Annotated in this window: 35 protein-coding genes and 1 tRNA gene (2 of these 36 cut by a window edge); 8 read left to right on the top strand and 28 right to left on the bottom strand. The window is 38.2% G+C overall.

Going from position 1 to position 57,671, the window contains the following annotated elements; genetic code table 11:
- Together D9O48_RS02625 and D9O48_RS02620 are read left to right on the top strand one after the other, a co-directional pair.
- On the top strand, window positions 1-1,242 hold the final stretch of the coding sequence (locus D9O48_RS02625) for an efflux RND transporter permease subunit (RefSeq protein WP_126970292.1). Its footprint begins 1,905 nt before the window's first position; 1,242 of the gene's 3,147 nt are visible here — the last part of the coding sequence; the start codon falls outside the window, past its left edge; it ends in the stop codon at window positions 1,240-1,242.
- Window positions 1,243-1,431: 189 nt separating this feature from the next.
- Window positions 1,432-2,970 (top strand): L,D-transpeptidase family protein, encoded by a 1,539-nt coding sequence (locus D9O48_RS02620; protein ID WP_126970290.1) that lies wholly within the window; start codon window positions 1,432-1,434, stop codon window positions 2,968-2,970.
- 90 nt (window positions 2,971-3,060) lie between these two features.
- Here D9O48_RS02620 and D9O48_RS02615 read toward each other — a convergent pair whose 3' ends face one another.
- The gene (locus D9O48_RS02615; protein WP_126970288.1) at window positions 3,061-4,107 is read right to left on the bottom strand and encodes a serine hydrolase domain-containing protein; all 1,047 of its coding nucleotides are present in this window, start codon (window positions 4,105-4,107) and stop codon (window positions 3,061-3,063) included.
- A 338-nt stretch (window positions 4,108-4,445) separates the two neighbouring features.
- Between D9O48_RS02615 and D9O48_RS19015 the strand changes: the two genes are divergently transcribed.
- Window positions 4,446-4,826, top strand: coding sequence for a DUF6496 domain-containing protein (locus D9O48_RS19015; protein WP_126970286.1), 381 nt, complete (start codon window positions 4,446-4,448; stop codon window positions 4,824-4,826).
- A gap of 251 nt (window positions 4,827-5,077) precedes the next feature.
- Here D9O48_RS19015 and D9O48_RS02605 read toward each other — a convergent pair whose 3' ends face one another.
- The 16 genes from D9O48_RS02605 to D9O48_RS02530 all read right to left on the bottom strand — a co-directional run bounded on the left by D9O48_RS02605 (window position 5,078) and on the right by D9O48_RS02530 (window position 37,814).
- A complete protein-coding gene (locus D9O48_RS02605; protein ID WP_126970284.1) occupies window positions 5,078-6,904 on the bottom strand; it encodes an alkaline phosphatase in 1,827 nt (608 codons plus the stop codon).
- 6 nt (window positions 6,905-6,910) lie between these two features.
- Window positions 6,911-7,861, bottom strand: a complete 951-nt coding sequence (locus tag D9O48_RS02600) for a purple acid phosphatase family protein (RefSeq protein WP_158624792.1) — start codon at window positions 7,859-7,861, stop codon at window positions 6,911-6,913.
- Between the two features lie 125 nt (window positions 7,862-7,986).
- Window positions 7,987-9,672: a RagB/SusD family nutrient uptake outer membrane protein gene (locus D9O48_RS02595; RefSeq protein WP_126970280.1), complete on the bottom strand. Its 1,686-nt coding sequence runs from the start codon at window positions 9,670-9,672 to the stop codon at window positions 7,987-7,989.
- A gap of 80 nt (window positions 9,673-9,752) precedes the next feature.
- A complete protein-coding gene (locus D9O48_RS02590) occupies window positions 9,753-12,758 on the bottom strand; it encodes a SusC/RagA family TonB-linked outer membrane protein (RefSeq protein ID WP_126970278.1) in 3,006 nt (1,001 codons plus the stop codon).
- A 366-nt stretch (window positions 12,759-13,124) separates the two neighbouring features.
- A complete protein-coding gene (locus D9O48_RS02585; RefSeq protein ID WP_126970276.1) occupies window positions 13,125-14,792 on the bottom strand; it encodes a sodium:solute symporter family protein in 1,668 nt (555 codons plus the stop codon).
- A 12-nt stretch (window positions 14,793-14,804) separates the two neighbouring features.
- Window positions 14,805-17,084, bottom strand: a complete 2,280-nt coding sequence (locus tag D9O48_RS02580) for an FAD-dependent oxidoreductase (protein WP_126970274.1) — start codon at window positions 17,082-17,084, stop codon at window positions 14,805-14,807.
- Between the two features lie 27 nt (window positions 17,085-17,111).
- The gene (locus tag D9O48_RS02575; RefSeq protein ID WP_199750479.1) at window positions 17,112-19,934 is read right to left on the bottom strand and encodes a glycoside hydrolase family protein; all 2,823 of its coding nucleotides are present in this window, start codon (window positions 19,932-19,934) and stop codon (window positions 17,112-17,114) included.
- A gap of 6 nt (window positions 19,935-19,940) precedes the next feature.
- Window positions 19,941-22,439, bottom strand: a complete 2,499-nt coding sequence (locus tag D9O48_RS02570) for a beta-glucosidase (RefSeq protein WP_126970272.1) — start codon at window positions 22,437-22,439, stop codon at window positions 19,941-19,943.
- A gap of 17 nt (window positions 22,440-22,456) precedes the next feature.
- A complete protein-coding gene (locus D9O48_RS02565) occupies window positions 22,457-23,131 on the bottom strand; it encodes a GDSL-type esterase/lipase family protein (RefSeq protein ID WP_126970270.1) in 675 nt (224 codons plus the stop codon).
- Complete coding sequence (locus D9O48_RS02560; protein ID WP_126970268.1) at window positions 23,131-24,549, bottom strand: SGNH/GDSL hydrolase family protein; 1,419 nt, start codon at window positions 24,547-24,549, stop codon at window positions 23,131-23,133. Before D9O48_RS02560 ends, D9O48_RS02565 begins: the two co-directional genes overlap by 1 nt.
- Window positions 24,550-24,561: 12 nt before the next feature.
- Window positions 24,562-27,999: a hypothetical protein gene (locus tag D9O48_RS02555; RefSeq protein WP_126970266.1), complete on the bottom strand. Its 3,438-nt coding sequence runs from the start codon at window positions 27,997-27,999 to the stop codon at window positions 24,562-24,564.
- Window positions 28,000-28,009: 10 nt separating this feature from the next.
- Window positions 28,010-29,443, bottom strand: a complete 1,434-nt coding sequence (locus D9O48_RS02550; RefSeq protein WP_126970264.1) for a glycosyl hydrolase family 28 protein — start codon at window positions 29,441-29,443, stop codon at window positions 28,010-28,012.
- A gap of 25 nt (window positions 29,444-29,468) precedes the next feature.
- Entirely contained in the window at window positions 29,469-32,087 is a 2,619-nt protein-coding gene (locus D9O48_RS02545; RefSeq protein ID WP_126970262.1) for a glycoside hydrolase family protein, read from the bottom strand.
- Window positions 32,088-32,109: 22 nt separating this feature from the next.
- Entirely contained in the window at window positions 32,110-32,997 is an 888-nt protein-coding gene (locus D9O48_RS02540) for a DUF5017 domain-containing protein (RefSeq protein WP_126970260.1), read from the bottom strand.
- Window positions 32,998-33,058: 61 nt separating this feature from the next.
- Window positions 33,059-34,621, bottom strand: coding sequence for a RagB/SusD family nutrient uptake outer membrane protein (locus tag D9O48_RS02535; protein ID WP_126970258.1), 1,563 nt, complete (start codon window positions 34,619-34,621; stop codon window positions 33,059-33,061).
- A gap of 19 nt (window positions 34,622-34,640) precedes the next feature.
- Complete coding sequence (locus D9O48_RS02530; RefSeq protein ID WP_126970256.1) at window positions 34,641-37,814, bottom strand: SusC/RagA family TonB-linked outer membrane protein; 3,174 nt, start codon at window positions 37,812-37,814, stop codon at window positions 34,641-34,643.
- Window positions 37,815-38,016: 202 nt separating this feature from the next.
- Between D9O48_RS02530 and D9O48_RS02525 the strand changes: the two genes are divergently transcribed.
- On the top strand, window positions 38,017-39,024 hold the full coding sequence (locus D9O48_RS02525; RefSeq protein WP_126970254.1) for a GntR family transcriptional regulator: 1,008 nt from the start codon (window positions 38,017-38,019) through the stop codon (window positions 39,022-39,024).
- A gap of 106 nt (window positions 39,025-39,130) precedes the next feature.
- Here the strand turns inward: D9O48_RS02525 and D9O48_RS02520 are convergent, their stop codons facing one another.
- From D9O48_RS02520 to tgt, 6 genes are all read right to left on the bottom strand, one after another.
- Window positions 39,131-42,400, bottom strand: coding sequence for a S41 family peptidase (locus D9O48_RS02520; RefSeq protein ID WP_126970252.1), 3,270 nt, complete (start codon window positions 42,398-42,400; stop codon window positions 39,131-39,133).
- A gap of 329 nt (window positions 42,401-42,729) precedes the next feature.
- Window positions 42,730-42,803, bottom strand: a tRNA-Ala gene (locus D9O48_RS02515).
- A gap of 323 nt (window positions 42,804-43,126) precedes the next feature.
- Window positions 43,127-43,654, bottom strand: coding sequence for a YceI family protein (locus D9O48_RS02510; protein ID WP_126970250.1), 528 nt, complete (start codon window positions 43,652-43,654; stop codon window positions 43,127-43,129).
- A 137-nt stretch (window positions 43,655-43,791) separates the two neighbouring features.
- Window positions 43,792-45,117 carry a citrate (Si)-synthase, eukaryotic gene (locus D9O48_RS02505; protein ID WP_126970248.1) on the bottom strand — a complete coding sequence of 442 codons (1,326 nt, stop codon included), beginning with the start codon at window positions 45,115-45,117 and terminating at the stop codon, window positions 43,792-43,794.
- Between the two features lie 140 nt (window positions 45,118-45,257).
- Entirely contained in the window at window positions 45,258-46,358 is a 1,101-nt protein-coding gene (locus tag D9O48_RS02500; RefSeq protein ID WP_126970246.1) for an LptF/LptG family permease, read from the bottom strand.
- A gap of 126 nt (window positions 46,359-46,484) precedes the next feature.
- Entirely contained in the window at window positions 46,485-47,624 is a 1,140-nt protein-coding gene (gene tgt / locus D9O48_RS02495; protein WP_126970244.1) for a tRNA guanosine(34) transglycosylase Tgt, read from the bottom strand.
- Window positions 47,625-47,883: 259 nt separating this feature from the next.
- On the opposite strand from tgt, the gene D9O48_RS02490 reads away from it, so the two are divergent.
- The 3 genes from D9O48_RS02490 to D9O48_RS02480 are packed head-to-tail and all read left to right on the top strand — an operon-like array spanning window position 47,884 to window position 50,243.
- Complete coding sequence (locus D9O48_RS02490; protein WP_233589158.1) at window positions 47,884-48,912, top strand: glycosyltransferase; 1,029 nt, start codon at window positions 47,884-47,886, stop codon at window positions 48,910-48,912.
- Window positions 48,882-49,532, top strand: a complete 651-nt coding sequence (gene rsmG / locus D9O48_RS02485; protein ID WP_233589157.1) for a 16S rRNA (guanine(527)-N(7))-methyltransferase RsmG — start codon at window positions 48,882-48,884, stop codon at window positions 49,530-49,532. Before D9O48_RS02490 ends, rsmG begins: the two co-directional genes overlap by 31 nt.
- A 54-nt stretch (window positions 49,533-49,586) precedes the next feature.
- Window positions 49,587-50,243 (top strand): response regulator, encoded by a 657-nt coding sequence (locus D9O48_RS02480; protein ID WP_126970240.1) that lies wholly within the window; start codon window positions 49,587-49,589, stop codon window positions 50,241-50,243.
- A 279-nt stretch (window positions 50,244-50,522) separates the two neighbouring features.
- On the opposite strand, the gene D9O48_RS02475 is transcribed toward D9O48_RS02480, so the two are convergent.
- From D9O48_RS02475 to D9O48_RS02455, 5 genes are all read right to left on the bottom strand, one after another.
- The gene (locus tag D9O48_RS02475) at window positions 50,523-52,496 is read right to left on the bottom strand and encodes a M1 family metallopeptidase (RefSeq protein ID WP_126970238.1); all 1,974 of its coding nucleotides are present in this window, start codon (window positions 52,494-52,496) and stop codon (window positions 50,523-50,525) included.
- 158 nt (window positions 52,497-52,654) lie between these two features.
- Window positions 52,655-53,101, bottom strand: a complete 447-nt coding sequence (locus tag D9O48_RS02470; RefSeq protein ID WP_126970237.1) for a PepSY-like domain-containing protein — start codon at window positions 53,099-53,101, stop codon at window positions 52,655-52,657.
- A gap of 65 nt (window positions 53,102-53,166) precedes the next feature.
- Window positions 53,167-53,838 (bottom strand): 16S rRNA (cytidine(1402)-2'-O)-methyltransferase, encoded by a 672-nt coding sequence (rsmI, locus tag D9O48_RS02465; RefSeq protein WP_126970235.1) that lies wholly within the window; start codon window positions 53,836-53,838, stop codon window positions 53,167-53,169.
- A gap of 120 nt (window positions 53,839-53,958) precedes the next feature.
- Window positions 53,959-54,720 carry a CDP-alcohol phosphatidyltransferase family protein gene (locus tag D9O48_RS02460; RefSeq protein WP_233589156.1) on the bottom strand — a complete coding sequence of 254 codons (762 nt, stop codon included), beginning with the start codon at window positions 54,718-54,720 and terminating at the stop codon, window positions 53,959-53,961.
- 47 nt (window positions 54,721-54,767) lie between these two features.
- Complete coding sequence (locus tag D9O48_RS02455) at window positions 54,768-56,045, bottom strand: aminopeptidase P family protein (protein ID WP_126970233.1); 1,278 nt, start codon at window positions 56,043-56,045, stop codon at window positions 54,768-54,770.
- A 298-nt stretch (window positions 56,046-56,343) separates the two neighbouring features.
- Here D9O48_RS02455 and pckA point away from each other — a divergent pair, with 298 nt between their 5' ends.
- Window positions 56,344-57,671 carry the 5' portion of a phosphoenolpyruvate carboxykinase (ATP) gene (gene pckA, locus D9O48_RS02450; RefSeq protein ID WP_126970231.1) on the top strand. The gene runs 277 nt beyond the window's last position, so the window shows 1,328 of its 1,605 coding nt (coding positions 1-1,328); its start codon is at window positions 56,344-56,346; the stop codon falls past the right edge of the window.

Here is a 57,671-nt window from a genome sequence, read left to right as displayed (position 1 = left end):
GGTGACAAAGTTTATGCAGCCAAGTTAAAAAGAGACCTTCAGATGAAGTTTCCCGGACCGAAGTTTAAAACCACTACGGTAAGTATCATGGGTACTGCTGAAGAAGCTCCGATTGCAATGGTTGTAATGGCACCGGAATTAGATACGGCAATGTCGTATGCTAAAAAAGCATTAGAAGTACTGAATACCATCAGTGGTACTACAGAAACCAAGTTGACCGTAGAAGATGGTACACCTGAAATTAAAGTTTCTGTTGACCGTGATAAAATGGCAGCATTAGGATTAAACCTGGCTACCGTTGGTACTACCATGCAAACAGCATTCAACGGTAATACCGATTCTAAATTCAGATCGGGCGAATACGAATATGATATCAATATTCGATTGAATGATTTCGACAGAGGTTCTATCCAGAATGTAAATGATATCGAATTTATCAATGCAATGGGGCAACCAATTAAGTTGAGTCAGTTCGCTACTGTAGAAGAATCATCAGGTCCTTCGGTACTGGAAAGAAGAGATAAATCTCCTTCTGTAACCGTTCAGTCACAAAGTGTTGGTCGTCCGAGCAGCAGCATCGTTACTGAATTTGAAGCAGCTTTGGATAGTTTACCTAAGCCAGCAGGTATTTCTATTGCCTGGGCAGGACAAAGAGAAAATGAATCTGAAGGTTTCGGTACATTAGGAATCGCTTTATTGGCGGCCATTGTACTGGTATATCTTGTAATGGTAGCACTATATGATAACTACCTGCATCCGCTAGTGGTATTATTCTCTGTACCATTATCATTTATCGGAGCATTGCTTGCATTAGGATTAACTAATAACACCTTAAACATTTTTACCATCTTAGGGGTAATCATGCTGATCGGTCTGGTGTGTAAAAACGCTATTCTGATCGTAGACTTTACTAACCAACGACGTTCAGAAGGGTTAAGTATCAAGGATGCCTTGTTTGAGGCAAACCATGCCCGTTTACGTCCAATCTTAATGACCACTATTGCGATGGTGTTCGGTATGCTTCCAATTGCGATAGCATCCGGTGCCGGTGCTGAATGGAAAAACGGTCTGGCCTGGGTTATTATCGGAGGATTGATCTCTTCCCTTTTCTTAACCCTGATTGTAGTACCGGTAGTGTATGTGATTTTTGAACAGTGGTTCGGTAAAAAAGATAAAGGAGAAAAAACCATTTCTGATTTAATGGTTGAAGACTACGTACATAAAGATGTTGGTTATCATTAATCAATACTCAATAGATGATGTATATAAAGGGCGGCTCAGTACTGAGCCGTCTTTTTTTTCGATATTTTCACCTCGCTTTTCTGCTCAACCCATCTGTTATCACTACCCTTGACATAATTTCAGATTTAAATATCAGACCGTCTGATTCTCCACATTCAGCGTAGGCATATAAATTGCGTAGTAGAAGGTATGAAGAAATTAACCTATCTTATATTACTGGCAACCATGGTATCTTTTGGCTGCAATGATGCAGAAGATAAGGCCAATCGGATGATCGAAAGAAATCAAACCATTAACAGCAGCAATGCTTTCAATAACTTATTCCTTGATAGCACCTCGATGGAATCATTTATTACAGAACAGGCATTCAACGATACGCTGGCAAATGCTATGAGAAGTTTTTATAATAATAGAAACTATCAATATGCCTGGTTTAGTTCCAGTGGATTTACAGAACAAACACTGGCATTCAGAAATCTTTATGATTACGAATTGGATACAGTTGAACGGAAAAAATTAGATGACCAGCTAGACCAATGGATGGGGCAATCAAATTTTGAAGTCTCTGACAAAAATACCAACTTCAGGAAAATTGAATTATCCCTCACCTGGAGATATCTTAACTATTTATCGCATCGAGGCATTAATTCATTTTCAAGGGATGCTTATAAAGAATTTCCGCTGAAAAAACTATCCATTGATAGTTTAGTACTTGAGTTAAAGAATACAGATCCTGACAACCCTTTAGTGCAGCATCTGATCAACTGGAATGAGATCAAAACCGAAGACTTTTCTATTCCAGACATCTCAAAAACAATTGCCAAAAATGAGAACAATCCAGCTATTCAGTCTGTAAAAAAGAAGTTATCACTTTTATACGACTATGATAAAAATGATACTATGCCTCAATATAGTGAGGCATTTATACAATTCCTCAAGAAAGTCAACTACTCTTTCGGGTACCGTGATAGCCTGATCACACCAAATCTGGTGAAAGAGCTCAATGTTCCCATCAACGATCGATTATCACAAATGATAGTGAATATCGAAAGAATGCAATGGCTACCGAATATGAAAGAAGGAAAACACATTATTGTAAACATACCTGCGTTTTCATTAACAGCCCTGGAAGGTAACAAAACTGCATTTGACATGGAAGTTGTTGTTGGAAAAGAAGGCAGCAGTACAGTGATGTTTACTGGCAACATGAATAATATTGTTTTTGCACCATACTGGAACATTCCACAATCTATTGTAAAAAACGAAATATTACCTGCTACTGAAAAAGACAATAGCTATCTGGAAAGAAACCAAATGGAAATCACTGGCGAAAGAAACGGGGTTCCGGTAATCAGACAATTACCGGGTGCACATAACTCATTGGGTAAAGTTAAGTTTCTCTTCCCTAATAGTTATAATATTTATTTACATGATACACCTAACAAAGCAGCTTTCAACAGAGATGAAAGGGCACTTAGTCATGGATGCATACGTGTAAGATATCCGGCTAAGTTGGCAGAATGGGTATTGGCAGATGAAGCGCAATGGAATGAGCAAAGTATTGCTAAAGCCATGAACGAAACAAAAGAAAAATGGGTAAAGGTGAATCCTCCTGTTACTGTTTTTATCTACTATCTTACTTCTTTTATAAATGAAGACGGCATGATATCTTTTAGAAAAGATATCTACAACCACGATGAACGTTTTAAGAAAATGCTGATTAAATAATACAAACACACCTTCACATAAAAAGAGTTCTCAAAATTTTGAGGACTCTTTATTTATAAACTTTTGAAAAATAAGCTTTCGAAAAAAAAGCTAGAGATATTTTTTACAAGAAAGATAAATACGTAAACAGGTTTGAAATATCTTCTGTTGCTGTGATGCATTATTAACAGTACCACTGAAATAAAAATCTTCATCCGGAACAGCAAAAGCAACTGTTCCATTCAGGCCTGTATAACCAACAAACATCGGTGTCTTTTTAAACATAGTAAAAACTGACGGCATTTTAAAACCATGAAGCCCCACTCCTGCTTTTAATGGATAAAAAATATTATTCCACACCTTCAACTCGCTGTTAAAACTTTTTGGGAAAAAGAATCCATTCCAAAAGGCATATAAAAAAGTATTTAATTCACTGGCATTCGAAACGGCTCCGCCATCAGGGCCGAAACAAGACATGGCTTGTGGTATAATCAACTCTTTATTTTTATAATTAATCAGAACGGGGGTTTTATCGTTTATATCCCTGTATACATATGTATGTGTTAACTGCAGAGGAGTGCATATTTCATTTTTCACTACTTCTTCATAAGAAAGTGCATAAATAATTTCTATTATTTTACCTAAAATCGTAAAATTAGTATCCGAATAATGCGCTTTGCGATCACCGGGAGGAAAAGGAGCGGATAGAGTTTTTACATATTCAATAATTTCCTCAAAAGTCCAGCTCCTGTCTTTATCATTCACCAAATCATCAAAGATAGTTTTACCTTCCTGGTTTTTAACCAGAAAATAATCAGGTAATCCACTGGTATGCATTAAACATTGTTTAATAGTCACTTCATCAATATAGTCACGTCCTTTGTACAACAAAGTTCCATTCAATTGACCTTCGGGAAAAAAGTTAACAATCTTATCAGAAAGTAAAATCCGACCTTCATGAAACAATTTCAAAATGATAGCGGTAGTAAACAATTTAGTTGTAGAGGCAATAAAAAAAGAGCGATTATCAGATAAATTACCATCTTCATAATTCCATTCACAATCCTTGTACTTTAAAGAAACAGCAATACCCTTTATTCCTTTATTACGTAGTACACTCTTGCATATATCCTGTGCTTTCTGATAAAACATACTCATATAATCAATTTATTATAACTAATATAGCCGAAAAATATTAAAAAAGGATATTCCGGTAATGAATAAATCATTATTATTAAAATTCCGTTATTTGTTGCTCAAAAGCCAAAGGAAGAACGAATCGAAACCAGCGTTTTAATAAATGAATACGTTTTAGTCAACCTTTTGCTCTATCCTATTATTTTATTCAGGCATACTTTTTATACCCATCCCTATATACGAGTGTCAGGAGTCCAAAACTTAACTGTTCAACAATGAATATTTTGTAGTAAACATGATCACAGAAAGAAAACATTCTTAGTATTCATTTTTATTGCTAACCATTAAACATTATCATTATGGCACGTTATTCAAAAGGAACACAAGACAAAGTGGAAAAAGTGATGGGCGAATATAAGCGCGGCACTTTAAAAAGTGGAGGTTCAGGTAAAAAAGTAACAGACCGGAAGCAGGCAATTGCTATCGGTTTATCAGAAGCCAGGGAAAAAGGAGAAAAAGTCCCTAAAAAAACTTCGAAGAAAACTGCACCGAAAAAAAAGGCGGCTAAAAAGAAATCGGCAGCTAAAAAAGCTGCGCCGAAAAAGGCTGCCAGCAGAGGAAAAACGATGATGACAAAAAAAGCAGCCAACAAAAGTGGGGTAAAGAAAAAAGCAGCAAAGAAAAGAAGTACAGCTACTAAAAAAAGTGCTTCGAAAAAGATGGCACGTAAAAGCTCATAAATAAAAATCGGATGTATCGTTGATACATCCGATTTTTATTAAGGCCACCAGAAACATTCACCAGGATGGTAATTTCGTTTGCAATCGATCGATCAAAGCAAAGCAACAGCTAATATTTTTATCACCTTTATCATTTATCACTTCGTTCTGGTATTTCGACTATATTCATAATACTATATACGTATTCTACTACCTACCCGTAACGATACTATTAAACTTTTATACTTTTTCCCAACATACACTACCTGTTCTTATAATGATTTTATCTTTAAAGCGATAAGCATTTTGTAAAATATCTCAGTATTCTCATATACACCTCTGAACAAGTGAGACTGCGGGCCATAAGCAAATACAGGAACAGGAATCGCTGTATGATCTCCGGTAGAAAACTGGCCACTGATAAAATTTTCTGCATATTCTCCCGCAGTAAGTGTTAACCCTCCGGTTTCATGATCTCCGGTAATAACAATAAGTGTTTCACCGTTCTTATCCGCAAATTTCATTGCCTCTCCTATTACTTTATCAAAGTCTTTTAATTCCCGTACTACTACAGGCAATTGATTAGCATGGCCGCCATGATCAACCTGTGCAGCTTCATACACCAACAAGAAACCATTTTTATTTTCCGACAACCGTTGCAAACTTTTTTCAAAAGCCTGCAATGACCAGTCACCACGATCAACTTCTGCTCTTTTTGAAGCAATGCTATCGCTGATAATTACCGGACGCTTACTTTTCCAGTTTGCCTTTTCAATAGAAGTAAAAACATCAAATAAATTTTGTACCTGTGCAAAAATAGTATCTTTAAAAATATCTCCTGACCCTACCAAAAGGTTGATAGGACTTTTCAACACATCTTTCAAAATTCCACCATAATTACTCCTTTCTGACTGATGGGCATAAAACGAAGCAGGAGTAGCATCACGCATATCACCGGTAGTAACAACACCGGTTTTCATTCCTTTTTTATCAACCAAATCTGTAATTAATGGCAAAGACATTCCCGTATGATCAACTCCTACATGACGGTTATTCGATTTTTTTCCGGTAGAAAAAGCTGAGGCTCCGGGTGCTGAGTCTGTAATGTAATTATCATAAGAACTAGTTTTGGAAAAACCGATTTGCCTCATCTTAAAAACATTCAACGCCTGATTATTAGCTGTATAACCAGCATACCATTGAGGTAATCCGGTACCATCTCCAATGAGTAAAATGATATTCTTAACAGGACGATCCATTCCATCATTTCTATAAGTCGGATTATAAGTCTGGTGTGTTGCTGTTGCTTTATAATATCTATCCGGTAAAGTTTCTAAAAAGCCACTTAATTCATCAATATGATCCGTATTGATCAGGTCTATTCCCATTTCGATATAAGCATACCAGCTGTTAACAATATCAGGAGCTCCCCAGAATCTTATTCTTTTATCATACTGATGCGCTTTCTGAATAACAGATTTAATTTTTAATAACTCCGTCCCGGGTATCCTTCCCTTTCCATTCCAATTAGAATATTTTTTAAAGTTTTCACTGAATAAGGCAATTCTTTTCAGTGTTTCAGCCTCATAGGTTTGATTTATATTTCCATCAAACCATATCCATTCAGGATATTTCTTTAATTGATCAACCGGTGGTTGATTACCGGTAATAACAATTTGTATTGATTGGCTATTAATTATTTCCGGATATTGTTCTAACTTTTTCAACAAAACATCAATCGATTCAACAGGCTGCGTTTTAATGTCAATCATTAGTTGCAGTTTACGTGACGTATCTTTGTAAATAAAACCGTTTTGCTTTACCAGTATCTTTTGAATCGGTTCTAAGTACAAAGAATCGATTGTTCTTTTTAACAGAACCTGTTGCTGATCATGTGCAACAATTAAATTACCTGAATTTAAGAAAACATCTACTTCAATAGAGCCGAATGTAGCATAATAAGCTGACCAGAAAGGAAAACGTTGCTCATAGTCATTATGGGAATGAGCATTCGATGTATTGTAAGTAATCTGAGACTTTCCCTGACTGAAAAGAGAGAGCTGTATCAAAAGTATTATAAAGAATCTAATAGATTTCATGATCGTTTATTTATTGCTGATAATTGTTTCGTTAACAATTTCATCTTTGTAATTAACGAACTGGATGACTGCTTTTTCGGAAGTAAGAGAAAAGGTAGCAAATCCCTGCTGTTGTGAAGCGAACTTACCATATTTGGGATACATCTCGACCGGCCTTGCTTCTGAAGCCGCACCGGAAATTATGTAATGCGTATGACCATCAGGCTTTATATATTCCTGATGATGTTCATGTCCGGCAATATAGATATCTACTTTATATTTTTCGAAATATGGTTCCAGTACTCCCCGTATATTACTAATATCCTTACTATCTTTTCTCCAACCGCCAGTATATAAAGGATGATGACCAACTACTATCTTCCAGCTTGCGGTAGAATTTTTAAGCAGGCTATCTATCCATTGCAGTTGTTTTTCGACACCTCCTTTTACATATTTCACTTCATCATAAGCAGATCCTCTTAGCTGTTTTTCAATCGGATCCGTATCCAAAAAAATCATCAGCACCTCAGCTCCTCCGGCTCGAAACGATTTACTATAATAACGGGAAGGCATATTCCACCTGCTGCTTATCTTACTATATTCTACCTGAGCATCGGGGTTGGTAATGTAATCATGATTACCCAATACAGGAAACCACCTCACATGTAATGATTGTGCAGTATATATACTTTCAAAAGAACTTACCCAGTGATAATCCTGAATACTCTGAACACCATAGGGGTAAAAATTATCGCCGGTAGCAATAACAAAAGATGCATCCAGGTCATGTGCAGCCTTGCCCATTCCTGCGGCAACATTTTTCTGATAATTTTCTCCATTACGTCCCCAATCACCCATTACCAGAAAATGAAGGGCATTTTGTACCTTCTTTAAATGAGGAATAGAGCCCCCGGTATAACCTAAATCATCTACGAGTGGTGCCTGTGAAAATACCGGCAAAACTCCTATAAATAACATATATATTAAAAAATATAGTCGCTTCATTAAAACAAATATTGTAATTATAAAATCATTTAAAAAGAACTTCCATGGAGAGCAACTGTTTATAGTACACACCATGGAAGTTTATTGTTTTATCAATATTAGTACCCTGGATTCTGAATCAGATATCCGGGAACGTTACTTGCCCCGTCGATGGCTGTTTGAGGAATTGGAAGAATACGTTTCTGAACATCAGTACTATTTTTTTCTGTCCAGGTATCTTCATATTTTCCAAACCTGATCATATCTGTTCTTCTCAGGCACTCCCAGTAAAATTCGAAACCTCTTTCTCTGTAAAGCAGTTCAAGCGACATACTAGTTAAGGCTGGAGGAGCGGTTCTGGCCGTTCTTCCGGCTCTTACAAGGTTCACATCAGCTAATGCGCCAACCGCATCGTTATTCTTACGAAGTTTTGCTTCAGCTCTCATCAGATAAATATCGGCAAGGCGTAAGATAACGATATCTGCTTCTCCGAAGTTTCTTCCGCTTGACGACTTTCGGCTGAATTCATATTTAGAAACCCTGAATCCTGAAGGGTAATTGCTACCCTCTGTAGTAAAATCAACCTGTTCAGTAAAGTAAACCGGCAGGTCGGCTCTGTTTCTTGATTCATGACTCAACGGAGCCACCAGCATTTGTCCATTTGAACAGGTTAAAAAAGCACCACTTCTTCTGATCAAACCATATTGCTGACCGCGTAAAATACCTCTGTTGATATGGAAATTAGCAGCGGGAATACATGTATCTGCAATACCTTCTCTGATTTTCAGATTATCTTTAAAAAATCTTGGGTCAACAGACGGATCTTCCGGTGCATAAGCGTTTACCCATGTTCTATAGAAATCTGAAGTAATCGCAGGACCGTCTGTGCCGTTTGCTGCCGGAAACTCCGGTAAAGGAAACTGATCTCCCGACAAAGAAAAATAAGCCATTCTATTATGTCCGTTCAAATCAGCACGTTGATCAACTGCAAAGATGATTTCTTTATTGCCATCATTATTATCATCAAACAATGCAAAGTATTCAGGTGATAACTGATACTTACCAGATGAAATTACTTTATTGGTATATTCAATCACTTTATCCATATCTGCCTCAGCAAAAGCAGGTGTACCATAAACATCTCTGTATACAGCACCGTTCAGGTAAAGTCTGGCTAATAATCCCCATGCCGCTTCTTTAGAAATACGTCCGTGGGTTACATTACTTTCCAGATCCGGTTCAGCAGCTAAAAATTCGTTTTTGATGTATTCATAAGCTTCAGCCCCTCTTACAACTCTAGAAAACTCATTCGGATCATCTTTAATAAAAACGACTCCATATACATCCAGCATGATCATTGAATAAAAAGCTTTCATCGCCCGTGCCTCGGCAAGAAAAGTCTTAGCAGCCCCATAGGTAGAGCCTGGTAATACACTCATAGCGCTCACACAACGTGAAATGCCTTGTGTTAAAAAGTTCCATGTATTACGGCCGGGTGCTTCAGTGGAAGTGTATGAATGCCTGTGTAAATTCAGATAAATACCGTTATCACCCCAGTCAGTACCACCACGATAAGGTAAGATTGCTTCGTCCGTAGAAATTTCCTGCACTGCAAAATAGTTGGTATGCAGATATAAGTTCGGTAAAGTGGCATATACCGGGGCGATAAAACCCTCCGCTACTTCTTTTTCGGTTAACTCACTTGCAGAAGATTCGTCAAGAATCTTTTCATTTAGTTTAGTACATCCTGCACCGGCGATAACACCTGCCAGCAGAATTGAAAAAATCGATTTATTATAATTCATTTTTGTTACATTAAAAGTGGAATAATGGGCTTCGGCTTTTATAATCTTTTAGTTTTCACTCTATCAAGAAGCTTAATTACTTAAAAAGTAATGTTTACAGCAGCCTGGAATGTTCTTGGTTTAGGATAACTTAAATAGTCTATACCATAAGAAATAAAGTCTCCGGATCTGTCTGTATTTACTTCCGGATCGTAACCGTTATATGGAGTTGAAACAAAAAGATTCTGCCCCGTAACCGAAACTCTCAATGCTTTTACCCAACTGGCAATACCCAGTTTTTGTGTATTGAAGCTATAACCAACAGACATATTGTTCAAGCGTAAAAAACGTCCGTCTTTCAGGAAACGGGAAGACACCGGTGCTGAGTTGTTAACATCCTCCTCAGCATATTGAATAGCTTCAGGAGTAGTGTTTAATCCTTTTGACAATCTCAATTTGTAAAACAATGAGTTGGCAGTATTGTCATACAATTTATTACCTGATAAGCCATTGAAGTTAACTGCAAAATCAAACCCTTTATATTCAAGGCTACCAAAGAAATTATACATAAAATCAGGTAATGCCGTTCCTAATGGTTGCCTGTCAGCATCATTCACTTCACCGTTTTTATCCGCATCTTCGTATACACTCATTCCATTTTCATCAAAGCCAATAAATTTCAACAGATAGAAAGTTCCTATAGGTTGGTTATTAACATATCCATTAATAGTTGCTGAACTAAGACCTGAACCTGCAGCTGTACCTACCGAAATAACTGAATAAGGAGAATTAGTTACATTATTCTTAATGAAGGTAGCATTCCCTCCAATAGAATAAGTTAAACCTCCCTGTGTACGATTTTTGTAATGAAGGTCAATTTCTAATCCTTCGTTAGTAATACGCATATCTTTTACGTTATTCCAAACAGTTTGTGCGGGTTGAATCGGATCAGCCGGAACAACTCTCAACAGTATATTACTGGTTACTTTACGGAAATAGTCTACCGTACCGGAAATCTTACCATTGAACAATTCGAAATCTAAACCAATATCTGTTTGCGCAGATACTTCCCATTGTAAATCAGGATTAGCCAACCTTGCGTAAGTAGTACCGCCCGGATAATCACCGGTGGAATATAAAGGATAACTATTTGACAGGTTTGAAGTAAACAATGCTTTGGTAATTTTCGAATCAATTTCCTGATTACCGGTTTGACCCCATCCTGCTCTTAATTTCAGGTTTGTAAGGAAACCGCTATCAAAGAAATCTTCGTTAGAAACCACCCATGCACCTGAGAATGACGGGAAATAACCGTATTTATTATTTTCACCAAATTTTGTAGAGCCGTCTGCGCGGAAAGTAGCAGTCAGTAAATACCTGTTCTTATAATTATAATTAATACGTGAGAAGAAAGATTGTAATTCATTGATCACTGCACTGCCATATGGTCTATTGGTAGCCAACGTCAACTCTTGTCCTGTACCAGGATCATAAATCGGCTCTACACCATTAATCGGGAAACGGTTGATACTATTACCTCTTGCCTGTACAAAAACATTCTGATACGAATGACCACCCAGGATAGTTAACTGATGATCGCCGATTTTTTTAGTGTAAGTTAAATAGTTTTCAACCAGATAGTTTTTATTATTGTTGGTGTGCATATCCAGACGTCCCAAACGTAAAGGAACTAAGTTTGGTAAGGATTGAACATCGGTATTGGAAGTAGCGTTATCGATACCAAAATTAAACCTGTATACAAGCCCTTCAAGAATAGTAAAAGAAGCGCCGAGGTTACCGATAATTCTATTCGTATTGGTTTTTTCTTTTTCAAGTTTTAATACTAAAAGCGGATTGATTCCATTCTCAAACTGGAATGGGGTTCCGTCTGCATTGTAAGCCGGAATCGTCGGGTTTGTGGCTAAAGCATTCCCAATCAGTTCACCTACAGGTGAACGTTGGTTATTAATATTATTAACACTAAGGCTGGCATCTACCACTAAACGATCATTCAATAGCTTCTGAGAAATATTTAAACGGCCATTATACCTTTTAAGGTCATTACCTTTTAAGATCCCTTCCTGCAACTGCATTCCAAAAGAAGCATAGTAAGTCATGCCGTTGTTACCACCGGCCATGGAAAGGTTATGGTTCTGCGTTTGAGCAACTCTTGTAACTTCATTCTGCCAATTAGTATTTCCACCGAAGTCTTCCAGCGTACCACCTAAGTTCACCACGTGCCCGCGATATTCATCTGCAGAAAAAACAGGCAATTCTTTTGCAATTTTACTGGTCCCCTGAACAAAAGAATAATTAAATACGCTTGAACCTGCACTACCTTTTTTAGTGGTAATAATTACAACACCATTTGCCCCTCTCGATCCGTAAATGGCAGTAGCAGATGCATCCTTTAACACATCAATGGTTTCAATATCCTGTGGATTGATAAAACCCAAAGGATTCACAAAACCACCTACACCTGCATTGTCAAGAGCTAATCCATCTACAACATACAAAGGTGTATTCCCTGTTCTTAATCCACCCGGACCACGTACAGTAATGTTCTGAGTAGCGCCTGGTTCACCGCTGGCTGATGTAATATTTACACCCGCCACTTTACCTTGCAAAAGTTGCTCAGGAGAGTTGATAATGCCCTGATTGAACTCAGCACTCTTTACAGATTTAACAGCACCGGTCAAATCACCTTTACGGGTTTTACCATATCCTACCACTACCACCTCTTCCTGTACAGAAGCTGCAGCAACAGTCATGTTTACGTTTACAACAAGTGACTGGCCTTTATACTGTTGAGATCTGATAACATAATCGTCATACCCCACATAAGAGAATGTAATATTATAAGGAGTATTTTGTGAAACATTGCTAAAGCTATAAAAACCATTCATATCGGTTTGTACAGTCTGAGTATTTCCACTACCTGCATTCGTCAGAACAACAGTAACGCCATTCATCGGCTGAGTGTTTTCATCTATCACTCTTCCGCTGATCGGGGTATTCGAACTGACTTGTGAAAAAGAAAGAAATGGTATTATAATACATAGCAGTAATAATACCGGTAAAGGAGTAAATTTTTTAGGTTGAATCATAGCAGAGATAATTTTGACCGCAAAGGTTCGATATCTTGCTTCAAAAAAGATAAAATGCACAGTTATGTCTCTGTTATGGAAAAAACACTTTTATGTTAACAATCAGAATTAACAGTTAACTTATGGGTATAATTATTAAAGATAAATAGAACACTCGTTCAACAAAAAAGAATAAACCCTTACAATATGTAGGTCATTTATTACAGAAAACAACTATTGCAAAGTTTAAACATATGCACCATCGAATTAAATTCTTATGAGAAAATTCAGCAGACAATGTAATGATCAGCAATAATTAGTTTTAAAAAAATAAAAAAGCCATATCTGTTTTACAGATACAGCTTTTAGAATGAATTAAATTGAAAATTATTTCTTACGTGACGCTTTCCACGGAATTACAGACCCGATCATAATAGTAACTGCTATTCCTACAACCATGCCAGTTGCTTTTGTTGTAATAAATGCCAACACCAATAATAATATCGACATAAAAAATAAAGAAAACGCAATCATCTTAAGGCCGAATATATTTTGTCTTTTTATTTGCGCCATTTCTTCTTCATCAATATTGCTTGCGGCATCTTTTTTAGCTGCTTTATAAATCAGGTATTGTTTATAGTCAGAAGATTCTTTTACATTTTTATTAAAGAAAATTTCATAAATCACTAAAAGAATGGCAGGTAATAATACACCTATCAGCATTTCATTGGCACGTGATAATTTATATCCATTGATAAATGGAATTATCATTTTGAACAAAATATTAACTGATAATGAAACCAACGTTATATATATTGTAGCTTTTCCTGTAAGGCGTTTTGAAAACAGCGCCCATATCGGGGGTAATAACAATGGACCGCCTGTAATAGCTCCTACACTCAGTGTAAATTCTACAACGCCACCGATGTAAGGAACTCCCAGCGCAATCAGAATCATAAAAATGCCAAAAAACCAGGAGGACGCACGCGCAACAAACATGAGTTTTTTATCGCTTGCCCCGGGATTTACAGAACCTTTATAAATATCATTCGTAAAGACAGCTGAAACAACATTCAAGGCCGTATTGGCGGAGGCTGAAGTTGAAAAGTACATACCAGTCAGCATAAGTCCGAGAAGCCCTGCCGGAAGTACCTGTTTACAAACCATTATATATGCATTTTCAGCATCAATTCCAGCAAGATCCGGATTCATCACTTTATATACCATTGGTGGCAACATCCATAAAATAGGGCTCAATATGTATAACCCGGCAAACAAGTAGGCAACTTTAGAAGCACTTTTGGAAGTATCTACACTGGTATAACGTTGTACAAATGTCCAGTTACCGCCTATATAAAAAATATGATAAATTGCGAAAGCAAGAATAAATCCCCATGTATATTCACCATTGACGAGATTAAAAAAACCATCCGGAACTTTTTCTACAAAACCTTGTATTCCTCCCACTTCTCCAAATACAAGCGGTAAGATAATAAGCACCGCAGCGGTAAGCACTACAAACTGAAGAATATCTGTTACCATCACAGCCCAGAGTCCTCCAACAGCAGTATAGGAAATCATGAGTATTCCTAAAATAATAGTAACCGGCATTAAAGGGTAATCGAGTGATGCAGAAACCAGCTTTGAAACAGAATATAAAACAGATCCTTTTATAAATAAAGATACTATTGTGAATATGTAGATATAACTTTTCTGAACACTGCTTCCCAATCGTGCTTTTATAAATTCAGCAGCAGTTAGATTACCGGTAGCTTTCCATTTAGGAGCCAGGTACAGGGCAGTAATCAGCGCTCCTATACACATTGTCCATTGTATAGTAACAGATACCCATCCATGCTGATAAGCAATGGCTCCCCAGGCCACAAAAGTACCTGCAGAAAAGAAACTCATGAACAGTGAAAGTCCGCCAATAAACCATGGTACGGCCTCACCTCCTGCAAAAAAAGACTTGAGGTTTCTTCCTGTTTTTGAAAAACTAATCCCCACCAGCAAAATGAAAACAGAAAAAACAAAAACTACAATAGTATCTGTCATAATAGAATAAATTTAATAAATTCTTACTGAGAAAATTGCGGCAGGAACATTTACTGAAGGATGGTCTACCCGAATTTTAATTGATTTTGTTTTAACAGGAGCTGATAAGCTGATTTCACATCTTGTCTGATAGTTATCCTTCAACTGGTATAGTACATTATCCTGTTCATCGAGTATGCTGAATGAACGTATGCAAAAAGGCATTACTGCTTCGGGATGTGTCATCAATACCGATTCCATCGGATGATTAAAATCCGTATCAAACGAAAGCTGAATTTGCTGTACCAGTTGTTCTTCTTTCCAACTGATGGACAGTGCAGGTTGCTGATCATCAGGATCTGCTACCCATACATTTGGTAATACATCCGGACGATCAAATCCATTCTGTATGTTGTCTGCATTAAAGAAACAAACAGGTTCTGAAAAACTGATGGCGATATTATGCCCTTCAGGTCTTCTTTGCGGGCACCAGAATTCAAAAGTTTCCACCCCTGAGTTTTCTGGGGCTACCTGCTTACCGTTATTAGAAACTGCTTTATTCACTCCATTAAATACAGATACAAGCCCTGATACCATTTGCCTTGAATAAGCCAATTCAACAGTCTCATTTTTAAGGAAGGTAACAAAAAGGTATTGGTCTTCTTCAAGCGAAATATCAAAATCTATATTCAGTTCGTGTTCACCAGGAGTGAGTCTGATAGCTTTAGATGAAAGAATCTGTTCAGGAGTAAAATTTCCTTTTTTATGGCTGGCACGAAGCTCCGCAATGAGCGTTGTTTGATCACCTGTTTTTATTAACGTATTAATTACCGGTATTTTTCCTTTATGAAACGGTACAATCTGCGCGGCTGATATAGACAGATTTTTCCATATAAGGTCTTTACGACTAAAGCCCTTAAATTCCAGAGAAGAAGAAGCTTTTACGGCTGCTTTCGCAGATAAATCTTTTTCATCCTTCAAACCAATACCAGGTATATAATGCCCTGTTTTCACCAACTCAATCTGAAGCTCCCTCATGTGCGCATTTTTAAGTAAAGCAGCCGGCATTAGATTGTACTTACGACAAACAACCGCTGCCATAGCTACTGACTGTCCAACGTAAGCACTTGTGGCCATCACACGTGTTGCTCCGAATGCTACATGCGAAACACTGATAATTCGTCCGGTGAGAAATAGATTTTTTATATTTCTGCTGTATAAACTACGATAGGGAATCTGGAAAAGTCCGGTACTATGCCATTGGTTACAGGGTTGTCGTTCACTGAAAACACCATCTGCGGGATGCAGGTCGATTGCCCATCCACCGAATGCAACGGCATCTTCATGCAAACGCTGTTCTATAATGTCAGCCTGCGTTAACATATAGTCACCTTCGAATCTTCTGCTTTCTCTTTTTCCCGGAATTGTTCCCACCCATTCAAGTGTCAGCGTATCTGCTTCCGGAAATTTTCCTGAATTTTTAATATAATCCCATACACCATAAATGACTTTCCATAATTCCCATTTAATTTTTTCCGTATCATGTACAGTATCTAATCTTCCTCCATATTCAACCCACCACAATTTACAACCATGCTCCTTCGCATTAAAGCTTTTAAAGCGTGGAACTTCCTTCGTAACATCCAGTGCAAAAGCAGGTGGTGTAAAACGAACAGGTTTACCTGTATCTTTAGTATAGAAATATAACGAATGTCCTAATAGCTCTCCATAACCTGCATCAGGAGCCATTAGCTCTCCGAACTCTTCTTTGTCTTCCGCTCCCATTCTAAACGCAGCACCGGAAAGAAAACCTACAATGCCATCACCGGAAGCATCGCAATACAATGGAGCCTCCAGTTGATACTGAATAGAATTCTGACTACAGAATGCAGTAACATATTCAATAGTATCTTCAACTTTCTTAGTTACTTCATACACAGCCGTATTTAATAATAAAGTAATATTCTTTTCAGCTGAAACTTTCTCCAGTAAAATCATATCCAGTATAACAGGATTACCTTCCGGATTACGATAAGTATTTTCTACGAGTATTTCATCTATTACGCCACCTTCTCTGCTCCACCGGTTATTATTTCCCATATGTGCGGTAGCACCTAATATCCAGAGTCTGACTTCGCTGGAAGCATTACCTCCTAAAACAGGACGATCCTGTACAAGTATTACCTGAATACCCTGCCTCGCAGCAGTAATTGCCGTACACACACCAGACATTCCGCCTCCGACTATTACTAAATCAGATTGCAGATGTTCTTTTTTTAAGCTTCTTTCAGCAACATGCCCACTAATTATCATTATGATTACTTTTTATTAATATTCTTTTTATTGTCCCAAAAAATATGTGTTGGTTTGCACTTTTTTTCCTTCTTTATCTTTTAGTTCTAATGAAAAACTAACCAGGAGATGATTGTTTATATCCACTGTAAACTCGAATGGATATTCCTTTTTCACTATTGATTTTTCTTCACCATTTTGATATTTATAGCATAACTTTACTTCACGCCATTGATTATCGTCGTCTTCCAGATATACAAACAATCTCCTTCCCAATTCGCCCAGCTTAAAGAGGAATGCTTTCGTATTGCCTTCTTTTATCTCAGTAAAATCTTTACTTGTATCTTGTTTTACTGATAAAATTTTTTGTTGAAAAGGCGACAGTATTTTAACAGGCGAAATAGCAATAGCCGTTAACCCGTTTGCAGGAACTTCTACAGAAATAACGCCGTTACCTTGCCATTTAGCCTTGCCGGCAGCATTTAATAATTTAACATGGGTATTTTCACCTGCCTTTACCCATTCGGTATTAATTTTTACTGAAGACATTACTTTTTCTGTCGATTGATTTGAAAGGGCTATATATAAAGTATCTGATGACCTTGCTGACAAATAATTCAACTCTATGTTATCAATTGAAAGCAATCTTTCGGGCATCCATAATTGTACATTTTCTCTTCCGTAAAAACTTCCTTTTGATGCTCCGTAAAACTTGTTCTGCAAATAGGCATATCCTTCAATATATTCATTTGGAAAACTGATACTGCCGTTACTTTTTACAAAAACATCCGAAACTATATAATCCAGCAACATAGACGCCATAGGAAGAATATGGTTATAGTGAAATGAATTCACACTTTGCCTGGTATGTTCTCTTAAAGGAAAATCTTCCTTTTCATAGGCGGTGGTACGTTCTGTATTGATGTGATAACCAGGAAAAGTAGTATACCGTCCAACCAGTGCTGCTTTAGCCAGATGAATAAGAAAACTATCCTTCGCGTAAAAGCCTACTCTTAACATCCAGGGAGAAAAATTTGCCATAAAAATACCTCGGTGTCCGGTAGATGTTCCGGAAGACTCAGCCGTTAAACCGATTTCAGAGAGTCTCCATGCCGGTACTTTTTCTTCGGGATAATACATTTGTTCATGGCCTTTTTGTTTTAGATACCAGTACATTGGCGCTTTGCCGTCTTTATTGACAGTAACCATACTGTCTGGTATAGCAGGAACCATCCATGTAAACAATGCATAATGACGTGCTCCATCCCGGGCAGCATCGAGATATTGGGTTTCGCCGGTTATTTCATAAAGTTCAAGTAATTCAGCCCAATGATTGGTAAAGGTTGGCCAAAAGAAATGGGATCCATACAATGGATCATCTCCAAACTTCTGAGCGCGCTTTAAAACACGTGTTTCGAGGTATTTATCTGCCAGCTTCTTACTCAATGAAAGATAATTGGTATCATTCGTCATTCTGTATAAAAACATTGCATTGATCCAGTTATAACCTTTTTCATTATCATCCAGATTTCTTACTCTGGTATTTTTAAATTCTTTCTGTGCCAGTTCTTTGTAAAAGGCATTCTGTTTACCAAAAATATTATACAGGGCAGCTAACTCTGATAAAGGAGCAATCGGCCCTCTGAGCTTTCTTGAAGGGGATTGTATTTTCTGATTACTATCAAGACTAAATAAAAACTTTTCTCTTGACAACATAAATTCCATTAAAGGATAAGCTCTTTTTTCAAACATTTCCTGATCGTCACGTACAATAGCCAGCTCTAAAGGATTTAAACTTGATACATTTTTAACAGCTCCTGGAACATCGGTCGAATAAGCAAACCCTTTCAGACTGTCAACAAACCATGCGTAAGAAGTTTTTGAATAATTAACTATATTATCCAAAACAGTATTCATTGATGCAATTGAATTTTTACGGTAGTTACTAAAACCGAATATATTCTTTGCAATTTTTTCATAAGTTCCGGTTAAACTCTCCGGTTCAACAATCATGTTATATGAAAAAACGAACTGTTCTCCTTTATCCATGAAAGAGTTGTATCCTCCCATCATGGGTGCAAAAATCTGCGGTTGAAGTTTTCCAGACGGATTTAACAGTAATACACCAAACTGGCTATTATCCATTAGCGGCAGGGGTTGAAATGGCAGATGTTCCGGAGCTGCCAATACACCAATTGTATTGTATCCATCATTTACTAAAGTGGCAGGTAATGTTGCCATGTAAGATGGTGTGAGATATGGTTTTTCAGGAATTCTTTTTTCGGTCCAGATCAAAGGTTGCCAGCTCTCTTCAAACTCATCAACAGCAATAGCAGGAGCACCTATATAACCAATACTATAATATCCCTTTACAAGTGTATTGAGGTAAAAAGTGATACGAGGATAGTAATCAGTTTTAAAAGATATCACCGCTTTAAAGGTAAAACCGTCATTTCCGGAATATAAAACTTCCACACTATCCTCAGCAACATTCACAGTTTCAGGAGTGATGAAAGTCTGGCTTCCTGAATTATAAATACTTACAGTTCTTAATTCAACTTTACTGCGCAATATTTTATCATCAAAGCCATCCCCTGCAACAGAAGCCTTCACATCAGCCTGTTCATAGTCTGCCAGTAATGAATCTTTGACTTTCCAGGTAGGTATATTGTAAGACACCTTTTTTAAGCCGGAAGGTTTCAATGCAATATGAGGATTTTCACTATTATACAATATCAAAAACTCAAGAGAAAATGTGTAAGATTTTCCATTACGGTTAATCTGAATGTTCTTACGATCATCAGACAATTTAACCTGTGAGTACATGTCAGCGTATGACAATATCAATATCAATAAAGTAATCAACCTCATATAAAGCTATTTTTTTACTTTAATATTTTTCTTCAACCGGATATCCTGAGAAGAAGTGCCGATAAGAATTTCATACGCTCCGGCATCAAAATCAAAATCCTTTAACTCGATTTTGTAATATTTAAAGGCATCAGCATCAAGCGTGAATACAACTTCCTTCTGTTGACCTTTTTGAATAAATACTTTGGCGAACTTTTTAAGCTCTTTAACAGGTCTTACCACTTGAGCATTCAAAGGCTTTACATATAACTGAGCCACTTCATGAGCATCATAGTTACCTGTATTTTTTATTGTAAAACGCATTTCATAAAGTGGCTTTCCGGCAGTGCCGATATTTTTCACTTTTAATTTACTATAGCTGAATGTTGTATAGGAAAGTCCGAACCCAAATGGGAACTGAGGTTTAACGCTACTCGTATCATAATATCTGTAGCCCATGAACAAGCCTTCTTTGTACGCTACACGTTTGCTACCTGCAGAATCATAGTAGTAGGGATAAGCGGGATTATCTTCCCATTTTCTTTCAAAGGAAACTGGTAACTTACCGGACGGCGTTACTTTTCCGAAAATCAGATCCGCCACAGCAGTTCCGCCTTCCTGCCCTGAATACCAGATATGCATCAAAGCAGGTATCTGATTCAACCATGGAGTCATATCAACATTTCCTCCTGCGTTTAACAGTACAATAGTGTTGGGATTTGCTTTTACGATGCATTGTATGAGGCTATCCTGATATTCGGGCAGTTCAAAAGGCCTGTCGTTACTTTCTCTTTCACTACTTTCATTGAAGCCGATATTCACGATAGCCACATCCGCGTTTTTAGCAATATTGATCGCTTCATCAAATAATAACTTATCTTCTCTCCATCCGAAAGCAATATCAACAGGATGTGCTCCTGCGAAGTACTCCAATGTTACCGGATATTCTACTCCGGCTTTCAGAGGAAGTACCACTTCACGGGTAGTAATTCCCTGATTACGCCACTCATTAATGACCATAGCTGTATCAACTTTGAGACGGAAACCATCGAAACCTTTTACAATAAACCGGTAATTTGTTGTTTTCTCAGGACGGATCACACCTGTCCATCGCATAGAACAGTGATCATAGGGAATACCTTTATTCTCTGCAGCTATATGCCAACCGTTTCCTATATAAACAATACTGTCAATCTTTTCTATTTCAGGATTACCTCTCAACTGGGTATTGGGAAAATAAGATGCTTTCAACCCTTTTACATTACTCCCTTTTTCCGTATAAAAAACAGCGTTAAAAACAGTTTCATTCAGTGTCGGAACTCCGGGAGCATAATTTACCTGAACATTGCTGCTATGATCTTTAATTCCCTGCAAAACAGACACTGAACTAAAAGGGAATGTATACGAACTACCTCCTCCTGAAATATAATTATTCGCATTCGGCCCGATTACAGCGATGGATTTAATTTTCGTCTGATCTAATGGTAACAGATTTTTCTCATTTTTCAACAGTACGATACCGGCACGCGCCAGTTCCAACGCTGCTTTTGCTCCCTGAGGATTATCGAGCGGAACTGAACTATCGTATTGTGGATTATCAAAAAATCCGAATCTGAAAATGATTCGCAGTATTCTGAGAACTTTATCATCTATCACCGATTCTTTCACTAATCCTGACTCAATAGCAGGTATCAGGTTTTTTCGGTTCATGTGTTTAGGAGTAGGCATTTCAAGATCTAGTCCGCCATTAGCTGCTGCAACGGCATCATATGTTGAAGACCAATCGCTCATCAGGAAACCATCAAATTTCCATTGCTGTTTCAGCACTACATTGTTCAAATAATTGTTCTGAGTAGCATGTTCACCGTTAATCGGATTATAACTATTCATCACCGATCCGGCCCCGGCTTCTTGTATTGCAGCTTTATAGGCAGGAAGATAAATTTCGTGAAGGGTTCTTTCGTCAATATCACTGCTCACATTATTTCTGTCCCACTCCTGATTATTGGCAGCGTAGTGTTTTACCGTTGCCACCACCTTCTGATCCTGCAAACCTTTTACGTAGGCTACTGTAATTCTGGAATTCAGGAAAGGGTCTTCGGTAAAGTATTCAAAATTTCTTCCACCCAAAGGGCTTCTGATAATATTTACGCCGGGAGCCAGCAGCACATGTACACTTCTTGCTCTTGAATCTCGTCCTAATTGTTTACCCAGTTCATAAACAAGACTGGTATCCCAGGTAGCAGCAGATAACACACTTGCAGGATAAGCTACCGCTTTACCATCTTTGTGTGTGCCTACCGGGCCATCAGTAAGTTTGATTTCAGGTAATCCCAAACGCTCTATGCCACGGATATAAAATTGATTATACCCTGCGATGTAATCAATTTTTTCTTCCAATGTCATTTTAGACAACAGATCACGCGCACGCGTTTCCCCATCAACATTTTTATCCTTATATACCTGAGAAAAACAGGTAACAGCCGGTAAAGCAAATACAAAAACGAAAAATAATTTCTTTATCATGAATAATGTTTAGGGGGTTATTGATTGATATATGCACCTATTACCTGTTTCCATACCTCGTAACCTTCTTCGGTAAGATGCAAATTGTCGGGGCGGTAATAAGCAGGAACCAGTTTTCCACTTACCAGCATAGGGTTGTATACATCTATGTATCCCGCGTTTTTTTGTTCTGATATGAATTGCTCCAGCAATTCATTTGTTTTAAGCAATTTAACTATATGTTTTTCTCTTGCCGGCGAAGGCTTAATAGAAATCACATAGATCGTGGCATCAGGTTTTTTTGATCTTATATAGTAGAATAATTCCTTGAACACTTTAGTTATACTATCAGCTGACCAACCCAGAGCAATATCATTATCACCTTCATAAATAAATATTTTCGCCGGGTTATATGGATCAATCAGACGCTCTTTATAATTGAAAAGATCAATCATTTTTGTACCGGACACCCCTCTGTTAATAGCTTTTTTTTCAGCGAAATCATGCTCTAATGCTTTCCAGTTTTCAATGGTAGAGCTACCGAGGAATAAAATATTTCCGGAATGCGGAGGTTTGATGGAATCCTGTTTCCGATATTTCTCCAGCTTCTGTTCCCATTTCTGCTGTTGGGTCAGATTTTGAGCGACATTATTCTTAGCAATGAGCAGTAATAACATCGTAATAAAAATGATATTTATTTTGAAGTAGTTCATTAGCTTCTTTTTAAAACGTTACCTCTGATTAGTATTTTACCTATATAAACAACAGTTCTGTCATACTTTTCGGGATTAGCATTGATATCTTTTGCATTAACAGGAGTAAGTATAGTTTCTTTATCCGATTTTTTATCAGAGATCTTAACAGTTACTTCATGTTTTCCATATTCCAGTTCAATGAGGTCATGTTGGCCACGATACCGGTTATTGCAATAAATATTAAACCTGTTAAGAGTAGATTCTTCGTTGTTATTGCCATTAATGTAATAGGTAATTTCCGGGGTATTCATCTTTTTCAGGTGAACGGGCTTTCCATCAACGATAAATTCAAGCTGGCCAACCTCAGGGCCACCAATATCGAAGAAACCAAACATATCGCCTTCAAAACTGAAAGAAAATGATGCGCCTGGTATTTCAGCAAATGCCACCTGATCGAACCAGTTAGAAAATCGCTGTAAAAAACCTTTACTTTTAGTATCAATTAGTTTCCAGTTTTCATCAAACGCAGCCAGTTCATCAGGGCGGATCATTTTTACATTTTCCCACTTATCTGTTAATAGCGGAGCGCTTAAATTGTGACAAGTGGGAATAGTTTCCTGAGAAGAATTTTTATTAAGTGCCCTTGCGATAGCAGCCGCATACAAGTTACCACCTGCTTCAATCGGATGTATACCATCCGTTGAAAATAATATTTTCCCTTTTTGTTCTTTATCTCCTTTCCATATCAGTTTTCCTTCTTTTTCCATTGCAGCAGCCTCCATCCCAAGATGAACTGAAGGTAGCCGGTAGTGTTCAGCCAGTTTTTCCAGTCGAAGTATATTTTCCGGAATTTTGTTTTCCTGATAAATTTTCGTTTGTCCGTTAAGAATCGTATAAATGAGACAGATATCCGTTGATGCATCTGCCTTTATTATCTGTCTGATAATTCCTTCCATTCCTTCAGCATAAGCCCTGTTTACCGCAAACTCAATAAATATCAGATCCGGTTTATATTGCAGTACCTGTTCCTGTAAACGAAATGCTCCAAGGTCGGTTCCTGTGCCAGATACACCCGCATTTACCCAGCTGAATTTCACATCAGGGTATTTATCCTGTATATATTTTGCTGTTTGTAAGCGGTAACATTTTTCACCCTGAGTAATACTTCCACCAATAAAAGCAACAGTAACTGGTTGCTTCTTTTTCACCTTATCAAAAAAGTTGGGCATACCATTTCTTACTGTTGTTTCACGATCATCATTGAAATCACCAGGTTTTATCGCAGTAATATCCTTTTTCTTCAGATCGAAAATCAGTGGTGTTGCTCCACCCTGCGAAGCAGCTATTTTATCATTATCACCTGCAGACTGTGCCAAGGCAGAAGCACTAAGGCCACAACAGAACGATAAAGTTTTTATAATTACTCTATACCACATAATGCTTGAATTTTAGTCTCCTGATATCGAAATATTTTTTGTCTGTATTTTGCTTCCCTGTTTTAATTCCAGTTTCAATTCTACTTTTTCGTCTGTTTTAATTTTATAGAAACTCCATTCAAACGGATAAGCTGTAATCTTTTCAGCTTTACCATTAAAAGTGATCTTTACTTCAGCGCCTTCGATGGGAGCAGTTTCGGCAAAACCATAGATTGAATCCCATCCAAACGGAGAACGGATTCTGAATACAAACACTTTTCCCCATGGAGCCCCCATATCAAAAACATACATTCCTTTTTTCAGAGGTGAAGCTGCAGTAAAGTTGTTTTTATTTTTAAGCGGTATACGAACTGCACGAAAACCTTTTGCAGGTATTTTCAGGGTAGATTTACCACCAACAATTTTAATAGTAGTTTTATTATTATTCGCATCAAAAATAACAGCTGTACCATCTGAAGTGGCTCCGGTTTCAGCAGACCAGTGTATTTCTACATCTTCATCCGTTTCTGATTCTCCGGATAATAATATCCAGAAGTTATTTTCAGAAACTGCTGTTACATAATTCACTGAAGGGTTAGCAGAAGTAACCAATCCTTTTTTCATCCATAGTTTAACATGCTCATCTCCAAAAACTTTCCCATACCCGCCACCATAAATCCGGTTGGCGAACCATACAAAACCTTCCTGAATACTATAAGGGAATTCAATATTTCCACCGGAACGCTGAATAGCTTCAGTAATCAGAAAGTCAAGCGTAAAAGCCAGGTGTGGCGGAATATGATGATAATAAACAGAACTAACATCAGGACCTTTATAAGGGAAATCTTTTTTCAGTGTTATATCCGTAAATCCTGTTGCATAATAACCCGGATAATTTGAAAATCGGCCGATGACCGCATTACGCGCGTATATTTCAAAAATTTTATTTCCGGAGTGTTGATACAATCTGAGTAAATGCGGGGCCCAGCTACTCATAAAAACAGGACGAACATTTTTCGATGCATCTGTCAGGAAATATGTTGACGGTTGTTCAAATCCCAAACCAACAGGTGACACTTCCCATGCAGGTATATTCTTCTCCGGAGCATCTCCGTTTTTACGCGGAAAACCCAATCGGTAAGGTTTATCGCCTTTCCACCAGATATGTGTATTTCCTTCAAAGTTATTACCCGGATGAATTAACTGCTGTTCGTCTTTTACATAAGGAAATGATCGTATACCCGATATAGTGAAATGACTTGCGTATTCCGCAGCTTTCAGGTATTTATTATTTTTAGTGATCTCATATAAATCTGTCAGATGCCACCAGGGTGCGTAAAAAGACGCATTATAAAAAGGTGTATGACTTAACGGAACTGTAGAATTATTATAAATCTGTGCATCTATATATTTACCAGCGCCTTCCTCGGCCAATTTCAGCCATTTATTGTTTCCTGTTAATCGATAAGCGGCGGCGGCCTGTACCCATGGTATAAAAGCTGTAGAGTATCCTGCCGCTTTACGAAGGCTATCACCGGGAAGCGCAATTTCTTTTAACCAGGGATTCAAGTTATTTAACAAACGGTTAAGCCCCTCATAATACGATGTGGTAAACTGTGAGCGGAGTGGATTTAATTCCAATGTTTTCCTGGAGTTATTATAACCGGTTGGCACCACATCAATCGCCCATCTGTAACCGCTTCTTGACAAAGTATATTCAATGGTTGGAAGCGCTCTGCTAAGATATTGCGATTCACTTCCGGCAAGTAATGGCAATGCTATATTTGCCAGTGGTGTTGCATTCACAACAGTAGGTGCAGTTTCAGGGTTACCTTCTATATCATAAAAACCTTTCAGACGGGAATCCCACCCACCGGATTCTTCATTATCAATCAGATCAGATATATTAAAAATTGTTTCCGTCAGCGATTCTTCCTTCTGCCTGCGATAATCTTTTACCTGATATACAGAATCGGAGATGTACGACAACGCTCTGGTCCAGGAGTCATTAACAATACCTATTATAAATTCCCGGTCAATTAGTTCACCGGCGTCATATTTTGAATCTGCCATTCCTAATACCGGAGCAAAGGCAACCGGTTGTACCAGATTATTTTCATTCTTCATAGAAAATCCTATTGGAGAATATTTTGAACTTCCCCAATCCTGGCTAAAAGTTGCAGTGTCAGCCGTTACAAACAATGACCATTTTTTGTCATTTACATTTGTTTCCACAATACTTAAAGGTTGCGGCATGATAGCCGATACCAGCATTTGCGGGTTTTCAGGAATCCTCTTATACTGAAACATTGGTGGCATCAATACATTACTTACCTGATGTTCCATAAAAGGATGAAAAGCAGCAACACCGATACTGTAATACCCGGCTTCAGCTGTCTGACATACTAAACGGAGTTTCAGATGAGTTCCATTATCTGCCAGGCTCCAGAAACCGGTAATGAGAGATTTATTACGTGTTATGTATTGGACCTGAATAGTTTCATTATCGAGCTGCTGTACATTGTAAGGTATCGCTTCACTGAAATTACCTGCAAGAAAAGGATTAAGATCAGCACCATCAGTGGTAACAGTATATTTCTTTTCATCAAATTCAAAATAACTGTTACCTCCAGAATTATTCCATGCAGGGTAGAATTTCTGATAATTGACTTTACTGAGAGATGTATTTAAAAGAAACACTTTATGATCTTCCTGTTCACCCGGCAACGACACCCATTCGTTTCCTGACTTAATTTCAGTACGCGAAACAATTGCGTTTTGCCTGTCAGTTAATTGTAAGAATTTTAAACGTATCTGCCCTTTTTCAAGTGAAGCTATTGTTTTTGCATTCGTTGTAACAGGCAGGTAAATACTGCTATTAAGATTATTCTCAGACATTACTGATAAGACAGCAGGATTTTTTCTCCATTTACCTATTTCTATCAAAGCAAGATCATTCGGATTTATTTTATTGTCTTTCAACAAAAGGATAGCGTCACATCTTCCGAAATTGAAATTATGTAAACGAAGTAATACCTCTTTTTTTTCTAAAGGAATTTCAGCTACTTTTTCCCAATAGAACCCTGGTTTGCCGTGCTTTCCCGCTCGTTCACACAATACACCGTTCACTGACAATTGCATTTGTCGGGTAGAAGGTCGATCTTCGTAGTCTGGAGTACGCATCCAAACGGCGTAAGTTCCGGCCTCCCATATTTTCACAGAAGTAAAAGCATCGGTAGATTCATCCTTTTTTCCACCGGTAGCTCTTAATAAAGTTCCTCCGAGGCTGTTCCTGTCTTTTTCTTCAAACCATTCTCCTTTGAATTGAAACTTTTCTGCTTCAATAAGATATTTATCCTGTTGCGAAAACCCATCATAACTGATGAATACAAAAGCAACAAGAAACAACAGGCTTGAAATCTTACCTGATCTTTTACAAGAATAATTTCTATTTTCCGGAGAATGGTTCATATAAAACAACTTATTGTACAATAATATTTTCTGTAAATGCATTGGCTACAACATCTGACTGAAGCATAGGCCTTCCTGCCACCGTACAGTTAATAAAAGTTATATCTGATATTTTATGTATCGGATCATATCCTTCAAACTCTGCTTTTGTAGCAAAACTGTTGCAGTTTATAAACTGAATATTAGAGATGAAGCCTGGTTGATAAACAGGATTAGAGTTATGTGTTTGCTTAATATAGGCTAGTACAAATTTTGTATTTGAAGGCTCTTCATCGTATATATTTTCAAAAACCAGATTATGAACATCTGCCCAATCTGAATGTGGTATTGCTACAGGATAAATTCCTTTACTGGTTTTAGCTATATCAATATTCTTAAACTGAAGATTTTTCACTTCTGTAGCTTCCAGCGAAGAACCAATTCTTATTCCGCAGCCTGCCGTTTGCCATACCAGGCAGTTTTCTGCGTAGGAACTATCGAGAGGGTTTTGCCCATAAGCAATCGCATTTGTTGCATGCCATCCGAAAGCATCATCGCCTGAACCAACGAAACAATTTTTAAAACTTATATTCTTACACCCTGTTCCTATATCAAGTCCGTCGTTATTCTGACCAAAACTCATCAGATTAATATAATCAACCTGAATATTTGAAGAGTTAACAAAATCAGTTTGCCATCCCAGTGCTCCATGTCTGATACCAATTCCTTTAATTTCAACATTACTACTGTTGTATATTTTCAGGAAGTGACCTACCACCGGATTAAGCCGGTCATCAATCATCCCTCTTCCGAATATTTTGACATTCGTTTTATTCGATATAATCACCTTTCCATTCAACACGGCACCTTCTTCAAGGTAATAAGTAGTATTCGATTGTAAATGAAATTCACCATTTGCCGGAGTATGAACACCACTATCGAAAACGACTGCGCCGGTTTTATAGGAAGTCAGATCCGGTGCGGAGAAGAGAAACAATGGTTCACGATCAGGAAATGTGATTGCAAAATTGTAATACTCTGACGGCAATGTAAATGTAATTTCATTTCCCACCTGAGAAGTAGATATTCCCAGTCTTTGAGGAGAAAGTGTATAAGAAGAAAAAGAACTATCTGTTATAATTTTTATCTGTGCGCCCGGTTGATAAGTAAATAAAGAAGAATGTGTTACTCTGGTTCCGCCATTAGCTATATAATCGTAACAGATTTCTTTTGAAACCCTCACTGGAATATCATTGATGAACACCTGATATTTCTGGCTTACGGAAACCGGAGAATCAGGTAAATTTATTACAGGCTCATCAGCTGCTGCAAAACTATTTTTTAAGTTCAGCAAGTCATCAGCCTGCATATCTGCAAATGGTTTGTTACAGGCAACAAACAAAATAATAGCGGTAAAAAAAATTACCAACCGGTTTAATAACCCGGAGTAAAAGGTTCGTTTCATAGAGCATTTATTTTTTCGTTAATAATCAGCCGGCCTTTACCTTAATGGTGAGCATACCTGAAGGCGGCAGTACAATTTTCGATTCATAAAGAGCACCCAATGACTTTTCTTTCCCAGATTCGTTCAGATAAGACGTTTTTAGTTTTTTTGAAGAAGAGTTGAGAATCCTTTTTAACTGATCAGGATTAATATTAAATGTAGTTTCAAGTGTATTCACACTATTATTCAGTAAAATAAAATAGGTAGTATTTTCAGTAGCGTCTATAGCTGTTATATAATCAACAGATTCATCTGAAAGATGAATAAGATCCGGTATCATTTTTATTTTTACCTTCTTTCCGTAGAGTTTACCTTCAGTGAATCCATAAGTTTTATGTGGACCTACTTTAGGAGTTATAAACCCCGCAGGAAAATCGATCTTACCTGCAGAACGCAGATAAGTTTCTGCTATCAGGTAATCAGTGATCCATCCGATCTGCCACCATGCATGATGTGGAAACGGGCCCGCTCCTTTATTCATAGCATTCCAATAATAAGAAGCGACTCCGGTTGCCGGGTCTACAAATGCATCTCTGGCCCATGCGGCAGCACGTGCCATATTAAGAAACAGCGAATCGTTTGTTATCTGAAACAGGCGTACAAACATACCTGCATGGCTTGCTAATAAAATAGGCCCGTGACTATTCGCAGATCCTATAATGCCTCCGTGTTCAAAACTGAGCCCTACCTGACTAATCTCCCAGTCATATACAACCCTGCTTTCAACCATTTTCTTTTTTTCTGAAGGAATAGGATGGGTGTAAACTGAAGTGGTATAAATCTGAGCAACTGTTAATGCTGCTTTCTTATACTTTTCATTTTTTGTACAATCATATAAATCCAGCAGTGCCTGTACGCTTTGTCCGGTAGCAAAATCCGGGGCAAATCTTGTATCGCCACAAACTCCTAAAAAGTAAGCATTCGACACAGCGTTATCGATAAACCATCCCGCTCCTTTCACTGCTCCGTCAAGATATTTTTTATCTCCTGTAAGCCGGTACGCTACAAGTAAACCATAAAAAGTTGGCCGGTAATCCAGCTGGTCAGTAAACAACGGTTGATAAGTTGTATTGTCGTAGGCAATCTCCCAACTTCCATCTGACTTAATTTTATTCAATAACCAGTCGGCGGCCAGAATAAGTTCATTTTTCAGCTGCGGGTGATTGGGTTCAAATAATAAAATATTACCAATATCCAGCAGCATGTAATAGGTGGTTGCTATTGGCTCTGTATAGGGACCCCATTCTTCTGTAAATCTTTTAGACTTATGAAGATAATATTGCCCGGCAGCAGCTCCTCTTAGAAAGCTGTCTGAAGTATTCTGCTGGGCATATTTAAAATCTAAAGCTTGTGGCAGTCTGCTGCTCATGAGAATAGAATCATCAGTTAGATTCGAAAGCATCCACATTGCCCCATAATCGGCATTTTTAATCGCATCTTTTTCAGAATCATGTACGCCACCAAGATATTCCTGTGCTCCTATCAGTAAATCTTTGTATTCAAAGTTTCTCCATCTTGATGTACTATCATTGATAACATAATTATATAATCTTAGAAGTCTTGCAGACAAAGATTCCTTCGTTTTTTTAAGCCTTAAAAAGTCAGGGAATTTGTATATATTATTTACAACATGTTTATAAACGCTATACCAGTGATCGTTTTGAATAGTATATCTGAAATTAAACACGAGACTATCCCCTGCTTTCAAATAAGATTTTTTTCCGCCCAATACAGGATGATAAAGCGTTGGTGTCAGCTCCCCTTTTCTATTCATAGAAGAAAGCCCTAGTAACCATTCACCCTGTGAAACCTTATTGTCGGCCCATGGATCTCTTCCCGTACCGGGTTCAGCGGTTACGGCAAGTGAGATTCCATTTTTATTAGTTAAGATAGATGTAAGTGCAGCTGCTGTTCTTTCCTTAGCGAGAACAGGAATAGCAGGGATACCCTGACCATAAGCAAAAGCATTCACAAAATCAGGATTAACAGCTTTACCCTGCCATACGCCGGGCACAACAGCCCACTGAAAATCACTTTGCTTTTCTTTAATAAGAGAAGGGGTTGCAACTGAAATATATCCTTCTTTAAAAGATTTAACAGTTACACTCACACGAATATCACTATTATTATCTATCTTCCATGAAGAACGTATATAAAATTCACTATTCTCCTTAATAAAGAGTATACTGTCTCCTCTTTTCTCATATCTTTCAGGATAGAAGTGATAGGCAGTACCTGCTGTATTTAATGATACCGAATCTGTACTTTCTCTCCATTTACCAACAACATAACGATACTCGGGTTCCGGGAAAATAATGGAATTTCCCTTTCCATCTTTTAAAGGCTGCGCAGCAGTATCGGGTTTGCTGGCAGAATACAAAACAGTGTATTCTCCATCTGTATCAAGCTCCAAAGCTGGCATACTTTTCCCATAAAGATCTATGGATGAAATCTTATACCCATCCTTTGTCATGTGCCATTTTACCGATAGTTTTTTATCGCTGATTGCTACCTCACTATTATTCTGCGCAAGCAGTGAGCAGGATGTAATCAGCAAAAACTGAACGATTAACAATGACTTATATAGAGATTGAGTACCTGCCATAACTAAAGAATACTTAATTCGATTACTGTATATTGATTATGATTTCTCTAACAATAGATTGTTGTTTTTTTACATTCGCATTGGTTGCTACAAAAACAACTTTGTAAGTACCAGGCTTACTAAACACATTTGTAAAAGCATCTACCTTCTGAGAGATATTTTTAACGGATTGTCCTTTATCAGGAGCAACAGCATTGGGGTTAAATGATTTAGTAATCACCCAATCATCGTCAAGACTGGTAAAACTTCTTGCTGATATCAGCTGTTGCGGAGTAATTGACCATGCGGTAGCGGGTTCCAGAAAACTAAAGGCTTTCCATCCGGCAGTTGACATAGACGCTAATATACTTTCCGCAGCCTGTGCGTTGATGCTTTTCAAATCAAAAGTTCGTATAACCCATCTGTTTTGGGTGGTAGCGGGTTTAATCACTTCTGTTTTGTAACGGAAAGCCAGTACCATATCTTTATTGAGCGAAGCAAAATCATTCAGGTTTATATCTCCTGAGGAGGTCTGATCCTGTCCGGTTGAAAGAATTGCCCTGTCAGTAATGTCTGTCCATGTAGCATCTGCTACATGTGCTGAATCATAAATACCTGCAAAGTCGGTAGAGATGAGCAGCTTTAGGCTTTCCACATCGGGTTCTCCGAATTGAGAAAAAGTTTTAAAATTGAGTACGATTGAATTTCCTTCAACAGCAGTACGTGACCGGTAGTCGTAAACATGCCCGTCTTCGCCTGACCAGAATACAATATTATCAGGATTACCGTCGAAAAAAAATCTTACGGTATCCCCAACTGAATAACTATTAGCATCTGTATGAACATTAAAATCTTCTATGGAAGAAAGTTCATATCTTTTCTGACAGGAGAATAAAATCAACAGCAGAAATGGAGCAATTATTTTTATCATTATGATATATCTTTTAATGATATCAATTTCGTTAGAATATTATTAGTAGTATTTCCGGGAACTACCAGCCCGGATTTTGTTTCATATTTGGATTTGTAGCCATTTCACTGTTAGGGATAGGAAACAGTACTGCCCTATCGGTGATACGTTGCGCCTGAATGATAGCCGGTCCTCTTAAATCAGCAGTCATAGTTGAATATTCTGTGAGTAAACCCTGCATAGCAGAAACATACATACCCCATCGGATCAGATCATGTTTTCGTATTCCTTCAAAAGCTAATTCTCTGAATCTTTCATTTTTAACAAATTCAAGAAAATCCACCTGTCCCATTCCTGCCGGTGCGTCCACATCATCATCCTGAATATGTATGTCTTTTCCGTAAGCACGCCTTCTTACTTCATTTAAAGCTTCATAAGCTTGCTGTGTAGGTCCTCCATTGACATAATTTTCTGCTTCAGCAAACATCAGCAATACGTCTGAATATCTCAACAGCGGCCAGTTTGTACCGTTATAATATTGATTTCTCGGTACAAAAGTTTCATACTCTCTTCTCCATTTTCCTGGATTTCTTTCATGAATCTGTGTAGCATTCCATGGGGTTCTTACAACTGTTTGTCCGCTTGTAACAAATCTGAAAGGAGCAATAGTCCAGTCTCTTCTGAGATCACTGGCATCATAAGCATTATACAATTTTGCAGTGGTATGAACATAATCATAAGCCCATCCTGTATCTATATTTGAACATACAATTCCATTATAGGTTCCTATCATTCCGCCTTCCTGAATTTCGCCCTGGTTAGCTCCTTTAAACTCTACCTCCCACATACTTTCACGGATATCAAAAATCTCTTTTGAGTGATTGATAAAAATCTGTTTAAAATCAGGATTAAGGCTATGCTCTCCGGACTCTTTCACCAGTTCTGCATAATTTCTTGCTTCTTCATATTTCGATACATCATAAAGTGGAAACCCGGCCATAGTCAGATATACACGTGCTAACATCCCGTAGACTGTAGTCTGTGTAATTCTGGTATTATATCCATATTCTGAAATGGTTTTAACGAGCCCGGCAGCTTCTTTCATATCTTTTACAATCTGCTCATATATTACAGCAACGGGGCTTCCGGGCAACGGTGTTTCTTCCGGGGATCTTGTATAAGTAAGTTTTAAGGGTACGGAACCAAATTCATCAACCAGTAAGAAGTAATAATATGCTCTCAAAAACAAAGCCTGTCCTTTGACTTCATCTCTTTTTTCTTTTCTGACAGAAACAGAACTCTCCATATTTTCGAGCAACATATTTGCACGTTCTATACCGGTGTATAGTGTTTCCCAATGCCTGTTGAGTTCGAGTGTAGAGGCATCAATAATATTTGCGAGCACACCCGACGTTCGTCCTTTCATAAAGAACTCATCACTAAAAACCAGATAACTTGTCATTGCCTGTGCATATAATCTTGTATCTCCCAAACGGTCATATACACCCGCAAGTGCAGATTCAAGTTCTTTCTCTGATTTATAATACTCATCGGGCGATACAAAATCCAACGGTGTTGTATCTAATAATCTATTACAAGATACCAATCCTGTTAATAGTAATATGGTAAGAAAATTAATTTTCATAACAGTAATAAGCTTTTCGTTAGAATGTAACATTTAATCCCAGTGTAATGGTTCTTGCTCTCGGGTACGGGCTCCAGTCGAACCCTGGAGTTAAAGCAGTGTGGCGCACTGATACTTCCGGGTCAAGACCTGTATATTTTGTCCAGGTAATCAGGTTTTGTGCAGAAGCATGCACCCTTACAGCCTGAATACCCATTTTTTTGGCAACGGAAGATGAAAGATTATAACCGAGTGAAACAGTTTTCAATCTCAGGAAAGAACCATCTTCAATAGTTCTGTCAGAATATACATTCGGGCCGTATCCACCAGCTACAGGAAGTAAGCTCGATTGATTTTCAGGAGACCATCTGTTTTCATAAGTCTTAAACATATTTAAATTGGGCCTTGCTTCTGAACCTTCAAAAACTATTCTGTTCGCATTCAAGACATCATTACCATAAGACCATTGGAAGAAAATATTAAGATCAAAATTTTTATACCTGAAATTATTAACAAAGCCACCAATGTGTAATGGATTCGGATTACCAATAACAGTCTGATCATTTGCATCTACGATTCCATCACCATTCAGGTCTTTATACCTGATGTGGCCCGGTTGTATGGTTGACCTGTCATTACCATTATTGGGAACAGTAGGCTTCAGTACATATTTGCCATCGGCCGACTGATCAAAGTCTGAAGTCTGGTACAGCCCGTCAAAAACAAATCCATAAAACTGAGCAACATTCTGACCCGGTAAAGCAATGTAAGGCATTGAATTATTAAACTGAGCATTCCAGCTGGTTACACGTGTGGTCAAACTAGCCTCATCACCATTTAATGAAACGATTCTGTTATTATTAAATGCTATATTAAAACTGGAGCTCCAGGTAAAATTTTTAGCTTCTATATTGATTGTATTCAATGAGAATTCGATTCCCTTATTGACTACAACACCGATATTTTTAAATGCTGTAAGATAACCTGTAGAGGTCGGTAGTGATGCGTTCAACAGAAGGTCTTCTGTTCTTTTATGATAATAGTCTGTGGTAAAATTAAGTCGTCCGTTAAAAAACTCCAGATCAAGCCCTATATCCAGATTTCCTGTTCTTTCCCATTTCAGCTTTTCATTTCCCACTACGGTAGGCACGGTTCCACGGATATATTCTCCGTTAAAATAATATCCGCTTCGGGTATTGGTACTATTGGCCCCCACTTCCTGCTCCAGCACACTGCGATAGGCAAAATCCGATACGCGGTTATTTCCGGTAACACCGTAAGAAATTCTAAGCTTCCCGGAAGAAAGAAATCCTATCTCACTCATAAAGTTTTCTTCAGCGAAGTTCCAGGCAAAAGCTCCTGAAGGGAAATAACCCCATCTGTTATCAGGATGGAATTTTGAAGAACCATCACTTCTGAAAGAAAGCGTAAAAAGATATCTCGACTTCAGCGTATAGTTAACACGTCCAAGGTATGACACCAGTGTAGAATAAGTGCCGGTAAAATTTTTATTAAGCACAATGCCCTGATCAAGGCCTTTAACGCCCAGTGATTCATTAGGTAACAATATAGATGTATATCCATTAGATTCAGCAGAAGTACGCTGCATGGTAAATCCCGCCATGGCGTCAATGCGGTGAATTTTATTGAATACCTTATTATAGGTGAGTATATTTTCGTTCAGGTAACTTCTGTTACTGATATTATTAATAGCTCCATTAACGCCGAAAGTAGCACCATAAACTGTCAGCGGATTACCTGCTGCCGTATTAGAATTATTGAACTTTTCAAAAACTAATCCGATATCAGTCATACCACCTCTTACCCTGAACTTTAAATTCTTCACCAGTGTATATTCCAGAAAAGCATTCACCAGTAAAGATTTTGTATAAGCGAAATTATACTGATTTCGTGCGTTTACAACAGGGTTAACCCTAAGATCAACACTAGAAGTAACATCTTCATCAAAAGGATCATTCAGAAAGTCTTCAAAGTTGCCGCTTCCGCTTACCGGCCGGTATCCCCACGCCCCAAACATCAGATAAGAAGACGCATTTCCAGCAGAACTACTATTTAAATCATCGCTTGTAAGATTGGCAATTTGCCCTTCTTTAATCGCGTGTGTATAATTAATATTAATTCCTGCACGAAGTTTCGGAGTAATCGTCTGATCAAGCTGTAAACGGCCTTGATATCTTTTAAAACCGCCATTTATAACGATTCCGTTCTGGTCAAGGTAAGAACCACTTAAAGAGTATTTTGTAGCAGTAGTACCTCCTCTGACTGATACAGAATGATTATGCATGAAAGCGTCCTGCAGTACCTGATCCTGCCAGTTGATAGCTTTGGCATCTTTATAATAGTCAAGTGTTCTGTTATCTGTAAAATAGATCTGTGTTGAAGAGGGAGGTAAAATCTGAGTCTGGTATTTTACAAACTCATAAGCGCTCATGACCGGAATTTGCTTAACAGGCTGCTGTACGCCGAGCCAATTATTATAGGTAATTACCGGCGGGCCTGACTTTCCCTGCTTGGTAGTGATAATGACAACCCCATTTGCACCTCTGGCACCATATATAGCTGTAGAGGAAGCGTCCTTAAGAATTTCAATAGATTCAATATCATCAGGATTAATAGTATTGTTATCAGGATTTTCAAGCGGAAAGCCATCAATTACATAAAGAGGAGAATTAGACTGAGTAATAGAATTACCTCCACGTATAACGATATTACTTACGCTTCCGGGTTGTCCATCACCCGTAGACACCTGTACTCCTGCAACTCTGCCGGCCAGCGCATCTTCGAATGATACCACAGGTGCTTTTTGTAAATCTTTTATGTTTACAGAACCAACTGATCCTGTAAGATCTTTTCGATTTACCTGGCCATAACCGATTACTACAACGTCATTCAATGTCTGACTCTGAGCCTCCAGCTCGATTTTTACATTTGATTCCGTTCCAACGGTTATTGTTTTAGGAGAATATCCAATAGAAGAGATAGTAATATTTTCACCAACAACTACACCTACTATATGGAAATAGCCTTTATCGTTGGTCAATGCTGTTTTTTTGCTCTGTGCAGTAATAACAGAAGCTTTGGGTAATGGATCACCTTTAGTATCTGTAACAGTACCCGCAATATTCTTAATAGTCTGCGAATTTGCTTTTATCCCGAGAAGTAAGGAAAAAGCCAGGGTTATGTAAAATCTCATATGCAATCGTTGTATTTAAGACAATCTGGTCTGGACTGGTATGTAAGACACAAACTTAATACTAATACTTAAAACAAGCAAAAAAATTTAATTCATTAATTATCAATACATTAATAATGTTTTCTTTAGTACTGGTTTGGTTTGTATGATACTTATTCTACATTTGCTGTTATAAATAATCAATACAGTTAAAAAAACGACCATGCCTGATTCTGGAAATCTGCCGATTGGAAAAACAAAATATCAGCATCTGGCCGATTATATTACCGGACTTATCAATGATGATCATCTTCAGATTGGTGATCAGCTTCCTTCTCTGAAAAAGCTACAGGAGCAACTAAAGATGAGTAAGGAGACTTTACTTAAAGGCCTGAACGAACTCGTTGAGAAAGGAATTATCGAATCTGTTTACAGAAAAGGATATTTCGTAAGAAAAAAACATATTGAACATTCTTTTCGCATATTCCTCCTTTTGGATAAAATGAATATTTTAAGGGAGCAGTTTTACAGAAATCTTTTTAACCAAATCGCAGGCAATGCGGATATCGACATTTATTTTCACCATCATAACTATCAGGTATTCGAAAAACTGATACGGGAAAACCTTGGCAATTATACTCACTATGTGATTGCCACTTTTTTTAAAGAAGATGTTGCACCGGTGCTGAACATGATTCCTGAAAAAAAACGAATTATTATTGACCTGAACCAGCCGGGCCTCACAGGCAATTACAGTTGTGTTTATCAGGATTATGGCCACGATATCTATCACAGCCTTCACAAGCTGAAAAACGAATTAAACAAATACAAAAAACTAATACTGGTAGCACATCCTGAAGCCACTCATGCCAAACTCGTAATTGACGGTTTTTTACATTATTGTAACGAGCTGTCATTTCCTTACATGATTCAGCCCGAAATCGATGAAAATACTTTTAAAAAAGGAAATGCCTATATAACCTTCAGCAGGTATGATACGGATGATGTGATGTTGATTAAGCTCGCAAGAAAAAAGAAACTGAAGTTGGGAAAAGACATTGGTTTAATTTCCTATAATGACACTGATGTCAAAGAAATTCTTGAAGATGGTATTACCGTCATTTCAACTGATTTTGAAGCAATGGGTAAAACAGTGGCGCAGATCATTACAGAAAATAAAACAATTGTTAAACGAAATCCTACAAAAGTTATTCTGAGAAATTCTTTGTAATTCATAAAAGCTTTATTCAGTTATATAATACAAAAGCTTTGCATCACAATATAATTGCGATGCAAAGCTTTTATAAAAGGCTCAAACAATAGTTCTGTTATTATATTTATTTCGACTTATCAGGAAATGCAGGAATTTTTGGAACACCTGTTTTCTCTCCTTTTGCTAATTTATCTAACAACACTTTAATACCTTCTGCCAATTGTGTATCAATCCCTTTATATTCATTATAAGGATCATTAATTATTTCTATATCAGGGCTAACTCCTACCCCTTCAATGATAAACGATGAACCATCCGGTGCAAAGTGTGCAAACTCAGGTTTACGCATGTCGCCACCATCAATGAAAGGTAATGTACCGCTGATACCGACTACTCCACCCCATGTACGCTGGCCTATTAACGGACCAATGCCATAATGTTTGAACTGCCATGGAAACAGATCACCGTCAGAAGCTGAGTACTGATCAATCAGACAAACTTTTGGCCCCACGTGCGCATCTGGTTTAATAGAGGCCGTTTTTGTATTGCGTTGCATCATTCCTAATCCCGGCTGACGTAATAAACGTTCTATAATCATAGGAGAAACATTACCTCCTCCGTTACCACGGTCATCAATAATGAGTGCTTCTTTATCTAATTGCGGATAAAAATAACGGGCGAATTGATTTAATCCCTCAACCCCCATATCAGGAATATGTACATAACCAATCTTACCATTACTGGCTGCATTTACTTTGGCAATGTTCTGTTGTACCCACTCATGGTAATAAAGCGATGATTCGTCTGCAATTGGCTTTACAAGCAATTTCTTCGCACCTGTTGCAGATGGAGAATTGTTTACTTCAATCTCTACCAGCTGACCCGCTTTACCCACCAGCAATTCATACATATTACTAACCGCTTTTACAGATGTACCGTTAATGGAGATAATGTAACTACCGGTTTTTATGCTACCATCTGCAACGCGTAATGGAGACACTAATGATTTATTCCAGCTTTGCCCTGAAAGGATACTGTCTATACGGTAGTAACCGCTTTTATCGCGACTAAATCTTGCACCTAGCAATCCGAGTTTAACACGGTTTACAGAAGGTCTGTCACCGCTATTCACATATGCATGACCTACATTGAGCTCACTGATCAGTTCTCCGATAAGATAAGTCAGATCATCTCTATGATTTATATAAGGAAGTAGCGGTGCATATTTATCATGCATAGCTTTCCAGTTAACACCATGCATATTCGGATCATAAAAATAATCGCGCATCTGACGCCAGCTTTCATTATAAATTTGTTTCCATTCAGCTTTCGGATCAATGGTCATCTTCAAACCTGTTAAATCAACCTTATTTGCAGGTGTTATTTTTGATTTACCAAGCGTTTCAATATAATAATCATTTCCTGAGCGAAACAATATCTTCTTTGCATCAGTAGTTACGGTATAACTACCAAAACTACCGATCTCTGTTTCTTTCTGATCAGTTAGACTGAAAAATCTGAAACCACGTGCATCCTGTCTGAAAGTGGAATAGTATAGACCATCTTCAACGGCAATTAATCCACCATAGGATCCCGGTGATACGGGAAGGCTTTCGATACGGTCTGTCAATCCTTCTTCATCTACCTTCATCACTATACCGATTGGTGCAGCGGGAGCTACCGGAGACTTATCTGTTACACCAGTTTTTTTCGTGGCTGTATCAACAGCTGTTTTTATAAATACTTCATCGTTTTTATCTGCAAGCGGCGATATAGTGGCAGTACTCAGCCGAACGAAATAAGGACGTGTCTGATCTGTATAGGCGTGATTCCATTCGGTGTTACTGTAGATTGGATTAAAGTCACGCTGAGAAACGAAATACAAATACTTGCCATCCGGACTGAATTGAGGATTACTACTCCTGTACCAGGTGTCTGTAACAGTGAGTGTTTTTTGTGTAGCCGCATTATAGAGTTTAATAACCGGATATTCGCGGGCTTTTCCTGCAGCGGTATAAGCGATCCACTTACTATCAGGAGCAAAGGTATAATTGTAATGTGTACCATTATCTGAATGATCTACCAGTGTTTGTTTTCCTGAAATTACATCAATGAGATAAAGATTCTGTGCTCTGTCTGCAAACAATAAAAACTTACTATCAGCACTCCAGATAGCACTGAACTTATAGGAACCGCCGCCTTTTGTTAATTGTCTGGCAGGCTGAAGTCCGTCCTGTTGCTGGATATACAACTCATCTTCACCGGTTCTATCAGATATGTAGCTGATCCATTTTCCATCCGGGCTCCAGGCAACATTGCGGTCATGCGCATTGCCCGACTGTGTAAGATTACGTGTTACACCTGAGCTGGCCGGAACAGTGAATACATCGCCACGTGCGCTGAATACGGCACGTTTACCATCAGGAGAAAGATCGGCACTGTAGATAAAATCAGCAGCGTTAACCTGCTTAGAACGGCCGGAAGCGAGATCTTCAGCAATAGTAATACTCACTTTTTTTGTTTGATGATTGGCAAGATCAAGCATGTAAATATAACCGCCGTTTTCAAATACGATTGCATTATTACCGAGTGAAGGAAACTTCACATCAAAGTCTTTAAACGTAGTTACCTTTTGCGTTTGTTTTGTTTTTGTATCGTATACAAATATATTAGCAGTTTTATCGCGTTCGCTTACAAAGTAAATTTTGTCTCCGTAATACATTGGATAAATATCCTGCGCAGCATTGTTGGTAATATTTTCCGTATTACCTGTTTTCATATCCACTACCCATATATCATCGGCCATTCCACCTGTATAGTTCTTCCAGGTACGAAACTCACGGAATACACGATTCATGGCCAGTTTTGAGCCATCTTTATTATAAGAAGCCCATGATCCAACTGAAAAAGGCAGTTCCTGGCTAAGGTCACCATTGAGTGGGGCAAGATAAAGTTTTCCTTTGAAGGCATTAAAAGAAGTACCTCGTGAACGGTAGATAACGTGTTTGTCGTCAGGTGTCCATCCCATCACAATATTATTAGGCCCCATCCGGTCGGCAACATCATCACGGTTAAGCGTAGGTGTATATGTGATACGTTTGGGCTCTCCACCGGTAGATGGAATAACAAACACTTCCGTATTGCCATCGTACTGAGCAGTAAAGGCAATCGATTTTCCGTCGTGTGAAAAACGTGCGAACATTTCATAACCCGGATGACTGGTAATTCGACGGGCGACGCCACCAGTGATTGGAACTATATATAGGTCACCTGCATAAGTGAAGGCGATCTGATCAGCACTGACTGCAGGAAAACGCAGGAGACGTGCTTCAGACTGTGCCTGTATGTTTTGAAATAACGTTAACAGAAAAACGAATACTGATAGCTTTTTCATGAACGATAATTTGGTTTAAGATTGTGAGTAAAAGCTGGTAAAGTCATGATTTGAGAGAATTGGAACATAGGCTTAGGGCAAAGTAATCTATCATACGATTAAAGCAATCATCATCCCGGTATCCAACAGCCGCAGCGTTGAACTAAATTTTACCTTCATCAATAATACCTACATTAAATATATTCAATATTTCTTTAACAAATGCTCTAAGTATAGCTTTTATAGGCCAATCTGATCTTGATCGGTCTTGGGGTATTGTACTGGAATAGTTTTAAAAACAAAAAAGCTTTGTAATACAGATTACTGCGTTACAAAGCTTAAAAAATAAGTGGAGAATACCGGATTCGAACCGGTGGCCTCTTGCATGCCATGCAAGCGCTCTAGCCAGCTGAGCTAATCCCCCTTGAAGCGAATGCAAATATAGAGGATTGATTTTTATTTTTGTAAATTTCTTTTATAGTAGCGAATTTTTTTTACCAAAAGGGAATTAAAAGAACCTGCTGCTGCGCTTTGCATCATTCTATCTGTTAATTGCAATTAAAACATGCAGAGAATGAAGTTGAAAAGCGAATGAAGTGCTGTCTTCCGCGCTGCTTTACCTTCATTCCTCCATTTCCTTCATGTTTCCCATTACCATTATGACTTTAATTCCTGAATGGTAAAAAGATCACTACACAAAAAAACCGCCTCATTACTGAAGCGGTTTTACTATATTCATCACAGCCATTAAGCTTGTTTGTGCAGCTCAATATTTGCTGAAATTTTCACATCATCACTTACCACAATACCACCGGTTTCAGTTACAGCGCTCCAGGTTAAACCAAACTCCTGACGATTAATTTTACCACTCAACTCAAAACCCGCCACAGTATTGCCATAAAAATCGTTCTGCAAACCACCGAACTCTACATCTAAAGTTATTGATTTGGTAGTTCCTTTGATCGTTAAGTCGCCGGTTAATTTATAGTCTGATCCGGATACTTTTTCAACACTTGTAGATTTAAAAGTCATCTGTGGATGATTTGCTACATCAAAAAAGTCTGCACTCTTTAAATGCCCATCACGTTGTTCGTTTCTGGTATCAATACTGTCTAAATCAATTGCAAATTCAATTTTAGCATCAGAAAAATCATCGCTTGCTGCTTCAACAGTACCGTTGAAACTTTTAAACTGACCGGTTACAGTTGAAATTACCAGGTGTTTTACTTTAAAGGTTACTTCCGAGTGATTCGGATCTATATTCCAGGTTGCCATATGTTTTCATTTTAGTCATGTAAAATTAATGTCTAAACACTGAATATCCAAAAAAGATACCCCTCTTTAACATTTTAATACAAAAAAAGGTCCCGCTTTCGCGAGACCTTCTATATAATATATTAGCATTTACCTGATTATTCACCCCAAATCTGCTCTTCACCTTTTAACCAGCCTTTTACCAGTTCAGTGGTTACAGATTTTGGTCTTTCAATCGGCATCGCCATTGCTCTTGACCAGATGAGGTTGGTTAATACACCTAATGCACGGCTAACCCCGAATAACACGGTATAGAATTCATATTCAACAAAACCGTAGTGTACCAATAATGCACCGCTATGGGCATCTACATTAGGCCATGGATTCTTCACCTTACCTAAACCCTGCAGAATTGGCGGAACAGTTTCATAAACGTTCCAAACAGTTTGCACTAACGGGTCTTCCGGCATGTGTTTCTTACCGAACTCCATTTGTGCGGTAAAGCGTGGATCTGTTTTACGTAAAACAGCATGTCCGTATCCCGGAACGACTTTCCCTGACGCCAGTGTATCTTTAACGTATTGTTCGATCTGTTCTTTTGAAGGAGTTTGTGTTTGCAAGTTTTCCTGCATTTCAAAAATCCATTTCACCACTTCCTGGTTTGCTAATCCGTGTAAAGGACCGGCCAAACCATTCATACCCGCAGCAAACGACAAAAACGGATCGCTTAATGCCGAACCTACCAGATGGGTAGTATGTGCAGAAACATTTCCTCCTTCATGGTCAGCGTGAATAGTCATATACAAACGCATCAGCTCTTTAAAGCTTTCGCTTGAATAACCTAACATATGTGCAAGGTTACCAGACCAGTCTAACAAACCGTTCGGCTGGATATGTTTATTATTTTTATATTTTCTTCTGTAGATATAAGCTGCGATGCGAGGTAAACGTGCTATCAGATCCATTGAGTCGTCAAAAATCGGATCCCAGTAATCTTTCTTGTTAATTCCTTCGCTGTATCGTTGTGCGAAATTACTTTCGGTTTGTAAGGCCATTACACCCGCTACAAACATAGTCATTGGGTGAGCTGAAATCGGAAACGCATCAATTACATCAAAAACGTGTCCGGGAACGTGTGAACGGCGTTGCCATAATGAAGTAATATCTGTAACATCCTGTTCGGTAGGTAATTCACCGATTAACATCAGGTAAAATAATCCTTCCGGTAATGGTTCGCTACCACCGGGAGCTTTTGGTAATTTTTCCTGTAATTCCGGAATTGAATAACCTCTGAATCGTATACCTTCCTGAGCATCTAAAAGTGAAGTTTCAGAAACTAAGCCGGTAATGCCTCTCATCCCCTGGTAAACCTGTGATAACTGTACCTCTCCTATAACCTTATTACCGTGCTCTTTTAAAATATCTTTGATCTCTACGGCGGCTTCATCGGCCTTCGCTTTGAACCTATCTTTTAGTACTCCCATGATAACGAATATTATTAGTGATGCTTAAAGCAAGCAATTTGTGAATGGCTAAAGTTAAAAAATAACTCGCCTAAAACAAAATTAAAACCCGCTTAATCTAACAATATTTTGCCATTAAATGTTCGGTTTTTTATCACATTTTACTTGGGTGCACGCTTGTATAACCAGAAGGCAACTAACGAAAAGATAATATTAGGGGTCCATGCCGAAAGCATTGGAGGAAGGTTTCCTTTAGTACTGAAAGTCAGCGAAAATTTATCCATTACTACGAATACCGCAGCTAATACAATACCAATAGCCATGTTCAGCCCACTACCCCCTCTGGTTTTACGCGAAGCCACACTCATCCCTATTACGGTTAGAATAAAAACAGATGCAGGGGTTGCGTCTCTACGATAACGTTCTACTTTAAATTCGTTCAATCCTTCCGCACCACGTCTTTCCTGTTCATCAATATAGGCTATCAACTCAGGAGTAGTCATTTTATCCTTGAGATACTTATCATAACGGATATCGTTGGGAGTGATGTTTAAGTCGATATTCATTTCCGGCGTTTCGATCACGAGTTCTTTCTCATTATCAAAATACCGTTCTACTACCTGTGTCAGTTTCCAGTCGTTCGTCAGCGTATCCCATTTAAAACCATTTGAACGCAGGTTATAAACAATTTCCCTGTTTTCTAATCGATTTAAGAATACCCCACCGGCAGCAGATTTAGAAACCGAATCATAGTATACAATTCCTGCATATAGATTCGTATCAAGTGCTATATAAAAGTATTTCGGACGTTTGGAGAATTCAGACTGTTCATAGGAACTTTTACTATCAATATAAGCCGACTTAAAATCTGTTCTTAAAATATTCGCTTTAGGAATCCAGAAATGGGTAGCTACCCAAAAAGTACCGCTCAACAAAAAAGCTCCGATCATGTAAGGCAGCAATACCCGTCTAAATTGTACACCTCCCGCCAGCATGGCTACTATTTCTGACCTTGCAGCCATTTTAGAAGTGAAGAAGATCACCGCGATAAAGACCATCAACGGAAAAATCATCGAAATGATAAAGGGCACAAATCCGAGATAATAAGTACTTACAATTTCCCAGAAAGACAAACCCGATTTCACAAAATCATCCATACGTTCACTGGTATCGATCACAACAGAAATAACAGAAATTCCTAACACCATAAAAATGGCGGTAGAAACAAACTGTTTGATGATAAACTTATCGATGATTCGCATAGTTAACAAATGTAAGTCAGATCCATTGATCTATATATAATTTTAACGCTCTTATGTGATTTAGATTCAGTGGGATACAAGTTCACTTGACAATTTCAGGTTTTTTTTGTATCTTTTAAGAAGGGCCTAACATTTTTGCTTCAGCCTTGGCACCAGCTCATTTTTCCATGACAGGAAATCTCCTGCCAGAATATGTTTTCTCGCTTCTTTTACTAACCACAGGTAAAATGCCAGATTATGAACGGAAGCGATGGTCAAACCTAACAATTCTTTTGATTTCATCAAATGCCTCAGGTAAGATTTAGAATAAAACTGCGAAATTTCGCAATCAATTCCGTCGTCAATCGGGCTTTGATCGAATTCCCATTTTTTATTATCGATATTTACAACTCCTTTAGTGGTAAAAAGCATTGCATTACGACCGTTGCGGGTTGGCATTACACAGTCAAACATATCAATACCCAGTGCGATACATTCCAGGATATTCCACGGAGTACCCACCCCCATCAGATAACGCGGTTTTTGTACAGGTAAAATTTCACAGCACAATTGTGTGAAGTGATACATTTCGGGCTCCGGCTCACCTACACTCAGACCACCGATTGCATTACCCGGTGCCTCTTTTGACGCGATATATTCAGCAGAAATTTTGCGTAAATCTTCATACATATTTCCCTGAACGATAGGAAATAAATTTTGCGTATATCCATACCGATCGGGTGTATTATCAAAATGTTTAATACAACGATCCAGCCAGCGATGGGTCATTTCCATCGATTTTCTGGCATAGTTATAATCACTCGGGTAAGGAGCACACTCATCAAAAGCCATAATGATATCCGCACCGATAATTCTTTGAATATCCATTACCTTTTCAGGGGTAAATAAGTGTTTTGAACCATCAATATGTGACCTGAATACGACCCCTTCTTCAGTGATTTTACGGGTTCCGGCTAACGAAAACACCTGATAACCACCACTATCCGTTAAAATCGGACGATCCCAGCCGTTAAAGCGGTGCAAGCCGCCGGCAGTTGACAAAACATCCAGCCCCGGGCGCAAATAAAGATGATAAGTATTTCCTAAAATAATCTGCGCCTGAACATCGTTCTTCAATTGCTGTTGGGTAACGCCTTTCACCGTGCCGGCCGTGCCGACAGGCATGAATATAGGGGTTTGAATCGTTCCGTGATCCGTAGTAATAGTTCCCGCACGTGCTGATGAAGCAGTATCCTGATACGCCAATTCAAACTTTAACTGAGCCATACTCGCAAAATTAGGGCGCAAAGATACGCTGAAAACCTCCGTTTAGCGCAGGTTTTCACGAATGTGAATTGATTTTTTTACGAATACGAAAACGGGATTGTATTTTCGTGCCGCAAACGACCCAGTCGTTTTTTATAATAATATGAATACAGCGTTTAGCAATTGGGATATTCCCCATCTTATTTGGCAGATTGTTTTTTTTCTATTCTGCATCGTTGCATTAATACAGATTTTGTATTATTTACTCTTATTCAGAAAAATGGCTTTTCATAAAGAAGAAGCCAGAAACAAAATGCAACAGCATCCTGTAAGTGTAATTATCTGTGCAAGGGATGAGGCTGGTAATCTGACGCGCAATCTTCCCGGATTGCTCGTACAGCAGTACCGTTCCACACATGAAGTAATTGTTGTAAACCACAACAGTCAGGATGAAACCAAATACCTGCTGGATGAATTTCACAAACAATTTAAGCAGCTGCATATCGTCAATCTCAGCCAGGAAGCCGTAGGTATTCCCGGCAAAAAATATCCGTTGTCTATCGGTATTAAAGAAGCGAAGTACGGTATCGTATTACTGACAGATGCCGATTGTGTACCGGCATCAGAGCATTGGATTGAAAAAATGCAGGCAGCATATGATGATAAAATTGAAATCGTATTAGGATACGGAGGCTATTTCAAAAAGAAAGGGCTGCTCAACAAACTGATCCGTTTTGAAGCATTCCATATAGCAGTACAGTATTTCAGCTATGCGTTGGCAGGAATGCCCTATATGGGCGTTGGCAGAAACCTATCCTACAAGAAAGACCTCTTTTTGAAGAATAAAGGTTTTTCGTCAATCAATCACGTATTAAGTGGTGATGACGATCTTTTCATCAATAAAGTAGCCACTCCTGAAAATACCAGAATCATTCTGGATGAAGATACCTTTACCCTATCTGAGCCGAAAAAGAAATTCGGCGACTGGATGCGTCAGAAAATGAGACATAACAGTACAGCTAAATACTACAAACCCAAGCATAAGTTTTTACTAAATACCTATTCTTTTAGTCATTTTCTTTTTTATCCATTACTGGTACTGAGTGCCATTTTTGTAGATTGGAGAATTGCATTGGGAATATTTGGTATAAGACTGATCATACAGGGAATTATTTATTACAGAGCGATGAAACGTTTGAAAGAATACGATTTGTTCGCCTGGTGGTGGTTACTGGATATCTGGATGTTCTTTTATTATTTGATTTTTGCGCCTACATTATGGAAGAAACAAAGAAAAACCTGGATGTAATACTTAAATATTTTGCTGATTTCACTCCTACACAAATAGCACAACTTGAACAGCTGGCTGCACTGTATGAAGAGTGGAATGCAAAAATAAATGTGATTTCCAGAAAAGATATGGAAAGCCTATACCTGAAGCATGTTTTACATTCTTTAAGTATTGCTGCTGCCTTTGAGTTAAGCGATGGCAGTGAAGTGGTAGACTTAGGCACGGGGGGCGGATTTCCCGGTATTCCGCTGGCTATTTTTTTCCCGAATATACAATTTCACTGTGTAGACAGTATCGGTAAAAAAATAACGGTTGTAAAAGCAGTAGCTGAAGGAATCGGCTTACAAAACCTCACTGCAGCACACACCAGAATAGAAGAAATCAAAAACAGGAAGTTTGACTATGTAGTTTCACGTGCAGTAGCACCGTTAGGTGAATTGTGGAAATGGTCAAAACCCTTACTTAGAAAACAAAAAGAAGGTTTATCCTACAAACCAGGCCTGATTTGCCTCAAAGGGGGCGATTTAACCACAGAAATTGCCGAATCAATGGTAAAACCTTCAGTTATGGAGATTCAGCAGATTTTTGAAGAGGATTTTTTTGCCGAAAAGTATATAGTCTACGTTCCACAGCAATAGAATATGCCCACAAAGTAGTATTTTCATAACAAACTAAAATCTGACCTTTGTAGCATGGGTATAAAAATTTGTATTGTAGATGATAATAAAGATATTAGAACCGCATTGGAACAAATCATTCTAATGTCTGAAAATTATTATTTACAAGGGTCGTTTAGCTGTGCGGAAGATGCTATTGCAGGCATCCCTCCTTTGGAACCTCACGTAGTATTGATGGATATCAATCTGGGTGAAGGATTCAATGGTATAGAATGCGTGAAACAGCTGAAAGCAACCCATCCGAATATCCTCTTCATGATGTGTACCGTATATGAAGACGACGAAAAAATTTTCGAAGCATTGTCGGCAGGTGCCAGCGGTTATATCCTCAAGAAAACCGCACCTCACAAACTATTAGAGGCCATAAAAGAATTGTATGAAGGCGGTGCACCAATGAGTAGCCAGATTGCGCGAAAAGTGGTAGCTGCTTTTCAACAGCGCCAGGTTGAAACCATAGGAAATAAAGACTCAGAAGCCCTCAAAGTACTCTCTACCCGTGAAAAAGAGATCTTAGAGTTATTAGCAAAGGGCTTATTGTATAAAGAAATTGCCGGGCAATTGTTTATTTCTCCCGAAACCGTGCGTAAACACGTGTATCATATATATGAAAAATTACATGTGAATAACAAGGTAGAGGCTATTAATAAATATTACGGCAGGGATATGGCATGATTTTTATCTGTATAACTGAAACAATTCCCTGAAAGTGGTATTGTCTTTAACAGAATGAATGTCTATTTTCGAGCGGGTTGTATGATCAAACTCATTCACCATTATACCTTGTCCTTATTTGTCTAGTAAATTTATTCAATGAAAATCCTTCAATACCTGTATTGAGGGATTTTTTTTTATGCCTCTAACATTCCGCTACTTCCGGATAATCTGTTTCACGGATAATAAAAAAGCAGTGGTAATTGATTACCACTGCTTTTACATTCTTTTATTTTGCCTCTATTGTTTTTTAACATTATTGCTTCTATCGATATCAGCTAACCGCTGTGAAGGATCGATTTCCACTTCGGCTACTTTTTTATTGTTTGGTAATGTAACCGTATAAGTAGGATGAGTCCATTTCCAAGCTTCCGCCTGGATTGTTGGAATATCAGTCTCTGGCTTTTTAGCACCAAACATCTGATACAACGGAATATATACATTTTGTTTAGAACCGTCAGCATATGTTACCTGAAGATCAATCGGCATTGGCATAAATCCGATTCTTTTCAACTCAATTTTGGTTTGACCATTTTCTTCTGTAATAGCTTCTACCCCATAATCAATGGTTTTAGTGGTATTTACAAAGTATTCATAATACCAGTCTAATTCGATACCACTCACTTTTTCAGCAACACGCAAGAAATCTTTTCCGTTCGGATGTTTAAATTTCCATTGATCATAATACGCTAATAAGATAGCATCTCTTGTTTTCGCTCCTACGATATATCCCAGCTGTTCAAGGAAAACATTTCCTTTCGCATATGAAGCCTGGCTATAAGCATAGTTGGTTTCAAAATGATCAGCGTGCGTTGTTAATGGCTCTTCCAATCCTGATTTAGCAAGAGAGAAATAACTGTTATAAGCACTTTGATGCATATTAGGAGACTGTGTTGCCTGACGGCGCGGACCGGTAGACACTTCAGATTGTGTTACTTCTTTTCGCGTTTGATCATTATAATATCTGCTTACCAGTGTAGTGGCATAGTTGGTAAAGCCTTCATCCATCCAGCTATACTGCGCTTCATCCGTACCCAGCATCATCTGATACCACATGTGCATTAATTCATGAAAGGCGGTACCAATACTCGGCCCCGATAGTAAAGTAGCCATAGGATACTCCATACCACCATCACCACCATGAATAAATGAATATTGCTTATACGGATAAGCACCGAAGTTTTTCTCAACAAAAGGCAAGCCGACTACACCTGCTTCCAACACTCTTTTCCATTGCGCATCATAATCAGCCAGGTAGTCATCGAAGGTTTTAAAGTTAGCTTTCTGACGCTCAGACATTTTCTCATACACATTTTTTAAACGGTCTAAATCGCGATCGTATAAAACATGTATCGTTACACCACTCTTTAATTTCTCACTTAAATGATTATAGTGCGGATCTGCCGCCCACATGAAATCATGTACATTGGGAGCTATGAAATGCCAGGTATTCTGTGGCTTATTATTTACCACTTTTTTGCCGGCTGTTTCATAACCTTTTCCGATTTCATCTCCATTCTGAAGATAACCCGTACCGCCTACGGTATAGTTTTTATCGATGGTAATTTTCACATCATAATCGCCCCATACACCATAAAATTCTCTGGCGATGTAAGGGTTCGGGTGCCATCCGTCATAGTCATACTCCACCATTTTAGGATACCATTGAGACATTGAAAGATGAACACCTGTAGAAGGGTTATCTCTTCCCGCTCTGCGCACCTGTAAAGGAACCTGTGCATCAAATACCATGTCAAATGTTACCGTTGCTTTAGGCAAGATAGGTTTTGCCAGTATTACTTCTAAAATTGTTTCGTGATAAACAAACTTTTGTTCAACACCATTCAATTTCAGTGATTTTATTTTTTGATAACCGATTTCATCTTCCTTCAATTTAGAGATTCTATCAGTCACACGAGAATCCCAGTCGCGTGAACCATTCGTGAATTGTGTTTTACCCAGTTCACGGCTTCTGGTATCCATCATACTGTTGGGTTGGAATGCATTCCAGTACAAATGATAGAATACCCGGTTTAAAGTGTCGGGAGAATTGTTTGTATACACCAATTTTTGGGTACCGCTGAACTGATTTGTTTCTACGTTCATACGAATATCCATTGTATACTTTACTTTTTGCTGCCATCTGTCAGGCTGTGCAAAACTGGTTAAAGTAAGCAAGCATGCCATTAACCCGGTACATATAAATTTACTCATAGCTTTTGTTTATCTCCGGAAAGTTACATAATTAAATAAAAAGAGACTGTATTAAAAGTAAAATAAAATCACTGTTTTACACGAGCGGCGAAGGTTGTATAAAACAAAAGAGCTGTCCGTTTTTTAAACGAACAGCTCTTATATTTAATTTTTTTAAACTAAAGTACGGTTTGCTCTTTAATATATTTACCATTCGGGTCGTAAAACAGAAAACGCTTCAATGAATTATTCTTCTTTATTAAAATCCGGTATTGAGTTTCTCCGTTCGGAATAGTTCTTTTAAAAATATTCAATATTTCCCAATCACTGAATTTACTTTTTGAAAGCGACTCCAATACATCCGCAGGTGTATTTTCTTTCTCGATCAATTCATCTGTGCTCGACCATTCGCCTTTATTCGTATAACGAACTTCATGAGGTACTTTTCCAACATAAAATTCAGCTAAGAAATGTGATAGTTTAGACGACCATTCTACTTCAGTAGCATCGGGAAATTTAGCTTTTAAATCTTCTGTTACGGATGACGGAATTTTACGTTGTGCCTGTGCTTCCCCTCCGATAAATAAACTACTTATTATCAACAATGCAAAAATTACATTTTTCATCTATTCCAATTTTTAGAGTTTGATGTTCAAAAGGTACACCGTTATTCTTTAATAAAAACTTAAAATCATTTTTCAGTGCTCCCTTCTAATACAATTACGATTTCGCCTTTTACTTCTTTCGCCTCAAAATGAGCCACTAATTCTTCTAATGTTCCTCTTTTGTTTTCTTCAAACATTTTTGTTAATTCTCTGGAAACAGATGCTTTTCGTTCAGCACCGAAATATGTAACAAATTCTTTTAATGTTTTTACGAGGCGGTGGGGAGATTCATATAAGATAATAGTACGCTCTTCCGTTACCAGTTTCTTCAAAAGTGTTTGTCTGCCCTTTTTAAGCGGCAGAAACCCTTCAAAGCAAAACCGGTGGGCCGGAAGCGCACTGTTTACCAATGCCGGAACAAAAGCCGTTGCACCCGGTAAACACTCCACTTTTACGCCTGCCTGTACTGCTGCACGTACCAGTAAAAAACCGGGATCTGAGATACCGGGAGTACCTGCATCAGATACCAGCGCGATTTGTTTACCCTCCTGCAGTTGATTAACCAGATGGGTTACAATGGCATGTTCATTATGTTGATGAAAAGGCGATAATGGTTTTACAATCGATAAATGATTTAACAATTTCGATGTAGTACGGGTATCCTCCGCAAGAATTAAATCTACTGTTTGCAGTACTTCAATTGCCCGCAGCGTGATATCCTTCAAATTTCCGATGGGTGTGGGAACTAGATATAACATGCACAATATTATAGAACAGTAGCTGCTAAACACAGTTACTGCATTTTCCAATTTACCATTCAATCCGGTTTATAATGATCAGTTTGAGCTGAAACACTATACAACCCTATGTATAGGTGATTATCTTTTAGTTTTAAAACTCAAAGATAAGACGATATATAAAACAAAAACCACCGGAATGGCCAACCATTTCAATAAAATTGCTGCTACAATACCTGTTGCCAATAGAATAAACTTAGCAGCATTGTCTTTAAAACTAAAGTTCTTAAACTTTAATGCCATTAGTGGTAAAGTACTCACCATCAGATAACTCAGTAATACAATAAGGCTATACAAAACCCATTTATTCAAAATCAGCGGAGTTAGTCCGAAATAGTTATATAACAGAATGATTGGTAAAGAAGCCACTATCAGCCCTACAGCTGGAATCGGCACACCTTTGAAGCCTTCAGACTGCTGAGGATCAATGTTAAATCTAGCCAATCGATAAGCACCTGCACAAGGAATCAGTAACGCCGGCATCAGGTATAAAACGTAAGTATCCAAACCCGATTCTTCGCCGATAAAACTAATTCTCAGCAACTGATACATGATTAATCCCGGAGCTACGCCGAAACTAACAACATCTGCCAATGAATCAAGCTGGGCGCCTAAGGGGCTGGTTGCTTTGAATAACCGGGCTACAAATCCATCCAGAAAGTCAATGGCAGCAGCAATAAAAATACAGATACTACCCCACCAAATTTTCTCCGGTAATTGGGCAATCCATTGTCCTTCCTGCATAATCATGAAAGTTTCACCTGTTTGCAGTATACAAATGATCGCTAAACAGCCGAATACCAGGTTTAACAGAGTAAATAAGTTAGGGATCTGTTTAATCATATAAGTTCAGTTATGTTTTCTTAACTAAGATTCAATTGTTTTATTGTTTACCGGGCCATAAAGGCTTCTATTTCTTCAACGGTAATCGGAATTTCCTGCATCAGGTCGATATTGCCATCTGCCGTAATAAGAATATTGTTTTCAATGCGTATACCCATTTTTTCTTCTTCTATATAAATTCCCGGTTCAACTGTCAATAGCATTCCCGGTACCAGGGCAGCAGAGCGGTCGTTCAGATCATGTACATCGATACCCAGGTGATGCGAAATTCCATGGTATAAATATTTTCTGTAAGCCTGTGGATCCTTAGCCTGTTCAGCGGTTAATAAACCGATTTTCACAAAAATTTCCGTGGCCAGCTCGCCCATTCTCCGGGTATATTCATCTAATGTAATTCCGGGTTGCAACAGTTGTTTGGCTGCATTCAGCAAATACAGACAAGCATTGTAAACTTCTTTCTGACGTGCTGTAAATTTACCGTTTACAGGAATAGTTCGCGTAAGGTCGGCACAATATCCGCCATATCTGGCTCCAAAATCCATTAAAACCAGCTCTCCGTTTTCACAAACCTGATTATTCTTTATATAGTGTAAAATGCGGGCATTATCTCCGCTGGCAATTATACTCGAATAGGCCTCACCACTCGCTCTTCTTTTGAGAAAATTATAAACGATGGTGGCTTCTATTTCCCACTCACCAATTCCGGGTTTCATGGTTTTCATTACCTCCAGGAATGTTTCGTGCGTAATGGAAATGGCTTGTTGTACCACCTCTACTTCATGGGCATTTTTAATAGACCGTAATTTCTTCAAAATACCTGCACTTCTGCGATATTGATGCAAAGGGTATTTTTCCTTCAGCTGTTTTGCATAACGGTAATCACGGGTTTGTACTGTCAGCGCCGCTTTATCATTCTCATTGGAATTCAGATAAATGATTTCCGCATGATGAATCCAGGAAGGTAATAACCCTGGAAGAGTATCCAGCCAGACAATTGTATGAATTCCTGAAATTTCTTTCGCCTGTTCGATAGTGAGTCTTTTACCATCCCATTTTTCTTTTAACTCGTTCGGACGCACTAAAACCAGCACTTCTCTGTAAGCCGTATCCGGATGATGGGGCTGAAGAATCAACATGGTGTCTTCCTGTGCAATGCCCGTTAGCCAGAACAGATCACTATTTTGTTCAAACTTGTAAGAAGCATCCCCATTACTGGGCATTTCATCATTGCTGTTAAATATAGCCAGGCTTCTGGATTCCATTTCGCTTACGAATCTCTTACGATTCACCTGAAACAATGCCGCCGGTAAAAGTGAATATTTCATAATATATTTTATCCTTAATCCTGTAAAATTAAATAATTGATCTTGAATACATAAGATTCAGGCAAGCTACTTTACTTTTTGAGATCTTTAAAAATTTTGGCTTTTTTTTAATTTTTATAAATTCTATCCGGTTTTTCAACTTTCTATATTCTTTAAACCACGCAAACAAGCGTTAGTCGAGATAATATTTAAACAAACACAACTTTTTTTAAAAGATTTAAAAAATCAGCCCTTCTTATCAGATTGATTTTGAAATTTTTAACTCCTACTTTTGTTCTTATTACTAAATGAAGTTTGTATGTCAGTTACTACCATTGCTACACCATTTGAAAAATTAAACGAAATAGGTTTAAAGGTTTCTAACAAAGTTCATTACCAACGTGACCCGAAAGATTTAGCGGAAGACACTGTTCGCATGAAAGAAGGCGAATACAACGACACAGGGGCGTTAGTAATCAAAACTGGTGAGTTCACAGGAAGAAGTCCAAAGGATAAATTTACAGTGAAAGACGAAGTAACTGAGAATACTGTCCATTGGAACGACTTCAACATTGCATTAGACGAAAAACACTTTTTTATCATTCGTGATAAAATCGTGCATTACCTGAACGAATTGGATGAATTGTGGATCAGAGATGCTTATGCATGTGCAGATCCTGCTTATCGCATTAACATTCGCATTGTAAACGAAAAACCATGGATTAACTTATTCAGTTACAACATGTTCCTTCGTCCTACAGCAGAAGAACTGAAAAACTTCAATGCAGAATGGACCATCCTCTCTGCGCCGGGTTTACAGTTAGACCCTAAAGAGTGTGGCGTACGCCAGGGCAATGCTGCTGTGATCAGCTTTAAGCATAAAACAGTTTTAATTGCCGGAACAGGCTATACAGGAGAAACCAAAAAAGGTATTTTCACTGTATTGAATTACATCTTACCACAAGAGCAAAACGTATTATCCATGCACTGCTCTGCAAACATGGGTAAAGAAGGTGATACCGCTTTATTCTTCGGATTATCAGGAACCGGTAAAACAACGCTGAGTGCTGACCCTAACCGTAAATTAATCGGAGACGATGAACACGGCTGGACAAACACCGGAATCTTCAATTTTGAAGGCGGTTGTTATGCAAAAACCATCGACCTGAGCGAAGAAAAAGAACCTGAAATATTCAGAGCGATCCGTCCGGGAGCGCTGGTAGAAAATACTACTTTTATTCCTGGTACAAAAACGATCGATTTTTCATCAAAAGAGATTACTGAAAATACACGTGTTTCTTATCCGTTAGACTTTATCAGCAATGCGCTGGAGCCTTCTGTGGGCGGAATACCAAAGAATATTTTCTTCTTAACCTGCGACGCTTATGGTGTGTTACCGCCGATTTCGAAGTTAACCCCTGAGCAGGCGATGTATCAGTTTATTTCAGGATACACTGCAAAAGTTGCTGGTACAGAAGCGGGTGTTACTGAACCGAAATCAACTTTCAGTGCTTGTTTCGGAGCACCGTTTTTACCACTGCATCCCGGTAAATATGCCGAAATGTTAGGTAAAAAACTAAACGAAACCAAAGCTAATGTGTGGTTAATCAATACCGGCTGGACCGGTGGTGGCTACGGTGTTGGAAA

This window comes from Gynurincola endophyticus (assembly GCF_003991195.1).
In the GTDB taxonomy this organism is placed as follows: Bacteria; Bacteroidota; Bacteroidia; order Chitinophagales; family Chitinophagaceae; genus Gynurincola; species Gynurincola endophyticus.
Note: the sequence above shows the minus strand (reverse complement) of the source record. Positions and strands in the feature narration are given on the sequence as shown.

Bases quoted from the DNA above. Each gene is read 5' to 3' on its own strand.
- D9O48_RS02490 (WP_233589158.1), top strand. From the start codon at position 47,884: ATGGCTTTTCATAAAGAAGAAGCCAGAAACAAAATGCAACAGCATCCT.
- D9O48_RS02615 (WP_126970288.1), bottom strand. From the start codon at position 4,107: ATGAGTATGTTTTATCAGAAAGCACAGGATATATGCAAGAGTGTACTA.
- D9O48_RS02470 (WP_126970237.1), bottom strand. From the start codon at position 53,101: ATGAAAAATGTAATTTTTGCATTGTTGATAATAAGTAGTTTATTTATC.
- D9O48_RS02585 (WP_126970276.1), bottom strand. From the start codon at position 14,792: ATGACAGATACTATTGTAGTTTTTGTTTTTTCTGTTTTCATTTTGCTG.
- D9O48_RS19015 (WP_126970286.1), top strand. From the start codon at position 4,446: ATGGCACGTTATTCAAAAGGAACACAAGACAAAGTGGAAAAAGTGATG.
- D9O48_RS02530 (WP_126970256.1), bottom strand. From the start codon at position 37,814: ATGAGATTTTACATAACCCTGGCTTTTTCCTTACTTCTCGGGATAAAA.
- D9O48_RS02580 (WP_126970274.1), bottom strand. From the start codon at position 17,084: ATGATAATTAGTGGGCATGTTGCTGAAAGAAGCTTAAAAAAAGAACAT.
- D9O48_RS02605 (WP_126970284.1), bottom strand. From the start codon at position 6,904: ATGAAATCTATTAGATTCTTTATAATACTTTTGATACAGCTCTCTCTT.
- D9O48_RS02500 (WP_126970246.1), bottom strand. From the start codon at position 46,358: ATGCGAATCATCGATAAGTTTATCATCAAACAGTTTGTTTCTACCGCC.
- D9O48_RS02480 (WP_126970240.1), top strand. From the start codon at position 49,587: ATGGGTATAAAAATTTGTATTGTAGATGATAATAAAGATATTAGAACC.
- D9O48_RS02620 (WP_126970290.1), top strand. From the start codon at position 1,432: ATGAAGAAATTAACCTATCTTATATTACTGGCAACCATGGTATCTTTT.
- D9O48_RS02575 (WP_199750479.1), bottom strand. From the start codon at position 19,934: ATGAGGTTGATTACTTTATTGATATTGATATTGTCATACGCTGACATG.
- D9O48_RS02520 (WP_126970252.1), bottom strand. From the start codon at position 42,400: ATGAAAAAGCTATCAGTATTCGTTTTTCTGTTAACGTTATTTCAAAAC.
- D9O48_RS02545 (WP_126970262.1), bottom strand. From the start codon at position 32,087: ATGGCAGGTACTCAATCTCTATATAAGTCATTGTTAATCGTTCAGTTT.
- D9O48_RS02550 (WP_126970264.1), bottom strand. From the start codon at position 29,443: ATGAAACGAACCTTTTACTCCGGGTTATTAAACCGGTTGGTAATTTTT.
- D9O48_RS02590 (WP_126970278.1), bottom strand. From the start codon at position 12,758: ATGATTCAACCTAAAAAATTTACTCCTTTACCGGTATTATTACTGCTA.
- D9O48_RS02555 (WP_126970266.1), bottom strand. From the start codon at position 27,999: ATGAACCATTCTCCGGAAAATAGAAATTATTCTTGTAAAAGATCAGGT.
- D9O48_RS02535 (WP_126970258.1), bottom strand. From the start codon at position 34,621: ATGAAAATTAATTTTCTTACCATATTACTATTAACAGGATTGGTATCT.
- D9O48_RS02595 (WP_126970280.1), bottom strand. From the start codon at position 9,672: ATGAATTATAATAAATCGATTTTTTCAATTCTGCTGGCAGGTGTTATC.
- D9O48_RS02540 (WP_126970260.1), bottom strand. From the start codon at position 32,997: ATGATAAAAATAATTGCTCCATTTCTGCTGTTGATTTTATTCTCCTGT.
- D9O48_RS02560 (WP_126970268.1), bottom strand. From the start codon at position 24,549: ATGTGGTATAGAGTAATTATAAAAACTTTATCGTTCTGTTGTGGCCTT.
- rsmI (WP_126970235.1), bottom strand. From the start codon at position 53,838: ATGTTATATCTAGTTCCCACACCCATCGGAAATTTGAAGGATATCACG.
- rsmG (WP_233589157.1), top strand. From the start codon at position 48,882: ATGGAAGAAACAAAGAAAAACCTGGATGTAATACTTAAATATTTTGCT.
- D9O48_RS02475 (WP_126970238.1), bottom strand. From the start codon at position 52,496: ATGAGTAAATTTATATGTACCGGGTTAATGGCATGCTTGCTTACTTTA.
- D9O48_RS02570 (WP_126970272.1), bottom strand. From the start codon at position 22,439: ATGATAAAGAAATTATTTTTCGTTTTTGTATTTGCTTTACCGGCTGTT.
- D9O48_RS02460 (WP_233589156.1), bottom strand. From the start codon at position 54,720: ATGATTAAACAGATCCCTAACTTATTTACTCTGTTAAACCTGGTATTC.
- D9O48_RS02565 (WP_126970270.1), bottom strand. From the start codon at position 23,131: ATGAACTACTTCAAAATAAATATCATTTTTATTACGATGTTATTACTG.
- tgt (WP_126970244.1), bottom strand. From the start codon at position 47,624: ATGGCTCAGTTAAAGTTTGAATTGGCGTATCAGGATACTGCTTCATCA.
- D9O48_RS02505 (WP_126970248.1), bottom strand. From the start codon at position 45,117: ATGGGAGTACTAAAAGATAGGTTCAAAGCGAAGGCCGATGAAGCCGCC.
- D9O48_RS02455 (WP_126970233.1), bottom strand. From the start codon at position 56,045: ATGAAATATTCACTTTTACCGGCGGCATTGTTTCAGGTGAATCGTAAG.
- D9O48_RS02510 (WP_126970250.1), bottom strand. From the start codon at position 43,654: ATGGCAACCTGGAATATAGATCCGAATCACTCGGAAGTAACCTTTAAA.
- D9O48_RS02525 (WP_126970254.1), top strand. From the start codon at position 38,017: ATGCCTGATTCTGGAAATCTGCCGATTGGAAAAACAAAATATCAGCAT.
- D9O48_RS02600 (WP_158624792.1), bottom strand. From the start codon at position 7,861: ATGTTATTTATAGGAGTTTTGCCGGTATTTTCACAGGCACCACTCGTA.